Source organism: Defluviimonas sp. D31, assembly GCF_033436765.1.
In the GTDB taxonomy this organism is placed as follows: domain Bacteria; phylum Pseudomonadota; class Alphaproteobacteria; order Rhodobacterales; family Rhodobacteraceae; genus Albidovulum.
In genome coordinates, this window is sequence record NZ_JAWQFN010000005.1 from 1 (window position 1) to 55730 (window position 55730).

Consider the following 55730-nt stretch of genomic DNA (forward strand, 5'->3'; position numbering starts at 1 on the left):
CCACAATCCCGCACATCTTCGACTCCCTTGGATCGCCTCACCAAAACGCTAGCACCATCCCGAACACACATCAACTACGAAGAAACAAATATTAAGGATAGGAAAATTTGAGCAACAAGAATCCGGGCGGCGGACGGCGACCCTACATGCGGGTCGTCGCGGGGTCGTGCCGGTTTGCGTATGTGCTCAGGCGCGCGCGCAACCAGTCTTCGCAGCGTAGCGCCAGATCTCGGCCCGGATTCGCGCGTGTTTGTAGGCGTCGAAGACCGCCATCGCGTAGACGAAGATCCCGCCGGCGAACTTGCCGACGAGCGAGACATCCGCCGCGGCGGTCTTCAGCGTGAAACCGCCGAGCAGGAGCATGAAGAACAGGAAGGTCAGCCCGCGGACCGGCTGGCGGTTCAGGACCTGCCCGGTCCCCGGCAGGAGAATCGCCGCGGCGAGCACCAGGTAGGGGTTCACGGGCCTCTGCGATGTCGGGGTCATGCGCTCAGTCGCTCTTCGGAAATCTCGGAATTGAGGATATCCGCCCTGAGCGCGATGAGCGCGTCCAGAAGCGGCATCAGTTGCTCGGGCGGGAATGCAGTCTCGCCCATCTCGGTGTCGCGATAGATCAGGTAGCGGCCGCGATGGGCCTCCTCGGCAAGCCAGACGAGGCGCAGACCCTTCGGCGAGATCATCAGTTCCTTGACGCGTTCGGCGGCGAAGAGGCCGAGGTGGCGGCGCAGCAGCGCCTCGTCGGGCAGGTCCGCAGGCGCGTCGGTGCGGATCGCGCAGTCGGGCGGGAAGCCCTCGGGCGCGGCGATCTGATCGGGCAGGCGGTCGAAATTCGAGAAGGGCTCGACCCCGGTCGGGCGGATCATCAGGTCGAAGGTCGACCGCACCGGCAGCGGTCCGGGCAACGTCACCAGCACCCAGAGCGCCGGCAACTTGCGGAAGGTGAGCGTGTCGGGCACCGCCTGGAGATCGACGGGCAGGCCCCGGAAGCGTCCGCCGAGGCGCGGGAAACCGGTCGGCGCGACGGTGATCCGACTGTCGCCGAGATGCCCGGCGCAGGCGTCGAAGAACTGCGCGCGGGTCGCGGAGCGGCGGCGCCCGGCGCCGCGGCCCCGCCACAGCTGGACCGCGAGCGCGGCGCCGAGACCGGCGGCGAGAAGCCCGAACAGCAGGTTTTCCATCGGCATCCCTCCCGTTGCGACCGGCCCGCCGGCAGGGGCGGGCCGGTCCTTGTCGTCAGTACCCCGCCGGGCGCGGCCACGGCATGGAGAACTGCGCCGCCCGGCTCACGAAGCGGTAGCGCCAGAAGTGGAACCAGAGCGAGACGATGACGTAGAAGCTCACCATCGCCACGAGTTGGGTGCCGTAGCCGAGGAACACCGCGAAGAAGGCCACGCCGCAGAGGCAGAGAAGCACGATCGCGGGGATCGGGTGGAACGGATGCTCGTAGCCGCGCTTGATCGTGTCGAGCGGCCATTTCCGCCGGAACAGGATCACGTTCAGCGGCATGAATGTGTATTCCAGAAGCCCCGAGAGGATCGAGAAGGTGATAACCTGGTCGAGCGGCGCGCCGAGCGCGAAGATCAGCGCGATCGGCACGAGGAAGATGATCGAGCGGTAGGGCGTCCTGTAGGTCGGATGCACCGCGCCGAACCACGACGGCAGGTAGTGGTCGCGGCCCATCGCGAACCAGGCGCGCGAGGCGTCGCAGATGCAGCCGTTGGCCGAGGCGAGCGTGGCGAAGAGCGTGCCGATGCCCAGAAGCACCATCAGGAAGGTCGAGCCCGACAGCCGCGCCGCGTCGAAGAGCGGCACGCCCGCCTGGCCGAGATATTCCCACGGCATCAGGCCGACGCAGACATACCAGGTCAGCGTCGCTGCGATGAGGAGCGTGATGATCCCCGCGAGCGTGCCGAAGGGCAGCGCGCGGGCGGGCGAGCGCACCTCCTCGGCCGCCTGGGTCGTGCCCTCGATGCCGAGGTAGTACCAGAGCCCGAAATGCATCGAGGCGAGCACGCCGAGCCAGCCATAGGGCAGATCGGTCATCAGCTCGGCATGGCGGAGCGGGCTTTCGCCCATGAAGGGCGCGGTGGCGACGAAGAGGATGATGATCGCCGAGAAGGCGATCGCGGTGATCACCAGGCTGAAACTCAGCGTCGCCAGCACGCCGCGGTAGTTGAGCCAGGCGAGGAACATGATCGCGAGGATGATGAAGGGGCGCTGGTCGAGCCCGTCATGCCCGGTCATCACCGCCACGGTATCGACGAGGAAGCCCACCGTGATCGCGTTCGCCGCCTCGAGCATCGTGTAGGCGAAGACGAGGTAGAGCCCGACGTTGAAGGCCATGAGCGGCCCGACGATGTGCTTGGCCTGCGTGTATTGCCCGCCGGCCGCGGCGACGGTGGAGGTGACCTCGCTGTCGATCATCGCGACGCAGGTGTAGAGCACACCCGCGAACCAGCAGGCGATCAGCGCGGCATAGGCGCCGCCCTTCCCGACCGCGAAGTTCCAGCCCATGTATTCGCCGACAAGCACGATGCCGACGCCCAGCGCCCAGACATGGGCGGGGCCGAGCACCCGCAGGAGCCCGACCTTCTCGGGTGTGCTCGCGGCGATGCTTGCGGGGATTTGCGTTGCAGTTTCAACCATGACGCGCCCCTATCCGTGATGCTCTTCGGTCAGGGCCTCGAGCTCGCCTTCCCGCGAGGAGGTGAGAACCTCCTCGGAATAGGTGCTGTCGGTCCTGAGCCAGTCGATGACGATGAAAAGGCCAAAGACCGCCGAAAGCGCCCAGGCCGCGTATTCCATGAGATTCCAGATGTCCATGATGCCCCCTCAGCGTTCACCGAATTTCTCGGAAATCACCTCGCGGAACTCCTTCTCGGAGAAGCGCAGCATGATCGCGTAGTAGCCGACGATCACCACGATCATCAGCACGAGGCTTCCGAGGCTGAAGCTGTAGTCGAACCGCGCCGAGATGATCTCGGCCGCCGAGGCCGCATCGGCATAGCCGAGCTGGCCCCATTTCTCGACCATCGCCGGGGTCTGGCCGAGGCTCTCCCAGTTCGGGTTGTCGACCGGGACGGGCACCTTGCTGCTGCCGGCGAGCCCCATCCAGAGCGGGATGTAGAGCGCGCCGACCGCAAGGACGAGCAGCACGATCACGTCGATGATCTGGCCGACCTTGCTTTGAACCGGGGGGATGTAGCGGGCCATGTGCTCACCTCCTCAGCGCGCGGGCGGCATCGAGGAACTTGATGTCGAGCCCGTACATGAAATCGCGGTCCTGCCGGTAATGCCGGAGCATCGCGAGGATCGCGGCGGTATTGAAAACGAGCAGCGTCGCGCCACCGATCAGCAGCACCGTGCGCGCGCTCCCGCTCGGCGCCAGGGACCAGGTGGCGATCGCGACGAAGACGATGGCCAGCCACAGGCCGATCACGAAAGCCCAGGCCACGAGGACGTCGCGCCTGTGCATTGCGGCTATTCTCCGACTGAGGTCAGACATTCCATTCTCCTGCTGGTGAGTGGCGTCCGCACACCGGGTTGCCGTGCGGATCGCATTCTAGGCAACTTTTTTAAATATGAGGAAACTCCTCCTGCGGCATTCTGTCAAGCGATCATTTCGGGCGGTTCGCGCTGCAGGGACCGGACGGCGGATTTCAGCGTCGGCGGGGCATGCCAGGCGCGATCGGTGGACGACCCCTTGGCGCGACCGCGCGGCGTGGCTAAGAAGGGTGTCCCAACCGACCGGAGGAGCCCCTTGGACACTGCAAGACGCATCGCCGGGACCATCGCGACCGAGATCGGCGCCCGTCCCGAACAGGTCACCGCTGCCGTGACGCTTCTCGACGAGGGCGCGACGGTGCCCTTCGTCGCGCGCTACCGCAAGGAGGTGACGGGCGGGCTCGACGACACCCAGCTCCGGACTCTGGCCGACCGGCTCACCTACCTGCGCGAGCTGGAGGCGCGGCGCGCGGCGATCCTCGACTCGATCAAGTCGCAGGACAAGCTGACCGACGAGCTTGCCGTTTCCATTGCGAAGGCGGTGACCAAGGCCGAGCTCGAGGACATCTACCTGCCCTACAAGCCCAAGCGCCGCACCAAGGCGATGATCGCGCGGGAGAACGGGCTGGAACCCCTGGTCGAGGCGATCCTCGCCGACCGCAAGACCGACCCCGAGGCGCTGGCCGCCGGTTTCGTGACCGAGGCGGTGCCGACCGTGAAGGACGCGCTCGCGGGCGCCCGCGACATCATCGCTGAAGGGCTCGCGGAAAACGCGGGCCTCCTTGGCGGGCTCCGGGACTTCATGCAGAAGGAGGCCGTGGTCAGCGCCAAGGTGATCGCAGGACAGGAGGAGAAGGGCGCCAAGTTCTCCGACTATTTCGACCACCGCGAGTCCTGGGCGACCATCCCCTCGCACCGGGCGCTGGCGCTCTTGCGCGCCTCGAACGAGGGGGTCGTGACGCTCGACATCGGCCCCGAACCCGAGGCAGGCGCGGCCCGCGCCGAGGCGATCGTCGCGGCCGCACTCGACCCGCGCGGCGCCGGAAAGGGCGACGAGTGGCTGCGCGGCGTCGCGGGCTGGACCTGGCGGGTGAAGCTCTCGATGACGATGATGCTCGACCTGCTCGGCAGCTTGCGCGCCCGCGCCCATGAGGAGGCGATCCAGGTCTTCGCCCGCAATCTCAAGGACCTGCTGCTCGCCGCCCCGGCCGGGCCGCGCGCGACGCTCGGCCTCGATCCCGGCATCCGCACCGGGGTCAAGGCCGCCGTCGTCGATGCGACCGGCAAGCTCGTCGCGACCGAGACGCTCTATCCGTTCCAGCCGAAGAACGACCTGCGCGGCGCGCAAGCCGCGATCTTCCAGCTCATCGCGAACCACGGCGTCGAGCTCATCGCCATCGGCAACGGCACCGCGAGCCGCGAGACCGAGCGGCTGGTGGCCGAGACGCTGAAGCTCTTGCCGAAGGGCGTGAAGGCGCCCACCAAGGTCGTCGTCTCCGAGGCCGGCGCCTCGGTCTATTCGGCCTCCGAACTGGCGGCGCGGGAGTTCCCCGATCTCGACGTCTCCTTGCGCGGCGCGGTCTCGATCGCGCGGCGGCTGCAGGACCCGCTCGCGGAACTGGTGAAGATCGAGCCGAAGTCGATCGGCGTCGGCCAGTACCAGCACGATGTCGACCAGCACCGGCTGTCGCGCGCACTCGAAGCCGTGGTGGAGGATGCGGTGAACGCGGTGGGCGTCGATCTCAACACCGCCTCGGCGCCACTTCTGGCCCATGTCTCCGGCCTCGGCCCCGGCCTCGCCGAGGCGATCGTGGCGCATCGTGACGCCAAGGGCGCCTTCCGCTCGCGCAAGGACCTTCTCGACGTCACCCGCCTCGGCCCCCGCGCCTTCGAGCAATGCGCGGGCTTTCTCAGGATCCGCGAAGGCGCCGAGCCGCTCGACGCCTCCGCCGTCCACCCCGAGGCCTACGACGTCGCCCGCCGCATCGTGAAGGCCTGCGGCCGCGACCTGCGGGCGCTGATGGGCGACACGGCGGCGCTGCGCCGGCTCCGGGCCGAGGAGTTCGTCGATGGGAAATTCGGCCTGCCGACGGTGCGCGACATCCTCGCGGAACTGGAAAAGCCCGGCCGCGATCCGCGCCCGAGCTTCGTCACAGCGAGTTTCGCCGACGGGGTCGAGGACATCAAGGACCTGAAGCCCGGCATGGTGCTGGAGGGCACAGTCACGAACGTCGCCGCCTTCGGCGCCTTCGTCGATATCGGCGTGCACCAGGACGGCCTCGTCCATGTCAGCCAGCTCGCCGACCGCTTCGTGAAGGATCCGCACGAGGTGGTGAAGGCGGGCGACGTCGTGAAGGTGAGGGTGACCGAGGTCGACGTGGCGCGCAAGCGCATCGGGCTCACCATGCGCAAGGACGGCGGCAACTCTGCGCGCGAGGACGGTGCGGCGCGCGGGGCGCGGCCCGGCGGCCCGGCGGCATTGCCCCCGAAGTGGCCGACGAGCGCTGGCCCCAAGGGCGCGCCCTCCGGTGCTTCCTCGACCGGCGCGCTCGGCGCGGCCCTTCTCGACGCGATGCGCAAGCGCTGAGTGCGCACCGCTTGCCATCAGGCCTCGGCTCGGTCAGGCTTCTGCCGAAACTGATCGAACCATCGCGACAGGCCGGGTTCGGGAGCCTCCCCTCCCCCTCGTGGGGAGGGGATGGGGGTGGGGGGCGCCGCCCGGCTGTCAGCCCCCCTCCCTCTCCCTCCCCCACGAGGGGGGGAGGGAAGCGCCCGGCCCCGTCCGATCCGACCCGGTCTGATCCGCATTTGACGAGCACCGGCGCCGGGAACCATGTCCTTCATCATCGACAATCAGCTCCTCCTCCTGGCCCTCTGCTTCGGCGCCGGGCTCGCGGCGGTGCTGCCGCTCTTCCGTCATGGCGCCGAGGCCCGGGCCTGGAAGGTCGCCGACCTGATCTGGGTCCTGCTCGGCGGCATCGGGGCGCTTGCCGCCGTTCTGGCAGAGGTCTACACCGCCGACAGTTCCCGGCTCGACCGCCAGATCGACATCGCCTATGCCACGACCCGTGCCTTCGACCGTGACGCGGCGCGGTTCCGGCTGGTACACTGCGAGGGCGACCGCCATCCCGGCCCGTTCCAGCCCCATGTCCGCGCGCTCTGCAACAAGGTCGAGTTCCTCTCCGCCTCGACCGCCGAGAACCGCGGCCTGCCGCTCTTTCTCGAGGTCACCCAGACCACCGTGCCACTCTCGGCGCTGCGCTTCCTCTTCGGTGATCCGCGCGAGGCGGACAGCCCTGGAGGCATGAGCCAGGACGCGATGCGGGCCGAGGCCGAACAGTTCGATCCGGCGACTTTCCTCGCCTTCGCCGCCCATGACGAGACGACCCAGGCGGCGCTCGAGGCGCTCGATGGCAATTCCGATCTCGTCGCGATCGGCGCGGAATACCGGGTGATCGCGAGCGCCTATGAGGAGCTGATCGAGCAGCTGAGGCGGCTCAAGGCGGAATGGGAGTTCCTGCAGGAGAACTCGCAGATCCTGACGCTGCAGGTGATCGCGCTCTGCCTCGTCGCCTTCGCCGCGCCGTTCCGGCTCGGCCGCTCGGTCGCGGCGCTGCTCTGAGCGTCAGACCGGCGCCCAGGACTGCGGCACGGTCGCGTGGAAACTGTCGCGGCCCGCGAGCGCCCGGACGATCGACCAAAGGTGCGGCCGCCCGGCCCAGTAGGGGCCGCCGCGCGCCTCCGACCAGAGCAGCAGACAGGCCGCAGCCACGCCGGGCAGCGTGATGCCCGGCCGCAGCACGCCTTTGGCGGCGCGCGCCTCGAGCCAGTCAAGCGTGCGAGCGAAGCGTTCGAGGTTGCGCGCGGCGGGATCGAAGCCGACGTGGTTCTCGGCCACCGGACGCAGGCCGCTCCAGTCCTGGTAGAAGGCGGCGGCGAGCGCGTCGCCCGCCTGCAATGTCGTCAGGAGCATCTGCCGTTCGGCACCGGGGCGGTAGCCCTCATCGGGCCAGCCAGCCATCTCCCAGAGCCGTTCGAGGATCATGAAGGTCGGAAACACCGCCTCGTCGCCAAAGAGCAGCGCCGGGACTTGTCCGAGCGGATTGAGCGCGAAGAGTTCCACCGGGGGCGGAAAGCGCCATTCCACCGGCTTCACGGCAAGCCCCCACTCGGCGATCAGGACGCGGCCCATGCGCGCGAAGGGCGATCCCGGGAAATAGGCCAGTTCCGCGCGCATCCTTCCCCCATCTGTCGTGCCTTGAAGACTATTCTTGCAGCCTTTCGAGGTAATCTGCCAGCGCGACGAGGTTCACAGGGGTCGGTGTCAGCACGCCCTCGCCGGTGTCGACCATGACGAGCGGACCTTCCTGTAGCGCCACGCCCAGTTCCGGCATCGCCGAGGAGCGGTCGCCGCGCCGCGTGTAGCCGTCGATCACCGACATCACTCGCACCTTCGGGAAGGTGCCGCCGTTGCGCGCGGCGATCGTCGTCAGATCGGCCGGCTTCTTGCCGAGCCCCTTTGCCGCCGGCCCGTCGCCCTTGCCGCCCGCGCCATGGCACGATGCGCAATAATCCGCATAAAGAGCCCGACCCGAAACCTGCTGCTCAGGCGCGCAGGCCAGAAGCGCAGCCCCTGCCGCGAGAAATGCCACTGCCGTCCGGATCATGCTGCCCTCCTGCCCGTTTTGCGCCACTCTGCCCTGCCAGCACGCCGCCCGCAACCGGGTCAGGGCGTTACCTGGATCGCGGCGAGGTAATCGACCACCGCGAGCACCCGCTCCGAGGTGATGACCGGCGTGCCGTCGCGCGCATCGGCGACCGAGGTATCGCCGGTGAAGACCGCGCCGAAGACCGGCATCGGATCGCCATGCCCCCGGAGCCCGGTGCGGCCATCGACGATATGGATCACCTTCAGCCAGGGGAATGCACCGCCATTGCGCGCCGAGATCGTCGTGAGGTCCGGAACCTCGACCGTGAGGATCTCGGACATCGGCCCGCCGCCCTTCGCCTCGGCGCCGTGGCACGAGGCGCAGGAGCCGTGGAAGGTGTCGCGCCCGAGGGCGGTGTCGTCCGCGGCCATGACCGGGCTCGCGGCAAGGAGGATCAAAAGAGCAAGGGCGCGCATCGGCAATCTCCGTCTGGTTCAGGCCCATCCTGAGGGCTGGCGCGCGTCCTGCGCCTTGATCCGGATCAGTTTTAGCCGCAAAGCCCGAGCACGAGGTTCCAGAGCGGCTCCGGCACCTCGGCGCTGTCCTTGCCCTTGACCCGGGCGCCGGGCAGCCGCGCACCCTCGTCGGCGGCGACAGCCTCGGCGAGCCGGGCGAAGCGGGCCGCGAAATCCGGCGACAGCGCCGGGTCGATCATGAGGTAGAACTGGCCGAGATCATGCGGCGGCCCCTCGGGCGCCTTCAGCGGCTTCACGTCGACCGAGTTGACGCCGCCGGTCATGCCCGCGGCCAGAATCTCCGCCATCAGGCCAAAGCCCCAGCCCTTGTGACCGCCCGCCGAGACCAGCGCGCCGCCCAGTGCAGCGGCCGGATCGGTCGTTGGATTGCCCTCGGCATCGACGGCCCAGCCGAGCGGGATCTTTTCGCCCGCCGCCTTGGCCATGGTGATCTTGCCAAGCGCCACGGCCGAGGTCGAGAAGTCGAACTGCATCGCGATCCCGCCCTTCCCGTCGGGAACCGAGCAGGCGATCGGGTTCGTGCCGATGACCCGAGCCTTGCCGCCCGGCGGGGCGACGATCGGCGAGGCATTGGTGAAGCCGATCGCGATCAGCCCGGCCTGCGCCAGCTGCTCGGTGAAATAGCCAAGCGAGGTACAGGTATGGGCATGCCCCACCGCGAGCGAGGCGGTGCCGCAGTCCCGCGCCGCCGCCAGCGCCTCGGGCAAGGCCCGCGCGAAAGCGGTCTGGGCAAAGCCGAACCGCGCATCGACCCGGACCGCGCCGGGACGCGGTCGCGTCACGACCGGCTCCACGTCGCCCTTAACGCGCCCGCTTGCAAGCTGCTGGCAGTAGCTCTCGAGATAGTAGAGCCCGCAGATCACGTTGCCGGTGGCCTCGGCGCGGCCGACCGCGCGGGCAACCTCGGCGGCGACCCAATCGGCGGCGCCGTGGCGGACCAGCGCGTCCGTCGTGCGCGCCTCGATCTCGGCGATGGTAATGGTCGGCATTGTCGTTCTCCCTTGTCCCGCGGCCCCGCTCAGGCGAGGTGGCCCGCCTCGAGCCGCAGCACACGGTCCATGCGCGCGGCGAGTTCCAGATTGTGCGTGGCGATCAGCGCCGAAAGCCCGGTCTCGCGGACAAGCTCCATCAGCGTGTCGAAGACCTGGTCGGCGGTGGCCGGGTCGAGGTTGCCGGTGGGCTCGTCGGCCAGAAGGAGCTTCGGCTGGTTGGCGAGCGCCCGGCAAAAGGCCACGCGCTGCTGCTCGCCGCCCGACAGCTCGGCCGGCCGGTGCTTCGCCCGCGCCGCGATCCCGACGCGCGCCAGAAGATCGCGCGCCCGCGCCTCGGCTCCCACCTTGGCGGTGCCGTTGGCGAGCTGCGGCAGGACGATGTTCTCCTCGGCGGTGAATTCCGGCAGGAGGTGGTGGAACTGGTAGACGAAGCCCACGTCCTGCCGCCGCGCAGCCGTGCGGGCCCGGTCGGAGAGCCCGGTCATCACCTTGCCGCCGATCGACACCGTTCCGGTATCGGCGGTATCGAGAAGCCCCGCGATGTGCAGGAGCGTCGACTTGCCCGCCCCCGACGGCGCCACCAGCGCCACGACCTCGCCACGCCCGACCGTCAGGTCGAGCCCGTTCAGGACCCTTACCTCGCCCGGCGTGCCCCTGAGATAGGTCTTCTCGATACCCTGGAGGGCCAGCACCGCCTCACTCATAGCGCAGCGCCTCCACCGGGTTCATCCGCGCGGCCCGCCGCGCCGGGAAGATCGTGACAAGGAACGACAGCAGCAGCGACAGCCCGACCGCACGCCCCAGGTCCCAGGCGCGAAGCTCGGCCGGAAGCCGGTAGATCCCGCGGATCGAGGGGTCCCAGGCACCGCCGCCGGTCATCCAATTGATCGCCGACATGATCGCATCGATGTTGAGCGCGATGACGCAGCCAAGGACCACGCCCGCCAGCGTTCCGATCACGCCGGTGAACGCGCCGCAGAGGAAGAAGACCCGCAACACCGAGCCCTCGGTCAGGCCCATGGTCCTGAGGATGCCGATGTCGCGGCCCTTGTTCTTCACCAGCATCACGAGGCCCGAGGTGATGTTCAGCGCCGCGATCATCACCACCAGCGCGAGGATCAGGAACATCACGTCATCCTCGATGTCGAGCGCGTTGAGGAACGCCCCCGAGGAATCGCGCCAGGTCCAGAGGATGGTGCCGTCGCCGCCGGCCTCGTAGAGCGCCGGGCCATAGCTGTCGATCGCCTCGGGATCGGCGACATAGACCTCGATCTCGTCTGCCCCGGCCTCGCGGTTGAAGAAGCTCTGCGCCTCCTCGTAGGGCAGGTAGATCCTTGTGCGGTCGATGTCCCAGCGCCCGGCCGAGAAGATATAGACGACCTCGTAGGCATTGACGCGTGGGCTCGTGCCGAAGGCGGTCTTCGCCCCGCTCGGCTGAATGAGCTTCACCCGGTCGCCGATGCCGACCCCGAGATCGCGGGCGATCCCGACGCCGATCGCCATGCCCTCGCCGAACCGCTCGATTTCACCGAGCGCCTCGTCCGAGCCCGCGACCCGTGGGATGGTCTTCAGATCGTCGAGCGAAATGCCGTAGACCTCGGCGACGTTGGACCGGTCGTTGAGCGTCACCATCGCCTGGCCGCGGATGATCGGCGCGGCGCGGGTGACGCCGGGGATGGCGCGAACCGCCTCGGCCAGCCGCTCGGCCTCGGGGATCGCCCGGCTGGATACGCCGTTCTCATCGACCCAGGTCGCGCGGCTCACCGCGACATGGGCGTTCGAACCGAGGATGGTGTCAACGAACTCGGTCCGGAAACCGGCCCTGACCGCCAGCGTCACGATCAGCGCCATCACGCCGAGCGCGATGCCGATGAGGCTGATCCAGGTCATGACGCTCACGCCCCCCTCTGCGCGGCGCGCGCGCAGGTAGCGCCAGGCGATCATGAATTCGAAGGCGGAAAACGGCGCGGTCGCCAAGGTCTGCTCCCTCTCTGGTCGGGCGGACACATGCGCCGAATGGCGCGCCGGGTCAAGGCGCGGAAGCCCGCCGCCCCGGCAACCGCTCACCGGAACGTGATGCCCGCGCGCGTTGCCCCCCTGCCCCCGCGCCCCGCATCATTCGCGCGCACGAACAACGGGAGGACGACATGACACGGATCACCCTTTCGCTCGCTGCGGCGCTCGCGCTCTCGACATCCGCGTTTGCCCAGGAAGCGACCCGCGCGATCGAGAACGTCGCGGGCGACGTCTACCGGTTCCAGAACAACTTCCACTACTCGCTGGTCGTGGCGACCGGCGAGGGCACCGTCGTGGTCGACCCGATCGACGCCGAGGCCGCGACCTGGCTGAAGGAGAACCTGGCCCAGGTCACCGACCAGCCGGTCACCCACCTCATTTATTCGCATTCCCACGCCGACCACGCCTCGGGCGGGGCGGTCTACGAGGGCGCCCATGTGATCGCGCACGAAAACGCGCCCGCCGAGATCGACGGCGTCACCCCGACCGAACGCTTCGCCGACACGCACAGCTTCGAGCTTGGCGGCAAGACCTTCGAGCTCACCTACCTCGGCCCCGGCCACGGCGAGGACATGATCGCGGTGTTGGTGCGGCCCGAGAACGTCGGCTTCATCGTCGATGTGTCCTCGCCCGAACGGCTGCCCTACCAGACCTTCGGTGCCGCCAATATCGACGACTGGACCCAACAGATCGCCAAGGCCGAGAGCCTCGATTTCGAGACCTTCGCGCCCGGTCACGGCCGGATCGGCACTCATGCCGATCTCGCGCCGACCCGCATCTATATCGAGGAACTGCGCGCGGCGGTGCTCGACGGGCTCAAGGCCGGCAAGTCGGTCGCCGACCTTCAGGCCGAGGTGACGATGGACGCCTATTCCGGCTGGGGCCAGTATGCCGACTGGCGGCCGATGAATATCGAGGGGATGGCCACCTACCTCACCGAGGCGGGGCTCGCGAACTGACCGCTAGTCGAGGCGCCGGCGCCGGAAAGGCGAGAGGATCAGCGACAGGAGCCCCGCCACCGCCGCCCAGCCTCCGGCAAAGCCCGCCCCGGCCGTCGCCAGACCGGCGGTCGTCACCGGCATCGCCGGCTTGAAATCCGCCAAGGTCGCCTCCAGCAGGTCGCGATCGGCGAAGCGGTGCGGCAGGAGCACCCGCTCGAATGGCCCGGCGACGCGCAGGAGCGCGAGGTCGGACGACAGCCGGTCGTGGCGCGCGAAGGCGCGGCGCATGTCCTCCTGCCGGTAGCCGAGGAACTCGGTTCCGGACATGGTCGCCAGCGCCTCGTCGCGGCTCAACCCCGCCTTCTCGGCGGAGGCGTCGAATTCCGCCGTGATCTGACCGAGGGCGTCGACCTGCCCGCCGAGCCGCTGCAGGTATTGCTGCGAAAACTCGGGGAACTGCGACAGCGCCGCCGCACCGGCGAGCGCGCCCGTGAAACTTAGAACCTTGAGCACCGATTGGCCTCCTGCCCCAGCTCCTCTCTAGCGGGTTTCGCGGCCCGAGAGAAGCGCCGCGACTGGCGCGCGAAGCGCGCGGCCCACGGCCCGCGTCGCCTCGGCGTCGAGATGGACGCCATCGAGCACCGAGGCCCGCGCCACGGTCCCCGCATCGAACCAGGGCAGCGCATGGGCCTCGGCCACCCGCTGCACGACCTCGGCATAGGCCTCGGAGGCCGCGATCTTGGAGGGCGTGACATCGGGATCGGCACAGGCGACCATCGCCGGCGGCGCGACGAGCAGCACGTCCGGACGGTGCGGCGCGGGCAGCCGGTAGGCATGGTGGTGGATCACCTCGACGACCCGCATCAGCCCGTCCCAGACCCTCCAGATCGGATGGTCTTCCCAGATATCGTTGCTTCCGAGCATGACCACGACCGCGTCGAGCGGCGCGTGGCTGTGCAATAGCACGGGCAGGACCCGCGCGCCGTTCGTGTCGCAGGACGCGGATTGCCGGTCGTAGGCCGTGGTACGGCCCCGAAGCCCCTCGGCGGCGACCCTGACGCCCTCGAGCCCGGCCGCCAGAACGTTCGGCCAGCGATCCTCCGCCGCGTGACGGCCAAGACCATCGGGACGCGACCCCCAGGTCAGGCTGTCGCCGAAGGCCATGATCTCGGCCACGGGTCAGACGCCCTTGTAGAGGGCGGCGATCCGGTCGACCGCGGCGAGCACGCTCATCTCCTCGCTCTCTCCGGTGCGGCGCGAGGTGACCTCGACCTTGCCGGCGGCGAGGCCGCGCGGGCCGACGGTGATCCGCCACGGCAGGCCGATCAGGTCCATCGTCGCGAACTTGGCGCCCGCCCGCTCGTCGCGGTCGTCATAGAGCGGCTCGAGCCCCTTCGCGGTCAGCGCGCCGTAGATCTCGGCGCAGGCCGCGTCGGTCGCCGCATCACCCTGCTTGAGGTTGACGATGCCGCAGTGGAAGGGCGTGACACCCTCGGGCCAGATGATGCCCTTCTCGTCGTGGGAGGCCTCGATGATCGCGCCGACAAGCCGCGAGACGCCGATCCCGTGCGAGCCCATGTGGACCGGCACCCGCTCGCCCTTGTCGTTGACCACCATGGCACCCATCGGCTCGGAATACTTGGTGCCGAAGTAGAAGATCTGGCCGACCTCGATGCCGCGCGCCACCCGGCGGCGCTCTTCGGGTATCTGGTTGAACACCGCCTCGTCATGGGTCTCGTCGGTGCGGGCATAGCGCGAGGTGAACTCCTCCAGCACCCCGCGGCAGGCGGCGTGATCGTCGTAGTCGATCTCGCGGTCGCCGAACTTCAGGTCGGTGATGGCGCTGTCGTAGAAGACCTCGCTTTCGCCGGTCGCGGCGAGGACTAGGAATTCATGGGTGTCGTCGCCGCCGATCGGACCGGAGTCGGCGCGCATCGGGATCGCCTGGAGCCCCATCCGCTCGTAGGTGCGGAGATAGCTGACGAGATGGCGGTTGTAGGCGTGGAGCGCGTCTTCCTTGGTCAGGTCGAAATTGTAGCCGTCCTTCATGTAGAACTCGCGGCCGCGCATGACGCCGAACCGGGGGCGGATCTCGTCGCGGAACTTCCACTGGACGTGGTAGAGCGTCAGCGGCAGGTCCTTGTAGGAGCCGACATGGGCGCGGAAGATGTCGGTGATCATCTCCTCGTTCGTCGGCCCGTAGAGCATGTCGCGCTTGTGGCGGTCAGTGATGCGCAGCATCTCCTCGCCGTAATCGTCGTAGCGCCCGGACTCGCGCCAGAGATCGGCGGGCTGGAGCGTCGGCATCAGCATCGGGATATGGCCGGCGCGGATCTGTTCCTGGTGCACGATCTCCTCGATGCGCTTCAGGACCCGGAAACCCATCGGCAGCCAGGAATAGATCCCGGCGGCCTGCTGCTTGATCATGCCCGCGCGCAGCATGTAGCGGTGGCTGACGATCTGCGCGTCGGCGGGGTTTTCCTTGAGGACGGGCAGGAAATAGCGGGAAAGACGCATCGGGGTCTCGATCCTTGGAAGTCGTTCGTCCCCGCTTATGCGAAAGACCGGCATCAGGCAAGCCGGCGGCAGCGTCGTGATCCGGCGGAGGCCCGTTGCGGGCCACTGTCTCCCCTCGCCCGCCGCGCGTTCCGCGCGTCGGCTCAGGTGCCTCCGGCGGGGATATTTCCGGCAAGGCGAAACCGCGGTCGCACTTTCATCTTGCACCAAGAGTCCCCGCCGGAGACATATCCGAGCCCCCTGCGGCAGCAGGGGGCGAGAGATCTCATGGCGCCCGGAACGGGCGCCGCCTTTGAGAAAGACTCAGCCGGTCAGAAGCGCGCGGGCGGCATCGCGGGCGGCGTCGGTAACATTCTCGCCCGCAAGCATCCGTGCCAGTTCTCCGACCCGCTCCGCCGGAGCCAGCGGCACGACCGTCGATGTCGTCATCCCCGCCGCGACGCGCTTTTCCACCCGCCAGTGATGGGCGCCGCGCGCGGCGACCTGGGGGCTGTGGGTCACGACCAGGATCTGCGCCGTCTCCGCAAGCCGCGCGAGCCGACGACCCACCGCATCTGCGGTCGCGCCGCCCACGCCGCGGTCGATCTCGTCGAAGATCATCGTCAGCGCCTCGCCACCCCGCGCAAGCACGACCTTGAGCGCAAGCAGGAAACGCGATAGCTCACCCCCCGAGGCGATCCGGTTCAGAGGGCCGGCCGGCGCTCCGGGATTGGTCGCGACAGTGAAGGCGACCTGGTCGCGACCCTCCGGCCCCGCCTCGCCCGGAGTGATCTCCGTGGCGAAATGGGCGCGCTCCATCTTCAAGGGCGCAAGCTCCGCCGCCACGCCCGCGTCGAGCCGCCCGGCCGCCTCGCGCCGGGCCTCGCCCAACGCCGCCGCAGCAGCATCATAGGCGGCATCCGCCGCCACCAACGCTTCGGTGAGGCTGCGGATGTTCTCGGCCCCGCCATCGACGGCCGCAAGCCGGCCGCGCAGCTCCTCCGCGAAACTGCCAAGGTCGTCGGCGAGCACCCCGTGCTTGCGCGCGAGCCCGCGGATCGCGAACAGCCGCTCCTCGACCGCCTCGATCTCGCGGGGGTCGAAGCTCAGCGCCTCGAGACAGGTCTCGGCCGCCTGCGCCGCCTCGCCGAGTTCCGTCAGGGCCCGCTCCAAAGCCGCGATCGCGCCGTCGAGCCGCCCTTCGGCCTTGTCCGCCGCGCCATCGAGCCAGCGACCCGCATCGGCCATCAGCCCTTCGGCCCCGTCCGAACCGAGCGCCTGCACCGCGCGCGCGATGTCGTCGCGGATCCGCGCCGCGGCCTGCATCGTCCTGCGCCGGCTGTCGAGCTCGGCCTCCTCGCCCGGCACCGGGTCGAGCGCGTCCAGTTCGGCCACCGCATGGCGCAGGAAATCTTCCTCGGCGCGCATCGCGACAAGGTCGGCCTCGGCCGTCTCCAGGGCCCGGCGCGCGGCGGCGCGCGCGGCCCAGGCGCGGCGCACCGGCCCGAGGTCCGCGCCGGCAAAGGCATCGAGAAGCTGGCGGTGCCCGCGCGGGTTCAAGAGCCCGCGGTCGTCATGCTGGCCGTGAAGCTCGATCAGCGTGTCCGAGAGCGCCCGCAGGACCTCGCCCGAGGTCCGGCGGTCGTTGACATAGGCGGTCTTGCGCCCGTCGGCAGCGTTCACCCGGCGCAGGATCAGCTCATCCTCGGCAGCGAGCCCCGCCTCGGTCAGGATCGCGCGGGCCGCATGGCCTTCGGGCAGGTCGAAAACGGCCGTCACCTCGCCCTGCGCGGCACCCGTGCGCACCAGTTCGGCCCTGCCGCGCCAGCCGAGCACGAAACCGAGGCAGTCGAGGAGGATCGACTTGCCAGCCCCCGTCTCGCCGGTGAGCACATTGAGACCCGGCTGGAAATCCAGTTCCAGCCGTTCGATGATCAGCATGTCGCGGATTTGCAGCGACCTGAGCATGCCCGCCCCCCGGAGCGTGCGCTTCAGCGCACCGTCACATCCATTCGCCCCGGATCATCTGCCGGTAGATCTGCGCGAGCCAGCCGTCGCCTTTCGATTCCGGCGCGAGGCCGTAACCGGTAAGAAGCCTGTAGCTGTCCTCGTACCACACCGTCGAGCGGAAGTTGTGGCCGAGGATCGCACCAGCCGTCTGCGCCTCGTCGGTCAGACCGAGCGAGAGGTAGCTTTCCACCAGCCGGTGCAGCGCCTCGGGCGTGTGGGTCGTGGTCTGGTAATCCTCGACCACGACGCGGAACCGGTTGATCGCGGCGGTATAGTTCTTGCGCTTGAGGTAGTAGCGGCCAATCTCCATCTCTTTCGCCGCGAGATGGTCGAAGGCGAGGTCGAACTTGAGGATCGCCGAGCGCGCATAGTCGCTGTCGGGATATTCCTCGATCACCGCGCGCAAGGCCTGAAGCGCCTGGAAGGTCAGGCCCTGGTCGCGGCCGACCTCGTCGATCTGGTCGTAGTAGGACAGCGCGAGCAGGTATTTCGCGTAGGCCGCGTCCTCTTCCGCCGGATAGGTGTCGATATACCGCTGCGCGGAGGCGCGGCTGTTCTCGTAGTCGCGGTCCTTGTGATAGGCGAACGCCTGCATGATCAGTGCGCGCTTGGCCCATTCCGAATAAGGATAGAGCCGCTCCACCTCGGAGAAATAGGTGACCGCGTCCGCGCCCTTGCGGCTGTTGGCAAGCTCATATTCGCCGAGCTTGTAGATCGTCTCGGCATCGAGTTTCTCGAACTCGGCGGAAGTCGGCGTACCGCCACCGCAGGCCGACAGAAATGCGGCCAGCGCGAGGCTGCCGACAAGATTTGCCGTGTTTCTTGCCCGCCCCATGTCTTGCCTATCCCGTTCCTGCTTCACGATTCCGGCTGGTCCACCGGTTTGCCGGCCCTGCACCGGCCTCGTCTAGCACAGAAAAATCCGGGGCGCAAAACGCCTTTCGCACCTGCGCGGCAGCTCAGGCGACGGCCGGAATGTCGGTACGATCGATACCCGCTCCGGGCAGGCGGCGACGCTGTTCGTCGGTGGAATCGACGATCCGGTAGGCGCTGGGATCAGCGAAGAGCGCCCTGAGCAGACGGTTGGTCATCGCGTGGCCGGCGCGGTTCCCGGTGTAGCGGCCAAGGATCGGCGCGCCCGCAAGGGCAAGATCGCCGAGAGCGTCGAGCATCTTGTGGCGCACCGCCTCGTCGGCATGTCGCAGGCCACCGGGCGACAGAACTCGCTCGCCCTCGACAACGACGGCGTTCTCGTAGTTGCCGCCAAGCGCGAGCCCGTTGGCGCGCATCGCCTCGACATCCGCCTGCCGGCAGAATGTCCGGCTGTCGCTGAGTTCGCGCAGGAAGGCGCCGTTGGACATCGACAGGCGCTTCTGCTGGCGCCCGATCGCGGCGTCGGCGAAGTCGATCGCGAAGTCGATCTCAAGCGTCGGGGCCGGCTCGAGCCGCGCCATCGCCACGCCCTCGCGGACCTCGACCGGCTTCAGCACATCGAAGAGCCGCAGCGGCGCGTCGAGCACCCGCACTCCGCGCGCCATGATCCCGGCGACGAACGGCGCCGAGGACCCGTCTAGGATCGGCACTTCCGGCCCGTCGATCTCGATCAGCGCGTTCTGGATGCCGCATCCGGCGAGCGCGGCCATGATGTGCTCAATGGTCGAGACGCTCGTCCCGGCGGCATTGGAAATCACGGTGCAGAGCTTGGCGTTCGACACCGCCGACCAGTGCGCCTGCACCATCGCGTCGCGGCCGATCACATCGGTACGGCGGAACCAGATTCCATACTCGGCCGAAGCCGGATGGACCGACATGCGAGCGCGCAGGCCCGAATGCAGGCCGTGGCCCGTGAAGGTGGCGGTGGATCGGATCGTCGTCTGCACGTTCAACCTCGTCCCGGCATCAAGACCGGCGTTTTTGGTAACGTTGAGGTAATGCGGCGCGAGTATAAGCTCAACTCACTCTTTGCAACTGAATGTAACATTGGCTCGAATCATCGGCGAAGCCCCGCCAATCACTTCAAATTCCGCCCTCAATGAGCTGAAAAACAAAAGAAAAGGGCCGGCGGCTGCCGACCCCCTCTCAGGAATTTGTGAGTCGTTCAGTTCGCCTGCCGCCGAAGGAACGCGGGGATCTCGATCCGCTCCTGGTCCGGATCGATCTCCGGCTCCTCTTCATAGGCGGCCGAAACCTGGGGCCGTGTGCGCAGGGGCGGCGTCGTCCGCTCGGCCTGCTCGGCGTTATGACCCGCCATGCGGTTCAGGAGCGTGTTGATCCCGAAGCGGGGCTTTTCGGCCTGCCGCTGAGGCTGCTGGGCCGGAACGGCGCGCGGGGCGGCCGGGCTCGGCTGCGCGGCGCGCGGCGGCTGGCCCGGAGTGCGGCCGACGGCCGCCTGAAGCCGGGCCAGGGCCTCGGGCGTGGGGGTGCCGGGTGCGCGCGGACGCGGGGCGACGAAGCTCTGCGCATCCTCATCGACATGCAGGTTCTGGACCTGCGCCGCCGGCCGGTAGGCGGGCGGCGGCAGGTCATCCTCGACCGGCTCGGAGTCGAACAGGGTGCGGTCTTCGTCGCGCGCGGCCACGGCCTCGCGGCGCTCGTCATCCCGAACCGGTTCCGGCGCGCGGGCCGGAGCGGCAGCAGGCTGATGGGCGGCGCGGGCCGGGGCCGGCGCGGGCTGGGCGGCGCGAACCGGGGCCGGTTCACGCTGCATCTGCGGCTGCGGCGCGGGCGCGGCCTCGGGCTCGACCGCCTGCGGCAGCGGCTCGGCGAGGCGGCGGCGCGGCGCCGGCACTTCGACTTGCGACGACGAGGCGTCGATCCCGGTGGCGACGACCGACACCCGCATCACGCCTTCCATCGTATCGTCCAGCGTCGAACCGACGATGATGTTGGCGTCGGGATCGACTTCCTCGCGGATCCGGTTCGCAGCTTCGTCAAGCTCGAAGAGCGTGAGGTCGCTGCCGCCGGTGATGTTGATCAGGACGCCCTTCGCGCCCTTGAGGCTGATCTCGTCGAGGAGCGGGTTGGCAATGGCCTTCTCGGCGGCCTGGGTCGCGCGATCCTCGCCGCTCGCCTCGCCGGTGCCCATCATCGCCTTGCCCATCTCGTCCATGACAGAGCGGACATCGGCGAAGTCGAGGTTGATCAGACCCGGCCGGACCATGAGGTCGGTGACACCCTTCACGCCCTGGTAGAGCACGTCGTCGGCCATCGCGAAGGCCTCGGTAAAGGTCGTCTTCTCGTTGGCGAGGCGGAACAGGTTCTGGTTCGGGATGATGATCAGCGTATCGACGACCTTCTGGAGCGCCTCGATGCCCTCGTCGGCCTGGCGCATCCGCTTCGCGCCCTCGAACTGGAAGGGCTTGGTCACGACACCGACGGTCAGCACGCCAAGCTCGCGCGCCGCCTGGGCGATGATCGGCGCGGCCCCGGTGCCGGTGCCGCCACCCATGCCGGCGGTGATGAAGCACATGTGCGCGCCCGCGAGGTGATCGACGATCTCCTCGATCGTCTCCTCCGCGGCCGCGGCGCCGACCGACGGACGGGCTCCGGCGCCGAGACCCTCGGTCACCTTGATGCCCATCTGGATGCGGGCATTGGAATGGCTCTGAGCCAGCGCCTGAGCGTCGGTGTTCGCGACGACGAACTCCACGCCGTCGAGTTCCTTCACGATCATGTTGTTGACCGCGTTGCCACCTGCCCCGCCAACGCCAAACACCGTGATCCGCGGCTTAAGCTCTTCGCGATCGCTCATCGTCAAGTTCAATGCCATTTGTTTATCCGCCTGTCATGTCCCCGGCCCGAACGGCCGCTTTTTCCGCATTAGTGCGATTTTAGTCACAGAATCCCCCGAGGTCACCAAAAAAACGCCCAATAACCACAAAATCTGGGGGTGCTCGATTTTGGTTTGAGCGGCATTTTGCCGACCTCTCAGGATCTTGCGGTTACCAGTTGTCTTTAAACCATTTCATCGCCCGCCGCAGCGACCGCGCCGGGTAGCGTTCCGCGGGAATCTCGAAGTCCCACCACTCGTCCTGCGGATGGGCAGCGAAGAGACAGAGCCCCACGGTCGAGGCGAAAGCCGCCCCCGTCGCCGCCTGCGGCAGGCCCTGGACGCGAAGCGGCCGGCCGAGTCGCACGTTCTGGCCGAGGATCTTCGCGGCCAGCATGTCGAGCCCCGGAATCTGGCTCGCGCCGCCTGTCAGCACGATCTGCTGGCTCGGCAACTGGTCGAACCCCGCGGCATCCAGCACCGCGCGCACCTCTTCGAGGATCTCCTCGACGCGGGGCCGCATAATTCCGATCAGCTCGGTGCGGCTCACCTGCCGGCGATCCTTTTCCCAGTCGCCGCAATCGGCGCCGATTTCGATCATCTCGCGGTCGTCCATGCCGGTGGCATGGACCCCGCCGTGGATCGTCTTGATCCGCTCTGCGGTGGCCAGCGGCACCTGCAGGCCCTTCGAGATATCCGAGGTGACATGGTCACCGCCGAGCCGCACGCTCTCGGCGAAGATCATGTGCTTCTTGATGAAGATCGACAGCCCGGTCGCGCCGCCGCCCATGTCGATGCAGGCCGCGCCCAGTTCCTGCTCGTCCTCGACGAGGCTCGCGAGGCCCGAAACATAGGCCGACGACGCCAGCCCCGCGATCTCCAGATCGCAGCGCTTGATACAGTAGAGGAGGTTCTGGACGGCGTTCGTGTCGATCGTCAGCAGGTGCATGTCGGCGGCAAGCCGGTTGCCGACATGGCCGCGCGGGTCGCGAAGGCCGGAGCGGTGGTCGATCGCGAAGTTCACAGGATGGGCGTGCAGAACCTCGCGGCCCTGGCCGAAATCCGGCACGTCGCAGGCCGCGAGCACGCGCGCCACGTCCTGTTCGCTGACCTGGCCATCCGCAAGCTCGATCTCGCCGGCGAGCCCGTAGCTGCGCGGTCTTGCGCCCGAGAAACAGGCGATGACGTGGTCGACGCGGGTCTGCGCCATCTTCTGCGCCGCCTGCACCGCGGTGCGGATCGCGCGCTCGGTCTCGGCCATGGCGTCGACCTCGCCGAAGCGCACCCCGCGCGAGCGGGTCGTCGCCGCGCCAATCACCCGGAACTGCGACTGCCCGGCGAGCGAGCCGAGCCCGTCCTCGCGCGCCTCCTCGGCGTTTTCGAAGCGCAGGACCAGGCAGGCGATCTTCGACGTGCCGACGTCGAGGATCGCAACAACACCACGCTGCATCGCGGCGCGGCGCATGTGCCGCATCGCGCGCTGGGACTGGTAAAGATCGGTCATTGCCCTGTCACCTTCGTCTCGAGCCCTGTGAGGTTTTCGGTTTCCGTGCCCATCGCGGCCAGGCGGACCGTCGGGCGGTTTCTGTTGCGCATGTCGACGGCGACGAGCGCACGGCCGAACATGTCCTCGGCCTCGTCGAGCGCAATCACCCGCTGCACGGCCGGCACCGGCGCCTCTTCCGGCAGGAGAATGCGCTGGTCGCGGTCCAGGACGATGTCCCAGCGCCGCTCGCCCATCCAGACAAGGCCGCGGATCCGGTCGCCGATCGGCCGCGCCGCGCGCAGGATCTCCAGCGCCTCGCCGACACGGTCGTCGGCACCCATCCCGGCGATCACCGGCAGGTCAGGCCTCGCGGTACGGTCGAGAAGCGTCGCCACCCGGTGCCCGGTCGCGTCAAGCATCTCGAGCCCGGTGGCGCTCCGCCACAGCACGACCGGCTGGCGCTCGGTCACCGTGACCTGCAGGACGCCGCCCTTGCGGACGTGCAGTTCGGCCGAGGCGACCGCGTCGATCTGTTCGATCGTCGCCCGCAAGGCCGCAAGGTCGAGCCGGAAGGACGACACCGGAAGCGTCACCGGCAGCATCGCCCGGATCGCCTTCGCGACCGGCTCGGAGGCGCCGTCGATCGCCATCAGGGTAACCATGAACTCGGGCCGTTCCTCGATGCTGCGTCTCAGCTCGGCTAAACTCTCCCCGATCGCCGCGCGGCGGCCTTCGTTGGCCAGATAACCGCCGACGACGGCCACGCAGAGCGCCACCGGTACGCCGACGCGCATCGCGACCCGGAACATCGGCGTCAGCCAGAGCCGTTCGATCCGGAAGGCTAGCCGTGAAGGTGCCGGATCCCGCCGAAGACCGGGCTCGCCGTGGCGCACTTCGGGAGCCCTCAGCGGTCGCATGAGGCATCCTCCACGATCCAGGCGCAGAGTTGGGAAAACGACATCCCCTCGGCCGCCGCCTGTTCGGGCGAGAGCGAGGTCGGCGTCATGCCGGGCTGGGTATTGGTCTCGAGGATGTAGAGCCCGTCGATCCCGCGGCTGTCGTCCCAGCGAAAGTCGCTGCGGCTCAGCCCGCGGCAGCCGAGCGCGCTGTGTGCGCGCAGGGCGTAGTCGCGCGCGGCGTCCGCTATCTCGGCCGGGATCTCGGCCGGGCAGGTGTGGCTCGATCCGCCGGGCGCGTATTTCGCATGGTAGTCGTACCAACCCGAGGTATGGATCTCGGTCACGCACATCGCCCGGTCGCCGAGAACCGAGACCGTGAGCTCGCGCCCTGGCACATAGGTCTCGACCATCGCGGTCTCGGGCATCTCTTCGCCCAGCTGCGGCGGCGTGTTGGCGTCCTTAGAGACGATGTACACCCCGACCGAGGAACCCTCGGCATTCGGCTTCACGACGTAGGGGGGCGCCATGACATGGCGTACCATCACCTCGGCTTTCGGGGCGAGCAGGCTTTCGACGACCGGCAGCCCGGCGGCACGGAACACGCTCTTCGCGCGGGTCTTGTCCATCGCCAGTGCCGAGGCGAGCACGCCGGAATGGGTATAGGGCAGCCCGAGCCATTCGAGCATGCCCTGGACGCGACCATCCTCGCCCCAGCGGCCGTGGAGCGCGTTGAAACAGACATCGGGGGAAAGTGCTGCGAGGCGCGCGGCAAGATCGCGGCCGGCGTCGACCTCGACCACCTCGTATCCCGCCTCCCTCAGGGCGTTGGCGCATTCGCGCCCGCTCACGAGCGACACTTCCCGCTCCGCGGAAAGTCCACCCATCAGTACCGCCACTTTGGGGGCTGCCCTGCTCGACCTGCCCGCCACTTCTGCCTCATTCGGGTCCGTTTTCGGACTCCGCTTTCTTCGTTGGTCACGCGTCCGTATCAGGCCGGACGTCACCTATACGCATGATTTCCCACTGTAACGTCAAACCGCTGATTTGGAAAACCCTTTTTCTGACTTCCTCGCCCAGCCCCTCGAGATCGGCCGCCGTCGCGCCGCCGGCGTTGATGAGGAAGTTCGGGTGCTTCTCGCTCATCTGCGCGCCGCCGCGTCGCGCGCCCCTGAGCCCGGCCTCGTCGATCAGCTTCCATGCCTTGAGATCGTGCACGTCATCGGCCCGCCCGGTCGAGGAAAACCCGGCCGGGTTGCGGAAGGTCGAGCCCGCCGAGCGGTCCTTGACGGGCTGGGTCGCGTCGCGCCGGGCGAGCTGCTCCTCCATCCTCGCGGCGAGCGCTTCGGGCTCGGCGCGGGCGCCCCGGAACACCGCCCCGGTGATCACCGCGCCCTCGGGCAGGTCCGAATGGCGGTAACCGAAGCCCAGCGCCTCGGCGGAAAGCCGGGTGGCGCGGCCGTCGCGCAGGATCGCGGTCGCTTCGACGAAATGGTCGGCGACGTAGGAACCATAGCAGCCAGCGTTCATCCGGACCGCGCCGCCGATGGCGCCGGGGATGGTCCTGAGGAAGGTCAGGTCGATGCCCGCCTCCGCCGCCTTCCGCGCGACATGGGCGTCGAGCGCCGCCGCCCCGGCCCGCACCAGCCCGTCCTCGACCGAAATCTCGGAAAAGCCACGGCCGAGCCGGATCACCACGCCGCGGATGCCGCCGTCACGCACGATGAGGTTTGAGCCGACCCCCATCGGAAAGACCGGAACCACGGGATCGAGTGCGGCAAGGAAGGCGGAGAGATCCTCAGCATCGGCGGGCTGGAACAGCCAGTCCGCCGGCCCGCCGACGCGCAGCCAGGTGAGGTCGGCCAGAGGCCGGTTCGGCGTCAGCGTGCCGCGCACGGGGGGCAGGTCATATGTCATGGCAACCGTGCTAGAGCGCCCGGCCGCGCGCCGCAAGCCCCGGCCTGACGGCCTGCCTCAATTCGCGGTCTTGCGTTTCAACCAGTGCCAGAGACGGATCAGCGGCCAGCGCAGGATCGACGCCCCAGCCCCGAGCACGATCAGCCCAATCCAGGGGCCGTTCTGGTAGGTCACCCAGCCGACAATCGGGATCCCGACCGTGATCAGCACATAGGCGGCGCGCCAGTGTCGATCACGCGACGGAATGAGTGCGACCACAGTCGCGACGATCGCCCAGAGGGCGGCGAGAAGCAAAGATGTATTCACGGCTCCCTCCCTTCCCCGTCAGGTGCCACTTTCTCCATGATCCTTTTGAGAAGATAACGCAAGGGTTTGCGGAACATCGAGACGACCGCGGCAAGAGCCGCCGCCGCGATCCAGGGCGAGGTATCGACCGCCAGCCAGGCGAGCAGAACCCCGGCCGCAGCAAGCAGCAGGAGCCCGGGAAGGACCTGGTACCGCATCGGCAGGAAGGCCACGCCGGTCGCGGCCAGAACCCACAGGCAGGCGAGCGGAACGGCGAGACTCATGGCCTCTCCTCGAACTGGGAAGCGTTCCCGCGCACGCACACCGCCTCAGGCCTTGAGCCGCGCCGGAAGCGCGTTCGCCCAGGCCGAAATCGTGCCCGCGCCGAGGCAGACCACCATGTCCCCGGGACGCGCCTGTTCGCGCACGAGCCGCTCCAGGTCCTCTTCGCTGAGGATCGCGCGGGCATGGCGGTGGCCGTGGGCGATCAGCCCGGCCACGAGGTCGTCGCGGCTCGCGCCGGGGATCGGGTCCTCGCCGGCGGCATAGACCTCGGCGATGGCGACGACGTCGGCCTCGTTGAAGCAGGTGCAGAAATCGTCGAAGAGCGACGAGAGCCGCGTGTAGCGGTGCGGCTGGTGCACGGCGATGACGCGGCCCTTCGTGGCCTGCCGCGCGGCCTTGAGGACAGCGGCGATCTCGACCGGGTGGTGGCCGTAATCGTCGATGATCGTCACCCCGCCCAGCACCTCGCCGACCCTGGTGAAGCGGCGGTTGACGCCGCCGAAGGCCGCGAGCGCCTCTCGTATCTCGTCCTTCTTCATGCCGAGATGGCGCGCCACCGCGACAGCCGCCAGCGCGTTCGAGACGTTGTGGTCGCCCGGCATCGGCAGCGTGCAGCCCTCGATGACCGAGGGGTTGCCGTCCTCGTCGGAACCCTCGCCCTGAAGCGCCACGTCGAAATGCGCGACGCCGTTGTCATAGGTCAGGTTGACCGCGCGCACGTCGGCCTGGGCGTTGAAGCCAAAGGTGACGATGCGGCGGTCGGTCACCCGGCCCACCAGCGCCTGCACCTCGGGATGGTCGGTGCAGCAGACCGCCACGCCGTAGAACGGGATGTTCGAGACGAAATCGTAGAAGCCCTGGCGCAGCCGGTCGAAATCGCCCCAGTGCTCCATGTGCTCGGGGTCGATATTGGTGACGATCGCGATCGTCGCGGGCAGGCGGTTGAAGGAGCCGTCGCTCTCGTCGGCCTCCACCACCATCCACTCGCCCGCCCCGGCGCGGGCGTTCGAGCCATAGGCGTGGATGATGCCGCCGTTGATCACCGTGGGATCGAAGCCGCCCTTGTCGAGCAGCGTCGCCACCATCGTCGTCGTCGTGGTCTTGCCATGCGTCCCGGCGATCGCGACGTTGGAGCGGAGCCGCATCAGCTCCGCCAGCATCTCGGCCCGCCGCACGACCGGCAGGCCCCGCTTGCGCGCCTCCTCAAGCTCGGGATTGCCCTTCTTGATCGCCGAGGAGATCACCACGACCGCCGCCTCGCCGATATTCTCCGACCGCTGGCCCTCGAAGAACTTGGCCCCCAGCCGCTCCAGCCGCTCGGTGATCTTCGAGGCCTTCGCGTCCGAGCCCTGCACCGGATAGCCCAAGGTGATCAGCACCTCGGCGATGCCAGACATGCCGATGCCGCCGATGCCGACGAAGTGGATGGGACCGAGCTCCCCGGGCAGTTTTGTGGCGGCGTTCATGTCGTCTCTTTCGCTGTCAGGGCCTCGACCATCTCGACGAGACGGCCAGTGGCGTCGGGGATGCCATAATCGAGCGCGGCGTGGGCCATGCGCCTCGCGGCATCGGGGTTTTCCAGGATCGCGGCGACATGCCCTGCCAGCGTGGCGGCGTCAAGTCGCGATTCCGGGATCAGGATCGCCGCCTCGGCCTCGACCATGCCGTGGGCGTTCGCGGTCTGGTGGTCGCCCGCCGCCGCCGCGAAGGGCACGAGGATCGCCGGCCGGCCGATCACCGCGATATCGGCGACCGAGGAGGCGCCGGAGCGCGAGATCACCAGCTGCGCCTCGGACAGCCGGCGCGGCACGTCGGCAAAAAAGGGCGCGACCTCGGCCCCGATCCCGGCCCCGGCATAGGCGGTCTCGACCCGCTCGACATCCTCGGGCCGGGCCTGATGCGCCACCCGGAGATGCGCCCGCAATCCCTCGGGAAGCACCGCCAGCGCGGCCGGCACGATGTCCGAGAGGATCCGCGCGCCCTGGCTGCCGCCGATCACGAGAAGGCTCATCGGGTAGTCGCCCGGCGGGATATAGGGCGCCCCGGCGCGCTCCAGCACCGCGGCGCGGACCGGATTGCCGGTATGGACCGCCTCGACCCCCTCCGGTACATCGGTCGGCCAGGTGCCGCAGGCCACCGTCCGCACCCAGCGGCGCGCCGCGAAGATCCGGTTGACCCGGCCGAGCACGCCGTTCTGCTCATGCACCATGCGCGGCAGCCGGAGAAGCACCGCCGCCGCCAGCGCCGGGATCGACGGATAGCCGCCGAAGCCGACGACGACCGCCGGCCGGTCGCGCCGCAGCGCGCGGACGGACCCGAGGATGCCCGCGGCAATCCGGAACGGCACCGCGAGCTTCGCCGGCGCCCCGCCCCGCGCGAAGGTGGCCGAGGCGACCTCCTCGATCGTCACCGCCTTCGGGAAACCGCCGGCATAGCGCGCGCCGCGCGCATCGGTCGACAGCTTCACCCGCCAGCCGCGCGCGACCATCTCCTCGGCGAGAGCCTGGGCAGGAAACATGTGGCCGCCGGTCCCACCGGCGGCGATCAGGAGCAGCGGCGGCGGCATCAGCGGCCCCGCTTGATCAGGTAATCCTCGAACTGGCCCTGCGGCCGCGATCGGGTGAAGGCAAGAAGCATCCCGAGCGCGATCCCGCTCGCGATGACCGACGATCCGCCATAGCTCACGAATGGCAAGGTCATGCCCTTGGCCGGCAGGAGCCGCACCGCCACGCCCATGTTGATCAGCGCCTGCACCCCGAAGGCACAGGCGAGCCCGGTCCCGGCAAGCCGGATGAAGGGATCGCGCTCCCGCATCAGCCGGAAAAGCGAGCGCGCCGTGATCGCCGCGTAAAGCGCGATGATCACTAAGACGAGGACGAGCCCGTATTCCTCGGCCGCGACGGCGATGATGAAGTCGGTATGGGCATCGGGCAGCGACCACTTGACGGTGCCCTCGCCGACGCCGACGCCGAAGAAGCCGCCCTCCTGGATCGCGTTCGTGGCATAGCCGATCTGGGTTCGGGGGTCGATCTCCGCCGAGAGGAACCCGTCGATCCGGCGGGCGAAATGCTCCGACGCGTCATAGGCGACGACGCCGCCCGCGACGACGAGCCCGCCGATCACGGTGAGGAGCATGAACGGCGCACCGGCGACGAAATACATCACGCCCCAGGCGAAGAGAACGAGACAGGCCTGGCCGAAGTCCGGCTGAAGTGCCAGAAACATCACGATGATCAGCGTCAGCACGAAGGAATAGAGCCGCCCCGGCGGCCCGTTGATCTCCTGCGCCGCGGCCATGAGCCAGGCGACCATGATCACGAAGCCGGGCTTGAGGAATTCGGACGGCTGGAAGCTCGCGAAGCCAAGCGAGTACCAGCGCACGGCGCCCTTGCCGAAATCAGTGCCGAGCACCGGCAGGAGGGCCAGCGCGACGAAAGACACGAGAAACCCGATGACGCCGAGCCGGCGCACCACGTCCGGTGACAGCATCGAGGTGAAGAGTATCGCGGCAAGCGCCATGAAGCCGAAGAAGGCCTGCCGAGTGACGTAGTAGAACGGGTCGAGACCGTTCTTTTCCGCGAGAGGCACCGAGGCGGCGAGGCCAAGGAGAAGCCCGATCCCGAACAGCACCATCACGCCCGAGAGCGACCACTTGTCGATGGTGCGCCACCAACGCGGAAGAACCGGCTCGCCGGCCCGCGCGGGCATGGAGCCATAGACCATCTCAGTCATGGGATACCGCCTTAACTGCCTCGTCGTTGCCCGTTTTCCGGGTCTGGCCGTGATCCTAGCGCGGATGCGGCGGAGACGCTAGGAAAGATTGCCTCGCTGGGCGCGATCCGCGCGCGGCGGCTGGCCGCTCGGGCTGGTGCCGTGCTGGCGCCGATAGGCGCGGGCGAAATGCGAGCGCGAGCGGTAACCGGCGGCCTCCGCCGCGGCGAGGCTCGATGCCCCGGCGGCGATCATGCGTTCGGCCGCGCGCATCCGCACCGCCTCCAGGATCGTGCGGAAACTCGTGCCCTCCGCCGCGAGCCGTCGCCGCAGCGTCGATGCACCGAGCCCGAGCTCCGCGGCAAGCGCCCCGGCGGTCCAGGCCATGTCGGGCGCCTCGGCAATGCGCCAGGCGAGCCGGTCGCCGAGGCCGGCCGCGAAGAGGCTCCGCGCCGCCGGAGCCCCGCGCAGTAGCGCCAGGACCTCGGCCAGTCGCAATGTCTTCACGCTGTCGCGGCTTGCGGGATCGGCGATGGAGGTGGCGGCATGGGCCAGCGCCTCGACGAGGTCATGGGTCAGCGCGACACGGAAAGACGACGCCGGCGGCTCAGGCACAGCCGGGTCCGGCGCGATCCCGGGTGGCAGCGCCGCCACTTCGAAGATCAGCGACTCGTAATAGCCTGAGCGGTCGTCGGGAATGTTGACGACATCGAGCGCCACGCCACGCGGCAGGACGAAGACCGTGCCGGGCACCTGCACCTCGCAACTCTCGCCGAGCCAGACTTCCTTCGAGCCTTTCAGAACGATGCCGAGGAGCGGATGGTCGAGCCGGATCGCGGCGATACGCTCGCGGGCGAGCGTGCAGTAGCTGAAGAGCCGCTCCGCATGGGCGTGCATCCCGTGGTCGCGCGGTCGCGTGAAAGACCCCAGCCGGTCCAGCAACTGGCGGCGCAGGAGGTCGGTATCGAAACGGTGCGCGACGGTCATGCCGGTAATCTACACCGCGTTCGGGGCCGCACAAAAGTGCCGCCGCGAGCGTTTCGGGGCCAGGGCCGGGCATTCGCGGGCCAGACCAGCCGGCACGACGGTGCAGGGTCGCGGTACATTCCCATGAAGGAGATACCGATGCGACACCTACCTCTCGCCCTTGTCGCGGCCCTCGCCCTGACGGGCACGGCCAACGCGGCCGAGGTCGAGCTCTGGCGGCTCGACTGCGGCCAGATCGAGTTCCGCGTGCAGGGCCTGTTTTCCGACAGTTTCGCCTATCCTGACGGTAAGCGGGTACTGACCAACAGCTGTTACCTGATCCGCCACGACAGCGAGTACATGCTCTGGGATACCGGCCTTCCCGGCGCGATGGCGGAGCAGGCCGCGAATGCCGACCCGGCGGCACCTTTCGCGCCGTCCTTCGAGCGGACCGTCGCAAGCCAGCTTGCAGATCTTGGCGTCACGCCCGAGCAGATCACAAGGATCGGCATCAGCCACGGCCATCTCGACCATACCGGTCAGGCGGCCGATTTCGCCGCCGCCACGCTCCTCATCGGCGCGGGCGACCTCGCGGCCATGCAGAGCGACGCACCGCCCTTCGCCTTCGACCCATCGACGCTCGCGCCCTGGCTGACCGGCAGCGCCCCGGTCGAGGCGGTTTCCGGCGACCGCGACATCTTCGGCGACGGCTCGGTGGTGATGCTGGCGATGCCCGGCCACACGGCGGGCGAGACGGCGCTTCTGGTCAGGCTGGCCGGGGCGGGTCCGGTGCTCCTGTCGGGCGATGTCGTGCATTTCGAGGAGCAGATGCAGCGGCGCGCGGTGCCGGTCTTCAACGCCGACCGCGCCGACAGCCTCGCCTCGATGGCCCGGCTGCGCGAGGTGGCCGACAATCTCGGGGCGCAGCTGGTGATCCAGCACGAGCCGGAGGATACCGGGCTGCTGGCGGCCTTCCCTGACAGCACGAAATAGGCTTGACCGCCGCTCCGGGGCTCAGGCGCCGGTTAGCGCCCTCACCCGGGCGGCGAAATCCTCGCCGCGCTTCTCGAAGTTCGGATACTGGTCGAAGGAGGCGGCGGCGGGGGCCAGGAGCACGGTCTCGCCGGCCTCCGCTTCCTCGGCGGCTCGGGCCACCGCGCGCTCCATCGTCTCGCAGATCTCGTGTGGTGTCTCTCCAAGCTCAAGCGCGAAGTCGCGCGCCGAATGGCCGATGAGATAGGCCTTCACGACCGAGCCCAGATGCGGTTTCAGCGCGGAAATGCCGCCGTCCTTGCCGAGCCCCCCGGCAATCCAGCGGATCTTCGGGAAGGCCTGCAGCGCCTTCGCGGCGCTGTCGACGTTGGTCGCCTTGCTGTCGTTGACGAAACGCACCCCGCCCCGCTCGCCGACGAGCTGGCTCCGGTGCGGCAAGCCCTCGAACGAGTGGAGCGCCTGCTCGATCAGCTTCGGCGCGAGGCCGAGCGTGCGGGTGGCGGCATAGGCGGCGCAGGCGTTCTGGTGATTGTGGGCGCCCGGCAGGCCCCTGACCTCGCGCAGGTCGATCGCGACCACCTGGCGGCCCTTGCGCCATTCGGCGAGAAAGCCCTTGCGGGCGAAGACCGACCAGCCCGGCCCCTCGAGCTTGGTGCCCGACGAGATCCGGATCACCCGGTCGTCGCCCGGACCTTGAGCGAGCTGGTTGGCGAGGAAACGTCCCTCGACCTCGTCGACGCCGATCACCGCGCGATCCGGCCCGCCCTCGGCGAAGAGCCGGCGCTTGGCGGCGAAATAGCCGCCGTGACCGCCGTGGCGGTCGAGATGGTCGGGCGAGAGGTTTGTGAAGACCGCGACGTCCGGGGTCAGCGCGCGGGCCAGCTCGGTCTGGTAGGAACTGAGCTCCAGCACCACGACCTCGCCATCCGTCGCGGGGTCGATGTCGAGCACGCCGCGCCCGATATTGCCGGCCATCTGCGTCGGCCGCCCGGCAACCTCGAGGATGTGGTGGATGAGCGCCGTCGTCGTCGACTTGCCGTTCGAGCCGGTTACCGCGACCACCTTCGGCGTCTGCTCCATCTCGTCCCACTCGGGCGTCGACCAGGAGCGGAAAAAGAGCCCGATATCGTTGTCGACCGGCACGCCGGCCGCCATCGCCCGGGCGATGAGCCTGTTGGGCTCGGGGTAAAGATGCGGGATGCCCGGCGAGACGACGAGGGTCGCCACATCGTCCCAGGCATCGGCGCGCGTGAGATCGGTCAGCGCGAAGCCCGCCGCCTCGGCATTGGTGCGCGCCTCGGGGCTGTCGTCCCACAGGCAGGGCACCGCACCGCCGGCAAGAAGCGCCCGCGCGGCGGTGAGCCCCGACCGGCCGAGGCCGAGCACGGCGACCTTCCTGCCCTCATATCCCCTGACCGGAATCATGCGTCCCCCTTGGCTCGTCCGCGGCGGACAATGCCCTTTGCCCCGGCCGCCCGCAAGTTCCACGGCCGCACCACGGCTTCCCGCCGGCGCCACAATTCAGGCACGACCCGGCCGCAAAGGGGCTTCATTTCCGTGGCATCCGGGTTTCATGGAAACATCTGGGCTGTCCTCTCTCACGGCAAGGATCTCGCAGCGGTTCAGCGAGGCGCGGCGGCTGATCCTCTTCGCGACGGTAATGGCCTTCGCGGCGGGCGTCGTGAGCTTCCTGCGCTACGATGTCGCGATCCACGGCCTGCCGCTGCCGATCATCACCGGCGCGCTCTACGCGCTGTTCGTGGGCACGGCCGCGACCGTCACCAGCGTTCTTCTGCCCGCGCTGTGCGCGATGATCGAGGCGGTGGCGATCTCGCGCTTCGGGGTCGCCGTCGTGGCCTTCGGCGCGCCGGATTTCGGCCTTGCGCTGCACCAGTCGCCGCTCTTCGGCGCGGCCGCCGTCATCGGCGGCGCGGTCCTTGTCCGCAAGCTCATGGGCGGAAAGCGGATCACGCAGGCGCAGGTCGCCGTCGCCTGAGGCTCCGACTTCAGCGCACCTTCAGCGTCGCCAGCCCGATCAGCGCGAGAATCAGCGAGATGATCCAGAACCGGATCACGATCTGCGGCTCGGCCCAGCCCTTCTTCTCGAAATGGTGGTGGATCGGCGCCATCAGGAACACCCGGCGACCGGTGCGCTTGAAATAGGCGACCTGGATGATGACCGAGAGCGCCTCGACCACGAAGAGGCCGCCGACGATCGCGAGCACGATCTCGTGCTTGGTAGCAACCGCGATGGCCCCGAGCGCGCCGCCGAGCGCGAGCGATCCGGTGTCGCCCATGAAGACCGCCGCCGGTGGCGCGTTGTACCACAAAAAGCCCAGGCCCCCGCCGACCAGCGCCGCGCAGAAGATCAGGATCTCGCCGGTGCCGGGAACGAAATGGACGCCGAGGTATTCGGTGAAATTGTAGTTGCCGACGATATAGGCGATCACGCCGAGCGTCCCGGCCGCGATCATCACCGGCATGACGGCGAGCCCGTCGAGCCCGTCGGTCAGGTTGACCGCGTTCGCCGCGCCGACGATGACGATCATCGCGAAGGGAATGAAGAAATAGCCGAGGTAGAGGAGCGCGTTCTTGAACAGCGGGAACGCGAGCTGGTCGGTCAGCGCCGGCGGGTGGAAGAGCGAGGCGGCAAATCCCGCGACCGCGGCGATGGCTAGGCCGAGCAGGAAGCGCGACCGCGAAGAGACGCCCTTGACGCTCTGCTTGGTGACCTTCGCGTAATCGTCGGCGAAGCCGATCAGGCCGAAGCCATAGGTCACGAAGAGCACGATCCAGATATAGGGATTGTCGAGCCGCGCCCAGAGCAGTGTCGAGAAGAGGATCGCCGACAGGATCAGGAGCCCGCCCATGGTCGGGGTTCCGGCCTTCGAGAAATGGCTCTGCGGGCCGTCGTCGCGGATCGGCTGGCCCTTTTTCTGCTTGCGGCGCAAGAGGTTGATCAGCGGACGGCCGAAGAGGAAGCCGAAGACGAGCGCGGTGAAGAACGCGGCTCCCGCCCGGAAGGTGATGTACCGGAAGAGGTTGAACATGTCCCCCCCCTCCGAAAGGCTGGAAAGCCAATAGAGCATCTAGTTCGTTCCTCGCGCTTCTTCCGCGCCCGGTTGCCCGAGTTTCCTGAGTGCGTCAACCACCAGGCTGACCTTCGATCCCTTCGATCCCTTGACGAGGATCACGTCGCCGGCATCGGCGATGAGATGACTCCGCCCCGCAAGCTCCGGCGCCGTCTCGCGCCATTCGCCGCGCTTGGCGGCGGGCAGGCTGTCCCAGAGCGCCCGCATCCTCGGCCCGACGCAATGGACAAGGTGAAGCCGTGCCATCGCCGGATGCGCGGCGATGGCCGCGTGCAGCTCGGCCTCGGTCGGGCCAAGCTCCAGCATGTCGCCGAGGATCGCGATGCGTCGGCCCGTGTGGACGCGGCCGACCCCGTCGCGCGTCCGCGCCGCGGCGAGGACGTCGAGCGCCGCCGCCATCGAGGCCGGATTGGCGTTGAAGGCGTCGTCGATCAGTTCGAAGGCCATGTCGGCATCGACGATGTCGAGATGGATGCGCTCGCGCTGGCCGCGGCCGGCGGGCGGCTGCCAGAGGCCGATGTCGCAGATGGTCACGGCGGGATCGGCACCGACGGCCTCCGCCACCGCGACCACGCCGAGCGCATTGACGGCGAAATGGCGGCCCGCGGTTCGGACCTTGTAGAGGAACGGCCCGTCGCCGCGAACCGCCTTGGCGATGGTGGTGTCATCGGCGAGCGTCGCGTCTGTCAGCCGGTAATCGTCCCCCGCCTCCACGCCGAAGCGGATCGTGCGGGCGGCCTTGCGCTCCGCGGCCGCGGCGAGGATCGGCGTGACGGAGAGCCCCGAGGGAATGACGGCGATCCCGCCCGGCTCCAGCCCCTCGAAGATCGCCGCCTTCTCGCGGGCGATGCCCTCGATGTTCTCGAAAGCCTCGAGATGGGCAGGCGCGACGGTGGTGATCATAGCCACATGCGGCCTTGCGAGCCGCGCGAGCGGCGCGATCTCGCCGGGATGGTTCATGCCGATCTCGATCACCGCGAAATCGGCGTCCTCGGGCAGGCGGGCGAGCGTGATCGGAACGCCCCAGTGGTTGTTGAAGCTCGCCTCTGCGGCATGGACCTTTCCCTGCCCGGCAAGGACCGCGCGCAGCATCTCCTTGGTCGAGGTCTTGCCGACCGAGCCGGTGACCGCGATCACCTTCGCCTTCGCCCGTGCCCGCCCCGCCGCGCCAAGGGCCGTGAGCGCGTCCAGGACGTCGGGCACGATCAGGAGAGGATCGACCTCCGAGCAGCCCTCGGGAATGCGCGAGACGAGCGCCGCGGCGGCGCCCTTCCGCAATGCATCGGCAACGAAGTCATGGCCGTCGCGCTGGTCCTTCAGCGCGACGAAGAGGTCGCCGGGAACGAGGCTGCGGGTGTCGATCGAGAGGCCGGTCGCCTCGAAGGGGTGGGTGGCGCGGCCACCGGTGGCGGTCGCGGCGTCTTCATGGGTCCAGAGCGCGGCCATCAGATCTTCCCGTCGAGTGCGGCCACCGCGACGCTGGCCTGTTCGGCATCGTCGAACGGATAGACATCCTGGCCGACGATCTGGCCGGTCTCGTGCCCCTTGCCGGCGATCAGGAGCGCGTCGCCCGGCTGCAGCGCGTCGACGCCGCGCAGGATCGCCTCGGCGCGGTCGCCGACCTCGGTCGCCTCGGGGCAGCCCCGCATCACCTCGGCGCGGATCGCGGCCGGATCCTCGGAGCGGGGATTGTCGTCGGTGACGATCACCACGTCGGCGAACTCGGCCGCCGCCTCGCCCATCAGCGGGCGTTTCAGCCGGTCGCGGTCGCCCCCGGCACCGAAGACGGTAACGATCCGGCCCATCACATGCGGTCGCAGCGATTGCAGCGCCGAGGCGAGCGCGCCGGGCTTGTGCGAATAGTCGACGAAGACCGTGGCGCCGTTGTCGCGCTTGGCCGCAAGCTCCATCCGGCCGCGCACGGTGACGAGCGTGTGCAGAACGCCGAAGAGCGCCTCGGGCGCCTCTCCCGCCGCGATGACCAGTCCGGCGGCGGCGAGCACGTTGTCGGCCTGGAAGCCGCCGATGAGCGCCAGCCGCACGAGATGCGGCTTGGCGTCGTAGGTGAAGCGCAGATCCTGTCCGGTCGCGTCGAACCGCTGCGAGGTGATGCAGAGATCGGCGGCCGGATTGCGTCCGACGGTGATCAGCCTTTGACCGCGGCCCCGCGCGATCTCCAGCATCTCGCGCCCGCGCGGCTCGTCGATGTTGATCACCGCCGTGCCCTCTTCGGGCAGGACGCGGGCGAAGAGCCCGGCCTTGGCGGCGAAGTAATCGTCGAAGTTGGCGTGATAATCGAGGTGGTCCTGACTGAAGTTCGTGAACGCCGCCGCGGTAAGCCGCACCCCGTCGAGCCGACCCTGGTCGAGCCCGTGCGAGGAGGCCTCCATCGCCGCATGGGTCACGCCGGCATCGGCCATGTCGCGAAGGACCCGGTGCAGCGTGATCGGCTCGGGCGTGGTATGGGCCAGGGGCGCGGTGTAGTCGCCGAGGATCCCCATCGTGCCGAGATTGGCGGAACTCCGCCCAAGCGCCTGCCAGATCTGCCGGGTGAATGTCGCGACCGAGGTCTTGCCGGAGGTGCCGGTCACCGCGACCAGCACCTCGGGCTGGCGCCCGAACCAGAGCGCAGCGGTGAAGGCGAGCGCCTGGCGCGGGTCCTCGGCTATGATCAGCGCGGCGTCCGAGGCAGCTATTTCGGCCTTCGCGATCTCGGCGCCCACGCGATCGGTAAGGATAGCGGCCGCCTCCATCCTCAACGCATATTGAATGAATTCAGCGCCATGCACCTTGGTTCCCGGCAACGCGGCGAAGAGATGGCCGGGCTTGACGAGGCGGCTGTCGACCGAGAGGCCGGTCACCTGCGCCTCGCGCCCGCCCTGCGCCCTCAGGCCCAGCTCGCCAAGCGATTTCGTCTCCGCTGCCATAAGCTCAGCCCCCGCCACATACCCGTCCTCAGTTGCGCACGAGTGTTACAGCAGCATCGGCGAGAGGTTCAACCTCCGGCCTGAGGCCGAGAAGCGGTGCGGTGCGGCGGATGATCTCGGCCGCGACCGGCACGGCGGTCCAGCCGGCGGTGCGGCGCGGCTCGGTGCCCGAGGTTTCGACCGGCTCGTCGAGCGAGACGACGAGCACGTATTTCGGATCATGCGCCGGGAAGATCGAGGCGAAGGTGGCGATCACCTTGTCCTTGTAGTAGCCGCCGCCGGTGCGCTTTGGCTTGTCGGCGGTGCCGGTCTTTCCGGCAACAGCGTAGCCCGGAACCTCGCCGAAGCTCGCAGTGCCGCGCACCACGACCTGCCGCAGCATGTCGCGGACCTGGACCGAGGTCGCTTCGGAGATCAGCCGCGCCCCGGTCTCGGCCTTGTCGCGCTTGAGGATCGTCGGCGTGACCCGCGTGCCGCCGTTGGCCAGAGAGGCATAGGCGGCGGCGAGATGCAGCGGGCTTGCCGCGATGCCGTGGCCGTAGGAAACGGTGAGCGTCGTGATCTCCGGCCATTTCGCGGGGCGGAGCGGCTTGGCGCCGGGCGCCTCGACCAGCTCGACCGCGGTCGGGTCGAACATGCCGAGTTTTTGCAGAAACTCCTGCTGTCGCACACCACCGATCTGCTGGGCGATATGGGCAGTGCCGATGTTGGAGGACTTCACGATCACATCGGTGACCGAAAGCTGGGGCCCATAATTGTGAAAATCGCGGATCTTGAACTTGCCCCAGAACATCGGCCCCTTGGTCTCGACCATCGTCTCGGGTCGCACCAGCCCGAGGTCGAGCGCCTGGGCGACCGCGAAGATCTTGAAGGTGGAGCCAAGCTCATAGACCCCCTGCACCGCGCGATTGAAGAGCGGGCTGTCGGAGGGGTCGCCCTTGGTCAGGGGCGCCGGCCGGGTGTTCGGGTCGAAATCCGGCAGCGAGGCCATCGCGGTGATCTCTCCGGTCTTGACGTCCATCAGGATCGCGGTCGCGCCCTTGGCGTTCATCAGCCTCATGCCGCCGTAAAGCACGTCCTCGACCGTCGACTGGATCGTCAGATCGAGCGACAGCCGCAGCGGCGCGCCGCCATTGGCCGGGTCGCGCAGCCAACCGTCGAAGGTCTTCTCGACCCCCGCCGTGCCGACGACCTCGGCCGAGCGCACGCCCTCGCGGCCGAAACTCGCGCCGCCGAGGATATGAGCCGCGATCGCGCCGTTCGGGTAGAGCCGCATCTCGCGCGGGCCGAAGAGAAGGCCGGGATCGCCGATCTCGTGCACGAGCTGCATCTGTTCGGGCGAGATCTTCTTCTTCACCCATAGGAACTTGCGTTTGCTGGTGAAATCCTTCTTCAGCCGCTCGCCGTCGAGATCGGGGAAGATCAGCGCAAGTTCCTCGGCGGCGCGGACCGGGTCGACCATCAGCGGCGGCTGCGCGTAGAGCGAATGGGTGACGAGATTGGTGGCGAGGATCCGGCCCTGCCGGTCGGTGATGTCGGCCCTCTGCGCGACGATCGCGGCGCCCATCCCGGTCGCCTGCGGTTCCGCCGGTTCGGTCGCGGCGAGAAGCCCCATCTGGGCGCCGACCGTGACGAAGGCGGCGACGAAAGCCGCGCCGAGGATCAGAAGCCGCCCCTCGGCCCGAAGACGCGCCCGGTCGCGCATCGCCTCGTGCCGCAGGCGGATGTTCTCGCGTTCGATCGCGTCTGGATTCTCGCCCTTTTCGCGGGCCGAGAGGATGCGTGCAAGCGGGCGCAGCGGTATGCGGGTCATGGGTTGGTCTCCCCCAGCGCGATCGTATCGACCGGGAAAGTGATCGACGGCAGCTCGATCTCGGGATAGCCGATCTGCGCGACCCCGCCGAACTGGCGCGGCTCCAGCGGCAGCAGCCCGAGCCGCGGGAAGCTGATGTCGGCCAGTTCGCGCAGCCGATCGGGCCTGTTGAGATAGGCCCATTCCGCGTTCAGAACCCCGAGCGATTCCTTCAGTACGCCGATTTCGCTCTGCAGGTTGCGCACGGCGGCAAGCTCCGCCTGGGTGCGGTAGTTCTCGCGGTAGGCCCAGAAGGCCAACCCCATCACGGCGAGGGCGGTCAGGACCAGGAACAGGCTGCGCATCAGTGACGTCCTTCGAGCGCGGGTTTCGGAAGGCCGAGCGCCGCACGGTCGGCGCGACCTGCGGGCGTATCGGTGCGGATGCCCACCCGGAGCTTGGCCGAGCGGGCGCGGGGGTTGGCGGCCAGTTCCTCGTCGTCGGGACCGACCGCGCGGCGGGTCTTGAGCGTGAAGGCCGGCGGCACCTGCTCGCGGGCCGGGGCATAGCGGCTGCCCTGGCCTTCGGCCCCGGAGCGGAGCTGGAAGAAGCGCTTGACGATCCGGTCCTCGAGCGAGTGGAAGGTCACGACGGCAAGCTGGCCGCCGGGCTTCAGCGCACGTTCGGCGGCCTCGAGCCCCTCGGCGAGCTGGCCGAACTCGTCGTTCACGGCGATGCGGATCGCCTGGAAGCTTCGGGTCGCGGGATGGCTCTGACCGGGCTTGGCGCGCGGCAGGCAACGCTCGATCACCGCCGCCAGTTCGAGGGTCGTCTTGAAGGGCCGGGCCGCGACGATGGCGCGGGCGATGCGGCGCGAGGCACGCTCCTCGCCGTAGTGGAAGAGGATGTCGGCGATCTCGGCCTCGTCGGCCTCGTTGACGAGATCTGCCGCCGTCGGACCGGTGTCGCCCATCCGCATGTCGAGGGGGCCGTCCTTCTGGAAGGAAAAGCCGCGCTCGGCCTGGTCGAGCTGCATCGAGGAGACGCCGAGATCGAGGACGACACCGTCCACGGGCGCGCCCGCCAGCGCGTCGAGATCGGAAAACGTACCCTCGACGAGCTTCAGCCGGTCGCCATAGGCGCCGGCCCAGTCGGCGGCCATGCGAAAGACGCTCGGGTCGCGGTCGATGCCGATCACCAGGTCGGCGCCGGCCTCAAGCAGGCCGCGGGTGTAGCCGCCCGCCCCGAATGTGCCATCGACCCAGGTGCCGGAGACAGGTGCGACCGCCTCTAGGAGCGGCCGCAGCAGAACCGGGATATGGGGGGCGGAAGCGGGTGTCGGTGTCTTGGCGGCCGCCATCCCTACCCCCTCGACCGTGTCGGCAGAAGGCTGCGGGGATCGAAATCTTCGGGATATTGCTCGACGAGCTTGCGGGTGCGCGAGCCGGCCTTGTCCTGGTAGGTCTCGGGCTTCCAGATCTTGAAATAGTCGCCGGCCGAGATGAAGAATGCCTCGGACGTGAGCCCGACCTTCTCGCGCAGCTTCTGGGGCAGGGTCAGGCGGCCGTCGTCGTCGATCTGCGCCTCGATCGACTGGCCGTGCATCAGCTCCTCGAGCCAGAGCCGCTCCGGCGAGCCGCGCTGCATGTCCTCGATCTGCTCATCGATCTCTTCGATCGCCTTCATGGTGTAGACTTCGAGCCAGTCCTGACCCGAGTCACCGTAGACGATCACGATATTGGGGCGAAGGCCTTCCTTCCAGTCGGGATCCGAGGCTTCGATGACACGGCGGAACGGCGCAGGGATGGAAACGCGACCCTTCGCGTCCACCTTGTATGTATCCGATCCTCTGAACCTGCGTGCCAACGGCCCGCGCTCCTTACCGTTCCCTTCCCCCCGGAATTCACCGCCGCATCCGCCCGCGGGACCCCTGAACGGACAACGGCGGATTGGGCTGCTGCCACTGCCCAATCCGCCGCCCTCGTCCCGTTTCCGGGTCCCATTGCTGGGCTCGTCCGGCTGCGCATGCCACCTGGGGGGGGATGTCTGCTCGCTTGCGCGCCGGATCTTCATTCGATGAAAGCGGGTGCCTGTATGAAACCTGACTTTCGCCTTCGGGGTCTTGCCGCCCCTCTGTCAGCCCGTCTTCATCGGTATGTATAGGGATGACATGGGAATTCATGGGAAGCAAGAAAAAACTTGCGTAATACGGCGGCTATTGGCATTCGAGCGCATCTAAAGGCAGGCGCAATGAATACATTGCCTGATTGAATTTTGGCATATTTTGCGCTTTGAGAAATGCTACACCCAAAATGTCGGCATAAAGTCGGAACTTAAGTTGTTCCCATACATTCCCAACTTTTTTCAATCCAGCTTCCGTTAGGTCAGGCCCGATTGGCACGACTCATCGAGATTCCGTCGAATTTCGCGGATTCAGGCGCTTTCCACGGCGAACGATTCGTTTTCGGCACCAGCCGAGACGCGAATTCCCATGAGATCCCGGCGGAACGCGGCCGGTCCCGTGATTTCCCGGATCAGGCCATGCCGCCGTCGACGAGCCGGCGGGCGAGCCGGGCATAGGCCTCGGCGATCGGCCCCTCGCCCGAAGCGATCGGCGTGCCGCCATCGCCCGCAAGCCGCACGTCGAGGCTGAGGGGGATCTCTCCAAGGAAGGGGACACCGAGCTTGGACGCCTCGGCCGCGACGCCGCCATGGCCGAAGATATGCGCCTCGTGCCCGCAATTCGGGCAGACATAGGTCGACATGTTCTCGATCAGCCCGAGGATCGGCGTCTTGAGCTTGCCGAACATGTCGATCGCCCGGCGCGCGTCGAGAAGGGCTACGTCCTGCGGGGTGGAGACGATGAGCGCTCCGGTGACGTGGCTTTTCTGGCAGAGCGTGAGCTGCACATCGCCGGTGCCAGGCGGCAGGTCGACGATGAGCACGTCGAGCTCGCCCCAGGCGACCTGGCCGAGCATCTGCTGGAGCGCCCCCATGAGCATCGGGCCGCGCCAGACCACGGCCTCGTCCTCCTTCAGCATCAGGCCGATCGACATGAAGGTGACTCCATGCGCCTTGAGCGGCACGATGGTCTTGCCGTCTGGCGAGGCGGGGCGTTTCGAGACCCCCATCATGCGTGGCTGCGAGGGGCCGTAGATGTCGGCGTCCAGGAGCCCGACCCGGCGGCCCTGGCGCGCGAGCGCGACCGCGAGGTTCGACGATACCGTCGACTTGCCGACGCCGCCCTTGCCCGACCCCACCGCAAGAATGCGGTCCACGCCGGCGATCCGCGCCGGGCCGGCCTGAGGCGTCGGGTGGCCGCCGATCTTCAGGCTCGGCGGCGCCTTTGGCGCCGGGCCATGTGCCGTCATGACGACAGAGACCGCGCCCACGCCCGGCAGCGCCTTCACGGCCGCCTCGGCAGCCTGCCGCACCGGCTCCATCCGCCGCGCCATTTCGGGATCGGGCGCCTCGATCACGAACCGCACGGCATCGCCCTCCACCGTGAGCGCGCGCACGAGATCGCGCGAGACGAGGTCGCCACCATCGGGCAGCGTGAGGCGGCGGAGGGCGGCAAGGACGGTGTCGCGGCTGAGGTTCATCGGGTTCCCCTTCGTATCCGTGGAGCAATGTCACGCCCGGGGCGGCAAGAACAAGTGCCAATGTCCGGCGACACGGCCAGTTCGGACAAGTTGCCGCAAGGGCAGGTAAAATCGCCGTGAAGTGCCATGCAATTGCTGCATGGCGGCAATGATTTCGTCAGGGATTGTGCATCTGCAGCATGAGGTCCATCTAGGGTCCAACAGCGGCGCAGATGGCGCCAATGATCCGAAAGAGGCACTACAATGGCACATGCAACCGTTATCCGTGGCGTCGAGACCGGCCTTGCCGATCGCATCTCCGCCTTCTTCGCCGGCCTGCGCGACAGCCACCGGCGCTACAAGATGTACCGCCAGACCGTGAACGAGCTCCACGCGCTCACCGACCGCGAGCTGCACGATCTCGGGCTGCACCGCTCGGCGATCGACTCGATCGCGCTCGAGGCTGCCTACGGCAAGTAAGTTTCGCTTCCCGGGCTCTCTCCTCCTCCCCGAGCCCCGGAGCTTCGCGGCGACTTTCCTCCTCCCTGAAGTCGCCGCGTCCGATCGGGCCTGACAGGCCCAAAGAGTTGCGCCGGATCCCTCCTCCTCCCTGGATCCGGCGCCGTGAAATGCGGCGGTGGCCTCCTCCTCCCTGCCACCGCCGCATCTTCACCCTGATCGGCGGCCCGCCCTCCCTCGGGCCGCTGGCGTGAAGATAGGCGGCACCCCTCCTCCTCCTTGGGTGCTGCCGGTCTTCACCGGAATGCAGCGGTCCCTCCCTCTCCCTCGGGACCGTGATTGCGACTGGCGGCGCCCTCCCGGCGCCGCCTTTTTCGTTTCGGGGGATGATCCCAAGGCGGCCCCGTGCCGGGGCCATTTCTTCGTCTCGCCTGCGCGCTGGCGCGCTCCGGCTCGGGACCGCCTCCGGCGGGGGTATTTCGGCAATGAAGAAGTTCAGAAGGGGATGTCGTCGGCCGCATCCGCGGAAACGATGAAGCTCGCCACGACATGCTTGGTGCCGGCCTTGTCGAAGGCGACCTCGAGCTTGTCGCCCTCTATACCCTCGACGATGCCGTAGCCGAACTTCTGGTGGAAGACCCGGTCGCCCTCGGTGAAGGCCGAGACGGCGTCGAGGTCGATCACCACGTTGCGCGCCTCGCGCGGCTGGCTGACGGAGCGGGTCTGGCTGCGTTCCTGGAGCCGTTTCCAGCCCGGCGAGTTGTAGACATCGGCCCGCGCCGCGCGGTCCTCGATGCCGGCGGACATGCCGGCCGCGCCGTAGCCGCCGCCATAAAGGCCGGGTGGGGTCAGGACCTCGACATGTTTCGCGGGCAGTTCGTCAATGAAGCGCGAGGGAAGCTGGCTTTGCCACTGGCCGTAGACCCGGCGGTTGCCGGCAAACGAGATCGTGCAGAGTTCCTCGGCGCGGGTGATGCCGACATAGGCGAGCCGGCGTTCCTCTTCGAGACCCCTGAGCCCGGTCTCGTCCATCGAGCGCTGCGAGGGGAAGAGACCGTCTTCCCAGCCCGGCAGGAAGACCACCGGGAATTCGAGGCCCTTTGCCGCATGAAGGGTCATGATGGTGATCTTCTCCGCGGCATCCTCGCTGTCGTTGTCCATGATCAGCGAGACATGTTCGAGGAAACCCTGGAGGTTGTCGAAGCTTTCGAGCGCCTTCACCAGTTCCTTGAGGTTCTCGAGCCGGCCCGGCGCCTCGGGCGTCTTGTCCGCCTGCCACATCGCTGTGTAGCCCGACTCGTCGAGGATCGTTTCGGCGAGACGCACATGGTCGCAGTCCGGCGTCTGTGTGACCCGGTGACAGCGGTCGATGTTCTCGACGAGGGCGCGGAGCTGGGCGCCGCCCTTGCCGCCGATCTGGCCGGACGCCACGCAGTAGCGGGCACCTTCAAGGAGGCTCACGCCGCACTCGCGCGCCTGGCGCTGGATCGTCTGCTGCGCCTTGTCGCCGAGGCCGCGCTTGGGGGTGTTCACCACGCGCTCGAAGGCGAGGTCATCGGCGGGCGAGACCGCGAGGCGGAAATAGGCCATCGCGTCGCGGATCTCGAGCCGTTCGTAGAAGCGGGGCCCGCCAATCACCCGGTAGGGCAGGCCGATCGTGAGGAAGCGGTCCTCGAACGCGCGCATCTGGTGGGAGGCGCGGACGAGGATCGCCTGGGCGTCGAGGCTCTTCGGTTCCATGCCCCGCGTCCCGCGCTGGATGGCCTCGGCCTCCTCGCCGATCCAGCGCGCCTCTTCCTCGCCGTCCCAATGGCCGATGAGGCGGACCTTCTCGCCGCCTTGCGCCTCGGTCCAGAGGGTCTTGCCGAGGCGGCCGGCATTGGCCGTGATCAGGCCGGAGGCGGCGGCGAGGATATGTTCGGTGGAGCGGTAGTTCTGTTCGAGCCGGATCACCTCAGCGCCCGGGAAATCCTTCTCGAAGCGCAGGATGTTGCCGACCTCGGCCCCGCGCCAGCCGTAGATTGACTGGTCGTCGTCGCCGACGCAGCAGATGTTCTTGTGCTTCGCCGCGAGGAGGCGCAGCCAGAGATACTGGGCGACGTTGGTGTCCTGGTACTCGTCGACGAGTATGTAGCGGAACCAGCGCTGGTATTGATCCAGCACGTCTGGATGCTGCTGCAGGATCGTCACGACATGCAGGAGCAGGTCGCCGAAATCGGTGGCGTTCAGCGTCAGGAGCCGCTGCTGATAGGCGGCGTAGAGCTCCGTCCCCATGTTGTTGAAAGCCGAGGCCTCGGACGAGGGCACGTGCTCGGGCCCCCAGGCGCGGTTCTTCCAGTGGTCGATAAGCCCGGCGAGCTGGCGCGCGGGCCAGCGTTTCTCGTCGATATTCGCCGCCGCGATCACCTGTTTCAGGAGCCGGATCTGGTCGTCGGTGTCGAGGATGGTGAAGTTCGACTTGAGGCCCACGAGCTCGGCATGGCGGCGGAGGATCTTGACCGAGATCGAGTGGAAGGTGCCCATCCAGGGCATTCCCTCCACGGCCTGCCCCATCAGCCGGCCGACGCGTTCCTTCATCTCGCGCGCGGCCTTGTTGGTGAAGGTCACCGCGAGGATCTCGTTCGGGCGCGCCTTGCCGCGCGCCAGAAGATGCGCGATCCGCGCCGTCAGCGCGCGGGTCTTGCCGGTGCCGGCGCCCGCGAGCATCAGGACCGGTCCGTCGAGCGTCTCGACCGCGGCGCGCTGCGCCGGGTTCAGCCCGTCAAGATAGGGTGCGGGCCGCGCGGCCATGGCGCGGGCGGAGAGGGAGGCGCCCTCGAAGGCGTCGCTGTCGTCGAAACTGCTCATAGCCCGCAATCTAGCGGCAACGGGGTGCGAATAAAAGACGAGTTCACACTCTGTTCCAGAGCTTTCGCTGGACAAGCGGAGGGGCGGCGCGGCGTAGTTCGGCATGGACCTGCACCAGCGTTACCCGGCGATTTCCGACCTCAAGGCCCGCGCGCGGCGGCGGATTCCGCATTTCGTCTGGGAATATCTCGACAGCGGCACCGGGACCGAGGCGACGCTGCGGCGCAACCGGGCAGAGCTCGACACGGTGCTCTTTCGTCCCTCGATCCTGCATGGCGAGTTCAACGCGGACCTGACGGCGCGGCTCTTCGGTCACGACTTCCCCCTGCCCTTCGGCATCGCCCCGGTCGGCATGTCCGGGCTGATCTGGCCCGATGCCGAACGGCTTCTGGCGGCGGCGGCCGCCAAGGCGGGGCTGCCCTACGCGCTCTCTACCGTCGCGAGCCAGACGCCAGAGGCGCTGGCGCCGGTTCTCGGCGCCCAGGGCTGGTTCCAGATGTACCCGCCGCGCGACCCGGAGATTCGCGCCGACATGCTGAGGCGCGCGAGGGCGGCGGGCTTCTCGGCCCTGATCCTGACCGTGGACGTTCCGGTGGCGAGCCGGCGCGAAAGGCAGACCCGCTCGGGCCTGACCCAGCCGCCGAAGCTCACGCCACGGCTGCTTGCGCAGGCGGCGGCGCGGCCGGCCTGGGCGCTGGGAACGCTCAGGATGGGGATGCCGCGGATGCGGTTGATGGACGGCTATGCCGATACGAGCGTGAGCCGCTCCTCGACCGCCCATGTCGGCTACCTGCTCCGCACCTCGCCCGACTGGGACTATCTGAAGGCGCTGCGCGACGACTGGGAAGGGCCCTTGATCGTCAAGGGCGTGCTCAACGGCGACGACGCGGCGCGGTTGCAGGACGAGGGCGCCGACGCGATCTGGGTGTCGAATCACGCCGGCCGCCAGTTCGACGCCGCGCCCGCGACGATCGAGGCGCTGCCCGAGGTCCGCATCGCGACCACGCTGCCGGTGATCTTCGACAGCGGCATCGAGGGCGGGCTCGACATTCTCAGGGCGCTCGCGCTTGGCGCGGATTTCGTGATGCTGGGCCGCGCCTGGCATTATGCGCTCGGCGCGCTCGGGGCGGCAGGTCCGGCGCATCTGGTGGAGATTCTGGCCAAAGACATGGCGGCCAACATGGGCCAGCTCGGCGCAAGACGGCTTGCCGATCTCGCCGGGCGTCTCCGAGGGCGCTGAAAGTCGTTTTCGGCTTATTTGCTTCGCAATCACATAAGATAGTTTCGGCGCGGGCCATAGAGAGAACGAAATGTTACCGGAATCTGACGATCCGGTAACGAGGGGGTATTGCGCTGCGCCGCAGCACCCCTATTGTGCGCGCGCGCCACCGGAGGGGAACCGATGACCGAATTCCGCAAGATCCTTGTTGCCAACCGCGGAGAGATCGCGATCCGCGTCATGCGCGCCGCGACCGAGCTCGGCAAACGCACCGTCGCCGTCTACGCCGAGGAGGACAAGCTCTCGCTCCACCGCTTCAAGGCGGACGAGGCCTACCGGATCGGCGAGGGCATGGGGCCGGTCCAGGCCTACCTTTCGATCCCCGAGATCATCCGAGTCGCCAAGGAATGCGGCGCCGACGCGATCCATCCGGGCTACGGTCTTCTCTCCGAGAACCCCGAATTCGTCGAGGCCTGTGTGGCGAACGGCATCACCTTCATCGGCCCGAAGGCCGAGACGATGCGGGCGCTCGGCGACAAGGCCAGCGCGCGGCGCGTGGCGGTCGCGGCCGGCGTGCCGGTCATCCCGGCGACCGAGGTGCTGGGCGACGATTTCGACGCGATCAAGAAGGAAGCTGCCGAGATCGGCTATCCGCTGATGCTGAAAGCGTCGTGGGGCGGCGGCGGGCGCGGCATGCGTCCGATCACCAAGCCCGAGGAACTCGTCGAGAAGGTCCGCGAGGGCCGGCGCGAGGCCGAGGCCGCCTTCGGCAACGGCGAGGGTTATCTTGAAAAGATGATCCTGCGCGCGCGCCACGTCGAGGTGCAGATCCTCGGCGACCAGCACGGCTCGATCTACCACCTCTACGAGCGCGACTGCACCGTTCAGCGCCGCAACCAGAAGGTCGTCGAGCGCGCGCCCGCGCCCTATCTAACCGAGGCGCAGCGCACCGAGATCTGCGAGCTTGGCCGCAAGATCTGCGCCCATGTGAACTACGAATGCGCGGGCACGGTCGAGTTCCTGATGGATATGGACACCGGCCAGTTCTACTTCATCGAGGTGAACCCCCGCGTCCAGGTCGAGCACACCGTCACCGAGGAGGTGACCGGCATCGACATCGTGCAGGCCCAGATCAAGATCGCCGAGGGCAAGACCTTGGCCGACGCGACCGGCGTGTCGCGGCAGCAGGACGTGACGCTGAAGGGCCACGCGCTCCAGTGCCGGGTCACGACCGAGGATCCGCAGAACAACTTCATTCCGGACTACGGCCGCATCACCGCCTATCGCTCGGCGACCGGCATGGGCATCCGGCTTGACGGCGGCACCGCCTATTCGGGCGGCGTCATCACCCGCTACTACGACTCGCTTCTGGTCAAGGTCACCGCCTGGGCGCCGACGCCCGAGCAGGCGATCGCCCGGATGGACCGCGCGCTGCGTGAGTTCCGGATCCGCGGCGTCTCGACGAACATCGCCTTCGTCGAGAACCTCCTGAAGCACCCGACCTTCCTCAACGACACCTACACGACGAAGTTCATCGACACGACGCCCGGCCTCTTCAACTTCAAGAAGCGCCGCGACCGGGCGACGAAGATCCTGACCTATATCGCCGACATCACCGTGAACGGGCATCCGGAAACCGCCGGCCGGCCGAAACCGCCGGCCGAGGTGCGCGCGCCGAAACCGCCCGCTCTCAGAGCCGCGCCTGCAAAGGGCACCCGAAACCTCCTCGAGGAGAAGGGCCCGCAGGCCGTCGCCGACTGGATGGCCGCCCAGAAAAAGCTCCTCCTGACCGACACGACGATGCGCGACGGGCACCAGTCGCTTCTGGCAACCCGGATGCGCTCGATCGACATGATCAAGGTGGCGCCGGCCTATGCCGCGAACCTGCCCGAACTCTTCTCGGTCGAATGCTGGGGCGGCGCCACCTTCGACGTGGCCTACCGTTTCTTGCAGGAATGCCCCTGGCAGCGTTTGCGCGACCTGCGCGCGGCGATGCCGAACCTGATGACGCAGATGCTTCTGCGCGCCTCGAACGGGGTCGGCTATACCAACTACCCCGACAACGTGGTGCAGGAGTTCGTCCGTCAGGCCGCCAAGACCGGTGTCGACGTCTTCCGCGTCTTCGACAGCCTCAACTGGGTCGAGAACATGCGCGTCGCGATGGATGCGGTGGTCGAGAACAACAAGGTCTGCGAAGGCACGATCTGCTACACCGGCGACATACTGAACCCCGACCGCGCGAAATACGACCTGAAGTATTACGTCGCGATGGGCAAGGAGTTGAAGGCCGCGGGCGCCCATGTCCTTGGCCTCAAGGACATGGCGGGGCTGTTGAAGCCCGCCTCGGCGCGGGTGCTCTTCACGGCGCTGAAGGAAGAGGTCGGCCTGCCGATCCACTTCCACACCCACGACACGAGCGGAATCGCCGGGGCGACGATCCTGGCCGCCGCCGATGCCGGCGTCTCGGCGGTCGATGCCGCGATGGACGCCTTCTCGGGCGGCACCTCTCAGCCCTGCCTCGGCTCGATCGTCGAGGCGCTCGCCCATACCGAGCGCGACACCGGGCTCGACATCGGCGCGATCCGCCAGATCTCGAACTACTGGGAAGGCGTGCGCCACCTTTATGCGGCCTTCGAAAGCGGGCTCGAGGCACCAGCCTCCGAGGTCTATCTGCACGAGATGCCGGGCGGCCAGTTCACCAACCTGAAAGCGCAGGCCCGCTCGCTCGGACTCGAGGAGCGCTGGCCGGAAGTCGCGCAGGCCTATGCCGACGTGAACCGGATGTTCGGCGATATCGTCAAGGTCACGCCGTCCTCGAAGGTCGTGGGCGACATGGCGCTCATGATGGTGGCGCAGAACCTCACCCGCGATCAGGTGGAGGACCCGGCCGCCGACGTCGCCTTCCCGGACTCGGTTGTCGACATGATGCGCGGCAACCTCGGCCAGCCGCCGGGCGGCTTCCCCGAAGGCATCATCCGCAAGGTGCTGAAGGACGAGAAACCCAACACCGTACGCCCCGGCAAGCATCTCAAGCCCATTGACCTGGAAGCCACCCGCGCTTCCGTCTCGAAGGAGCTTCTGGGTTTCGCCGTCGATGACGAGGACCTGAACGGCTACCTCATGTATCCGAAGGTCTTCCTCGACTACATGGGCCGCCACCGCGTCTACGGCCCGGTCCGCGCCCTTCCGACACGCACCTTCTTCTACGGCATGCAGGCGGGCGACGAGATCTCGGCCGAGATCGACCCCGGCAAGACGCTCGAAATCCGTCTTCAGGCGGTGGGCGAGACCAATGAGGAAGGCGAGGCCAAGGTCTTCTTCGAACTGAACGGTCAGCCGCGCGTGATCCGCGTGCCGAACCGGGCAGTGAAGGCCAAGACGGCGGCGAAACCGAAGGCGGCAGAGGGCAACCCGAACCATATCGGCGCCCCGATGCCGGGCTCGGTCGCCTCGGTCGCGGTATCGGCGGGCCAGAAGGTCAATGCCGGCGACCTCCTTCTCACGCTCGAGGCGATGAAGATGGAAACCGGCATCCACGCCGACCGCGCCGCGGTGGTGAAGGCGGTCCATGTCCATCCGGGCAGCCAGATCGAGGCGAAGGACCTGCTGGTCGAGTTCGAGGCCTGATCGCGCCCGGGGCCCGCTTAGGAACCCGTCAATACTTGCTGCGCTAGTATCATCCCTGCAACTTCGGGGGTGAGGCGATGGCGGACGACATTAGGCAACAGCTCGAATCCTTCCTTGTGGAGGACGTGATCCTGACACTCGGCAATCTGCGCGGCTCCCTGGCCTGGCTCCTGGCGGACGAGACCGACACCCTATCGCCGCGCGGCATCGGCATCGACCGTCTCGACCGCCAGCTCGCCCTGGTCGAGGATCGCGCCCGCTCGGTCTGCCGGCTGCTCCGCTCCGGCCAGGTCGCGCCGGAGTTCCGCGACCGACCCGGTGATGCCAAGGAGGCGTACCACCCTCCACCCGGCGCTGAAATCTCGCACCAGCGACAGGGGGCGGCACCGGAACCGGGCCTGGCGCTTGAAACCGCGATCTGCGACGCGCTGCTCTTGGACCGCGACGCGGGGCGTCTGGCGATGCCGCTCTTTCGCAGCCAAAGGGCGCAATCCTGAACCGACAGACGGTCGCAATCCGAAACAATATGCCGCGACGCCGAAGCCCGACGTCCGGGTCGCAACCGGGCTGTCTTGGTGGAAGTTTACGATCAGAGCGATGAACGAGATCCCGCGCCGCCGAGGTCGGGTTCTACGATTGCGCCCGGATCTGCTCGCTGAATCAGGCCGTCGCCACGGCATCGCTCGCGTCTTGCGAGATCATGACAGGTTTCCTTTTCGTTTGGGTTGGCCACTCGGGCCATCGAGAACGCGGTGCGGCTACGGCCGGATCGCCTCGCCGCACCCGCAGGAAACGCAGCGTCCGGGCACCACCCAAGCGGCACTCTTTCGCCCACGATCATGTTGCCTCGACCGCGCCCTGCATTGACGGCCAATCACCCGCGAACCGTCTGGATGTCGTGTATTTTTTCTTGCTTTTTCATAGCATTGCGAGACGTTTTCCCAAACCGTATGTGATCCCGTAACGGCCCTTGCGGACCGCCGCCTCCCGGCGATGCCGCGCGATACGGCGCTCGCACAGGGGTTGGAGACCGGACCCCACCGTGTCCCCAAAAAAACTTCCACCCGCGTACGATTTTCGCTTGCAGCCGCCCCGTAGAATTAATACATCGCTCCCACCGAAAGGATGCGGGCGTAGCTCAGGGGTAGAGCATAACCTTGCCAAGGTTAGGGTCGTGAGTTCGAATCTCATCGCCCGCTCCAAATCGGTTCTGGAAGGCCAGATGCAGACAAGGCGCCCCTCGGGGCGCTTTTTCTTTACGGGCTCCCGCCACGCAGACGATCGGACAGATATCGGTTCGCGCGCTCTCGCCAAAGGCGAATGCCTGTCCAACCACGCCCAGGATGGACACGTCCCGTAATCCCGATCCGCGCATCCGGAGCGATGCTCAGGACACGTAACCAAGACCGGGTGCTGAACAGGGAAAACGAAGCTGCGGCGAGGTCGACGAACCGGATCTCCGCGCCGCAATGCGCCCCCAGGCGTCAATGACCGGCCGGCACGTCACATGCGCCGCGCCCGGATGTCGGACTATCGGGCCACGGTGACCGAGCAATGCGCCCGCCCCGAGACCTCTGCAGCAACCGAACCGAGGACAAGTCGAGAGATCCCCCGCTTGTCGCCGGTTCCCATCACGATGTGGTCGATGCCGTTCTGCTCCGCATAGGCGACGATCCCCGCCGGCGCTTCGCGGCTGATAAGGTCGACCCGCTTCACCTCCTCGATGCCGTGCGACGCGGCGATGGCCGCCGCCCCGTCGAGGATCTTCGAGACCTCGGCCTCGTTCCAGTGGGTGATGAGCGGCCCCCGCGAGCCGCCATGCGCGACGTTGACGATGCAGATCGTCAGCTCGGCTCCGAACTTCCGGGCCAGTTCAGAAGCAACGATCACGGCGGCTTCGGAATGATCGGTCCCGTCCGTCGCACACAGGATGTTCTTGGTCATTGGAATCTCCGCAAGAGCCACTATATGAAACTTTTTTCACTATCAATAATGTCGCGTCTTTGATCTGCGTCAAGCGGTTTCGGCGCGACCGCGATTACCGAAACCGATCACCGATGAAGCGGTTTCCGATACGGAAGGGGCGCGTGTTTCCACGCGCCCTTTTCCGCAGGCCGATGCAGTTCCGGCAGCAATCATGTCAGCAAAGCGTCAACAGGCATCCGTGACCGGGTCGAAACGAAGGAGACGGAAATGTGGCGCGCCTGTGTCCTGAGCCGCGTATCGACGGCGCCGCTGCGACGGAAATTCGACAGGCTGAACAAGGCATTGGCGCGTCCGACACGAGCTTTTTCAGTGAGATCGGTCATTTGGGTTGGTCCTCGGCTGGTTGGGTTGAACACCGGAGATACCGCCACAATCGCTACGATGACCTTATCTTTGTTCAAGGAAATGTCGACAAAAGGGCACATGTATGCCCGCCCAGCGCCATTTATGTGTCTTTTTGTAGACAACCAAGAGTTGCATTCACGATTCATCCAACATCGCCCCGATTGATACCGAATCGTAAATGGTCGGAAGGTTGCGGAATCATTGTCCGCAACTTCGGGGGCCAGCTTCGCCCGGCAACAGCATCCCACGCGCGCTTCGTCGAAGCGCCGATTCGGGGTGGGAGCGTTCAAGCGGCCGCCGGCACCACCCGCGGCTTGCCGTTGTCGTCGATCGCAACGAAGGTGAACAGCGCCTCGGTCACCTTCTCCCGCGCGCCGTGACGGTCGCGCAGCACCCAGGCCTCGATCTCCAGCCCCATCGAGGTGCGGCCGATCCGGGCGACCCGGACGTAGATACAAAGCACGTCGCCGACCCGCACGGGGCGGATGAACTTCATTGCATCGACGGCAACCGTGGCGACGCGACCGCGGGCCCGGGCGCCAGCGACGATTCCCGCTGCGATGTCCATCTGGCTCAGCACCCAGCCTCCGAAGATGTCCCCGTTGACGTTGACATCCCTTGGCATCGCGAGCGTCCGCAACGTGAGCTCGCCCTCCGGTCCGTTTTCCGTCATCGCTCCTCCAACGCGCTTTGCTCGCGTGATCCTAGAGGCCCGGCCCGTCGGCGGATAGCCCCTTCGGCCAGCCCCGGCAGCCAAGCCGACGGGCATCACGCGAGAAGCGCGTCGACGGCGTCTCCGATCCCGTCGACGACCATCGAGGGGCCGGGCTTGAAGCGCGTTTCGTCACCGTCGCGGTACTTGCCGGTCCGCACCAGAACCGCCAAAGCCGCACCCGCATCGAGCGCTCCGGCAATGTCGGCTTCGGCATCGTCGCCGATCATCGCCACCTCGGCCATTCCGGCCCCCATGCTCGCCGCGGCGGCGGAAAAGAAGCCGGGCGCCGGTTTGCCGAACAGCAGCGCCGCCCTGCCGCTGGCATGTTCCAGCGCCACGACGAAGGCACCCGCGTCGAGGCTGAGTTCGCCGTCGGAATCCCGAAATACCCGGTTCGCGGCCAGCGCGAGAAACGGTGCTCCGGCGTCGATCTTGCGGAACGCGGCGTTGAGCGCCTCGTAGGTGAAGAACCGCCCGGCATCGCCGAGGACGACAGCTTCCGGCCCGATGGCGTGCGCGTCTGCGAAATCCTCGCACAGTTCGGGATGGATGAGCAGATGCGGCGCATGTCCATGCCGGGCCAGCCAGTCGCAGGCGGCCGCCGCCGGCGTAAAGAGCTCGTCGGGCGCGAGATCGACACCGAACGCCTTCAACCGGGCGAGGAGCATCCGCTTCGGACTGCGTGTCGAGTTGGTGAGGAACCGCACGGCCACCCCCGCCGCGCGCAGCCGCCGGACTGCGGCGACCGCGCCGGGAAGGGCCTTTTCCCCGGTATAGAGAACGCCCGCCAGATCGATCAGAACACCCTTGAGCATGGTCGGAACGTGATTTCGGGCTCATCTCCAGTCAACGACACACCGCGCACCATGGCATCGGCGCGGCACGGTGTGCCCGGCGAGCGTCACTCACTCGGCGGCAAGACGCGGCTTGGTCGTGGTCGCCCGTTTCCGGATCTCGAACTCCTCGTGGTAAGACCGCTCCACGTTCACCGTCCAGACGTCGTGCGTCTCGCCGAGGATGTTGCGTGCCGCAAGCATCGCCGAGAGCATCGAATGGTCCTGGTTGTTGTAGCGGTGCAATCCGTTGCGCCCGACCGTCTGGAAGTTCTCCAGCGACAGGATCCATTCCTCGAGCACGTCCAGTGCCTCGCGGTATTCGCCGTCGTAGACCGGATAGGCCTTCGGCTGGCGGATGATCGCGGCACCAATCACGTCGGATGCCTTGGCCAGACCGAGTTGCTCCAGCTCCTGCGAGGCGAGCTCGCGCAGGTCCTCATCCGACATCGACCAGAGCCCGTCATCCTTCTGACAGAAGTACTCCATGCCGATCGAGGCGGTGTTCTGGTCGGGCAGCATCTCCTTCGACCAGGCCCGGAAGTTCTGGATCCGTCCGACCTTCACCTTGGGCGAATGGATGTAGATCCAGTTGTCGCGAAACGGATCGGCATGGTCGAGCACCAGCGTCACGATCAGGAAGTCGCGGTACCTGAGCTTGTCCGCGGCCTCCATCACCTCCGGCGGCGGCGGCGGGTCGAAGGCGTGGATAAGGTCGCGCAGCGCCATCGAGTTGACGAAGTGCTCGCCCTCGACGCGTTCGATGACCGGCTCGCGCCCATCCTCGTACCAATGCTTCACGTCGATTGAGGTGACGCGCCTGCCGGCGCGGTTCACCCGGATCACCTCGGATCG

General features: G+C 67.9%; 53 protein-coding genes and 1 tRNA gene (1 of these 54 running past the window's edge). 10 read left to right on the top strand and 44 right to left on the bottom strand.

Features of this window, described 5'->3' with window-relative positions:
- Positions 1–186: 186 nt before the first annotated feature.
- Genes R5H32_RS10615 through R5H32_RS10640 form a run of 6 tightly spaced genes read right to left on the bottom strand, consistent with a single transcriptional unit; the run spans position 187 to position 3505 of the window.
- The gene (locus tag R5H32_RS10615; RefSeq protein ID WP_318338659.1) at positions 187–486 is read right to left on the bottom strand and encodes a hypothetical protein; all 300 of its coding nucleotides are present in this window, start codon (positions 484–486) and stop codon (positions 187–189) included.
- Positions 483–1178, bottom strand: a complete 696-nt coding sequence (locus R5H32_RS10620) for a hypothetical protein (RefSeq protein WP_318338660.1) — start codon at positions 1176–1178, stop codon at positions 483–485. Before R5H32_RS10620 ends, R5H32_RS10615 begins: the two co-directional genes overlap by 4 nt.
- 55 nt (positions 1179–1233) lie before the next feature.
- Complete coding sequence (locus R5H32_RS10625) at positions 1234–2646, bottom strand: APC family permease (protein ID WP_318338661.1); 1413 nt, start codon at positions 2644–2646, stop codon at positions 1234–1236.
- Positions 2647–2655: 9 nt separating this feature from the next.
- Positions 2656–2823, bottom strand: a complete 168-nt coding sequence (locus tag R5H32_RS10630) for a hypothetical protein (RefSeq protein WP_318338662.1) — start codon at positions 2821–2823, stop codon at positions 2656–2658.
- A gap of 9 nt (positions 2824–2832) precedes the next feature.
- Positions 2833–3213: a hypothetical protein gene (locus R5H32_RS10635; protein ID WP_318338663.1), complete on the bottom strand. Its 381-nt coding sequence runs from the start codon at positions 3211–3213 to the stop codon at positions 2833–2835.
- A 4-nt stretch (positions 3214–3217) separates the two neighbouring features.
- Positions 3218–3505: a hypothetical protein gene (locus tag R5H32_RS10640; RefSeq protein ID WP_318338664.1), complete on the bottom strand. Its 288-nt coding sequence runs from the start codon at positions 3503–3505 to the stop codon at positions 3218–3220.
- 255 nt (positions 3506–3760) lie between these two features.
- Here R5H32_RS10640 and R5H32_RS10645 point away from each other — a divergent pair, with 255 nt between their 5' ends.
- The gene (locus R5H32_RS10645) at positions 3761–6091 is read left to right on the top strand and encodes a Tex family protein (protein ID WP_318338665.1); all 2331 of its coding nucleotides are present in this window, start codon (positions 3761–3763) and stop codon (positions 6089–6091) included.
- A gap of 246 nt (positions 6092–6337) precedes the next feature.
- Positions 6338–7126 carry a hypothetical protein gene (locus R5H32_RS10650; protein WP_318338666.1) on the top strand — a complete coding sequence of 263 codons (789 nt, stop codon included), beginning with the start codon at positions 6338–6340 and terminating at the stop codon, positions 7124–7126.
- Between the two features lie 3 nt (positions 7127–7129).
- Here the strand turns inward: R5H32_RS10650 and R5H32_RS10655 are convergent, their stop codons facing one another.
- The 6 genes from R5H32_RS10655 to R5H32_RS10680 all read right to left on the bottom strand — a co-directional run bounded on the left by R5H32_RS10655 (position 7130) and on the right by R5H32_RS10680 (position 11625).
- Positions 7130–7741, bottom strand: a complete 612-nt coding sequence (locus R5H32_RS10655) for a glutathione S-transferase (protein WP_318338667.1) — start codon at positions 7739–7741, stop codon at positions 7130–7132.
- Positions 7742–7769: 28 nt separating this feature from the next.
- Positions 7770–8171: a cytochrome c gene (locus R5H32_RS10660; protein WP_318338668.1), complete on the bottom strand. Its 402-nt coding sequence runs from the start codon at positions 8169–8171 to the stop codon at positions 7770–7772.
- Positions 8172–8230: 59 nt separating this feature from the next.
- A complete protein-coding gene (locus tag R5H32_RS10665) occupies positions 8231–8629 on the bottom strand; it encodes a cytochrome c (RefSeq protein ID WP_318338669.1) in 399 nt (132 codons plus the stop codon).
- A gap of 71 nt (positions 8630–8700) precedes the next feature.
- The gene (locus tag R5H32_RS10670; RefSeq protein ID WP_318338670.1) at positions 8701–9678 is read right to left on the bottom strand and encodes an Ldh family oxidoreductase; all 978 of its coding nucleotides are present in this window, start codon (positions 9676–9678) and stop codon (positions 8701–8703) included.
- A gap of 29 nt (positions 9679–9707) precedes the next feature.
- Positions 9708–10385 carry an ABC transporter ATP-binding protein gene (locus R5H32_RS10675; protein ID WP_318338671.1) on the bottom strand — a complete coding sequence of 226 codons (678 nt, stop codon included), beginning with the start codon at positions 10383–10385 and terminating at the stop codon, positions 9708–9710.
- Positions 10378–11625, bottom strand: a complete 1248-nt coding sequence (locus R5H32_RS10680) for a lipoprotein-releasing ABC transporter permease subunit (RefSeq protein ID WP_318338895.1) — start codon at positions 11623–11625, stop codon at positions 10378–10380. The genes R5H32_RS10675 and R5H32_RS10680 overlap by 8 nt, the downstream gene beginning before the upstream one ends.
- Positions 11626–11828: 203 nt before the next feature.
- On the opposite strand from R5H32_RS10680, the gene R5H32_RS10685 reads away from it, so the two are divergent.
- Complete coding sequence (locus tag R5H32_RS10685; protein WP_318338672.1) at positions 11829–12656, top strand: MBL fold metallo-hydrolase; 828 nt, start codon at positions 11829–11831, stop codon at positions 12654–12656.
- A gap of 3 nt (positions 12657–12659) precedes the next feature.
- Here R5H32_RS10685 and R5H32_RS10690 read toward each other — a convergent pair whose 3' ends face one another.
- The 17 genes from R5H32_RS10690 to R5H32_RS10770 all read right to left on the bottom strand — a co-directional run bounded on the left by R5H32_RS10690 (position 12660) and on the right by R5H32_RS10770 (position 30480).
- Positions 12660–13151 (bottom strand): DUF2937 family protein, encoded by a 492-nt coding sequence (locus R5H32_RS10690; protein ID WP_318338673.1) that lies wholly within the window; start codon positions 13149–13151, stop codon positions 12660–12662.
- Positions 13152–13178: 27 nt separating this feature from the next.
- Positions 13179–13814 carry a GDSL-type esterase/lipase family protein gene (locus tag R5H32_RS10695; protein ID WP_318338674.1) on the bottom strand — a complete coding sequence of 212 codons (636 nt, stop codon included), beginning with the start codon at positions 13812–13814 and terminating at the stop codon, positions 13179–13181.
- A gap of 3 nt (positions 13815–13817) precedes the next feature.
- Entirely contained in the window at positions 13818–15155 is a 1338-nt protein-coding gene (gene proS, locus R5H32_RS10700) for a proline--tRNA ligase (RefSeq protein WP_318338675.1), read from the bottom strand.
- 303 nt (positions 15156–15458) lie between these two features.
- Positions 15459–17102, bottom strand: coding sequence for a DNA repair protein RecN (recN, locus tag R5H32_RS10705; protein ID WP_318338676.1), 1644 nt, complete (start codon positions 17100–17102; stop codon positions 15459–15461).
- Positions 17103–17136: 34 nt separating this feature from the next.
- Positions 17137–17979 carry an outer membrane protein assembly factor BamD gene (locus R5H32_RS10710; RefSeq protein WP_318338677.1) on the bottom strand — a complete coding sequence of 281 codons (843 nt, stop codon included), beginning with the start codon at positions 17977–17979 and terminating at the stop codon, positions 17137–17139.
- A gap of 124 nt (positions 17980–18103) precedes the next feature.
- Complete coding sequence (gene lpxC / locus R5H32_RS10715; protein WP_318338896.1) at positions 18104–19024, bottom strand: UDP-3-O-acyl-N-acetylglucosamine deacetylase; 921 nt, start codon at positions 19022–19024, stop codon at positions 18104–18106.
- A 218-nt stretch (positions 19025–19242) separates the two neighbouring features.
- Positions 19243–20913 carry a cell division protein FtsZ gene (gene ftsZ / locus R5H32_RS10720; protein ID WP_318338678.1) on the bottom strand — a complete coding sequence of 557 codons (1671 nt, stop codon included), beginning with the start codon at positions 20911–20913 and terminating at the stop codon, positions 19243–19245.
- A 172-nt stretch (positions 20914–21085) separates the two neighbouring features.
- Complete coding sequence (gene ftsA / locus R5H32_RS10725; RefSeq protein WP_318338679.1) at positions 21086–22417, bottom strand: cell division protein FtsA; 1332 nt, start codon at positions 22415–22417, stop codon at positions 21086–21088.
- Complete coding sequence (locus R5H32_RS10730) at positions 22414–23316, bottom strand: cell division protein FtsQ/DivIB (protein ID WP_318338680.1); 903 nt, start codon at positions 23314–23316, stop codon at positions 22414–22416. Before R5H32_RS10730 ends, ftsA begins: the two co-directional genes overlap by 4 nt.
- Positions 23304–24227, bottom strand: coding sequence for a D-alanine--D-alanine ligase (locus tag R5H32_RS10735; RefSeq protein WP_318338681.1), 924 nt, complete (start codon positions 24225–24227; stop codon positions 23304–23306). Before R5H32_RS10735 ends, R5H32_RS10730 begins: the two co-directional genes overlap by 13 nt.
- A gap of 46 nt (positions 24228–24273) precedes the next feature.
- Complete coding sequence (murB, locus tag R5H32_RS10740) at positions 24274–25212, bottom strand: UDP-N-acetylmuramate dehydrogenase (protein WP_318338682.1); 939 nt, start codon at positions 25210–25212, stop codon at positions 24274–24276.
- A 57-nt stretch (positions 25213–25269) separates the two neighbouring features.
- Positions 25270–25518 (bottom strand): DUF2484 family protein, encoded by a 249-nt coding sequence (locus R5H32_RS10745; RefSeq protein WP_318338683.1) that lies wholly within the window; start codon positions 25516–25518, stop codon positions 25270–25272.
- Positions 25515–25781 (bottom strand): DUF2484 family protein, encoded by a 267-nt coding sequence (locus R5H32_RS10750; protein WP_318338684.1) that lies wholly within the window; start codon positions 25779–25781, stop codon positions 25515–25517. The genes R5H32_RS10745 and R5H32_RS10750 overlap by 4 nt, the downstream gene beginning before the upstream one ends.
- A 45-nt stretch (positions 25782–25826) precedes the next feature.
- The gene (gene murC / locus R5H32_RS10755) at positions 25827–27248 is read right to left on the bottom strand and encodes a UDP-N-acetylmuramate--L-alanine ligase (RefSeq protein WP_318338685.1); all 1422 of its coding nucleotides are present in this window, start codon (positions 27246–27248) and stop codon (positions 25827–25829) included.
- Positions 27245–28348, bottom strand: coding sequence for a UDP-N-acetylglucosamine--N-acetylmuramyl-(pentapeptide) pyrophosphoryl-undecaprenol N-acetylglucosamine transferase (locus R5H32_RS10760; RefSeq protein WP_318338686.1), 1104 nt, complete (start codon positions 28346–28348; stop codon positions 27245–27247). The genes murC and R5H32_RS10760 overlap by 4 nt, the downstream gene beginning before the upstream one ends.
- The gene (locus R5H32_RS10765; protein WP_318338687.1) at positions 28348–29514 is read right to left on the bottom strand and encodes a putative peptidoglycan glycosyltransferase FtsW; all 1167 of its coding nucleotides are present in this window, start codon (positions 29512–29514) and stop codon (positions 28348–28350) included. Before R5H32_RS10765 ends, R5H32_RS10760 begins: the two co-directional genes overlap by 1 nt.
- 78 nt (positions 29515–29592) lie before the next feature.
- Positions 29593–30480 carry a helix-turn-helix transcriptional regulator gene (locus R5H32_RS10770; protein ID WP_318338688.1) on the bottom strand — a complete coding sequence of 296 codons (888 nt, stop codon included), beginning with the start codon at positions 30478–30480 and terminating at the stop codon, positions 29593–29595.
- A gap of 138 nt (positions 30481–30618) precedes the next feature.
- Between R5H32_RS10770 and R5H32_RS10775 the strand changes: the two genes are divergently transcribed.
- On the top strand, positions 30619–31452 hold the full coding sequence (locus R5H32_RS10775; protein WP_318338689.1) for an N-acyl homoserine lactonase family protein: 834 nt from the start codon (positions 30619–30621) through the stop codon (positions 31450–31452).
- A gap of 21 nt (positions 31453–31473) precedes the next feature.
- Here R5H32_RS10775 and murD read toward each other — a convergent pair whose 3' ends face one another.
- The gene (gene murD, locus R5H32_RS10780) at positions 31474–32877 is read right to left on the bottom strand and encodes a UDP-N-acetylmuramoyl-L-alanine--D-glutamate ligase (protein WP_318338690.1); all 1404 of its coding nucleotides are present in this window, start codon (positions 32875–32877) and stop codon (positions 31474–31476) included.
- A 148-nt stretch (positions 32878–33025) separates the two neighbouring features.
- On the opposite strand from murD, the gene R5H32_RS10785 reads away from it, so the two are divergent.
- A complete protein-coding gene (locus R5H32_RS10785; RefSeq protein ID WP_318338691.1) occupies positions 33026–33448 on the top strand; it encodes a hypothetical protein in 423 nt (140 codons plus the stop codon).
- Between the two features lie 10 nt (positions 33449–33458).
- Here the strand turns inward: R5H32_RS10785 and mraY are convergent, their stop codons facing one another.
- The 8 genes from mraY to R5H32_RS10825 form a co-directional block, all read right to left on the bottom strand.
- On the bottom strand, positions 33459–34541 hold the full coding sequence (gene mraY, locus R5H32_RS10790; RefSeq protein ID WP_318338692.1) for a phospho-N-acetylmuramoyl-pentapeptide-transferase: 1083 nt from the start codon (positions 34539–34541) through the stop codon (positions 33459–33461).
- The gene (locus R5H32_RS10795) at positions 34542–35990 is read right to left on the bottom strand and encodes a UDP-N-acetylmuramoyl-tripeptide--D-alanyl-D-alanine ligase (RefSeq protein ID WP_318338693.1); all 1449 of its coding nucleotides are present in this window, start codon (positions 35988–35990) and stop codon (positions 34542–34544) included.
- Positions 35990–37471: a UDP-N-acetylmuramoyl-L-alanyl-D-glutamate--2,6-diaminopimelate ligase gene (locus R5H32_RS10800; protein ID WP_318338694.1), complete on the bottom strand. Its 1482-nt coding sequence runs from the start codon at positions 37469–37471 to the stop codon at positions 35990–35992. Before R5H32_RS10800 ends, R5H32_RS10795 begins: the two co-directional genes overlap by 1 nt.
- 28 nt (positions 37472–37499) lie before the next feature.
- Entirely contained in the window at positions 37500–39284 is a 1785-nt protein-coding gene (locus R5H32_RS10805) for a penicillin-binding protein 2 (protein ID WP_318338695.1), read from the bottom strand.
- Complete coding sequence (locus R5H32_RS10810) at positions 39281–39628, bottom strand: cell division protein FtsL (protein WP_318338696.1); 348 nt, start codon at positions 39626–39628, stop codon at positions 39281–39283. The genes R5H32_RS10805 and R5H32_RS10810 overlap by 4 nt, the downstream gene beginning before the upstream one ends.
- Positions 39628–40623, bottom strand: a complete 996-nt coding sequence (gene rsmH, locus R5H32_RS10815) for a 16S rRNA (cytosine(1402)-N(4))-methyltransferase RsmH (RefSeq protein WP_318338697.1) — start codon at positions 40621–40623, stop codon at positions 39628–39630. Before rsmH ends, R5H32_RS10810 begins: the two co-directional genes overlap by 1 nt.
- 2 nt (positions 40624–40625) lie before the next feature.
- On the bottom strand, positions 40626–41093 hold the full coding sequence (mraZ, locus tag R5H32_RS10820; protein ID WP_318338698.1) for a division/cell wall cluster transcriptional repressor MraZ: 468 nt from the start codon (positions 41091–41093) through the stop codon (positions 40626–40628).
- Positions 41094–41797: 704 nt separating this feature from the next.
- On the bottom strand, positions 41798–42865 hold the full coding sequence (locus R5H32_RS10825; protein ID WP_318338699.1) for an Mrp/NBP35 family ATP-binding protein: 1068 nt from the start codon (positions 42863–42865) through the stop codon (positions 41798–41800).
- A 243-nt stretch (positions 42866–43108) separates the two neighbouring features.
- Here R5H32_RS10825 and R5H32_RS10830 point away from each other — a divergent pair, with 243 nt between their 5' ends.
- Positions 43109–43324 carry a DUF1127 domain-containing protein gene (locus R5H32_RS10830; protein ID WP_263338532.1) on the top strand — a complete coding sequence of 72 codons (216 nt, stop codon included), beginning with the start codon at positions 43109–43111 and terminating at the stop codon, positions 43322–43324.
- Between the two features lie 474 nt (positions 43325–43798).
- Here R5H32_RS10830 and R5H32_RS10835 read toward each other — a convergent pair whose 3' ends face one another.
- Complete coding sequence (locus R5H32_RS10835) at positions 43799–46150, bottom strand: ATP-dependent helicase (protein ID WP_318338700.1); 2352 nt, start codon at positions 46148–46150, stop codon at positions 43799–43801.
- A 103-nt stretch (positions 46151–46253) separates the two neighbouring features.
- On the opposite strand from R5H32_RS10835, the gene R5H32_RS10840 reads away from it, so the two are divergent.
- From R5H32_RS10840 to R5H32_RS10855, 4 genes are all read left to right on the top strand, one after another.
- On the top strand, positions 46254–47390 hold the full coding sequence (locus R5H32_RS10840; RefSeq protein ID WP_318338701.1) for an alpha-hydroxy acid oxidase: 1137 nt from the start codon (positions 46254–46256) through the stop codon (positions 47388–47390).
- A gap of 162 nt (positions 47391–47552) precedes the next feature.
- Positions 47553–50996: a pyruvate carboxylase gene (locus R5H32_RS10845; protein WP_318338702.1), complete on the top strand. Its 3444-nt coding sequence runs from the start codon at positions 47553–47555 to the stop codon at positions 50994–50996.
- Between the two features lie 77 nt (positions 50997–51073).
- A complete protein-coding gene (locus tag R5H32_RS10850) occupies positions 51074–51493 on the top strand; it encodes a hypothetical protein (protein ID WP_318338703.1) in 420 nt (139 codons plus the stop codon).
- A gap of 630 nt (positions 51494–52123) precedes the next feature.
- Positions 52124–52198, top strand: a tRNA-Gly gene (locus tag R5H32_RS10855).
- Positions 52199–52526: 328 nt separating this feature from the next.
- Here R5H32_RS10855 and R5H32_RS10860 read toward each other — a convergent pair.
- From R5H32_RS10860 to R5H32_RS10880, 5 genes are all read right to left on the bottom strand, one after another.
- Positions 52527–52940, bottom strand: a complete 414-nt coding sequence (locus R5H32_RS10860; protein WP_318338704.1) for a universal stress protein — start codon at positions 52938–52940, stop codon at positions 52527–52529.
- Between the two features lie 191 nt (positions 52941–53131).
- Positions 53132–53305 carry a hypothetical protein gene (locus tag R5H32_RS10865; RefSeq protein ID WP_318338705.1) on the bottom strand — a complete coding sequence of 58 codons (174 nt, stop codon included), beginning with the start codon at positions 53303–53305 and terminating at the stop codon, positions 53132–53134.
- Positions 53306–53613: 308 nt separating this feature from the next.
- A complete protein-coding gene (locus tag R5H32_RS10870) occupies positions 53614–54000 on the bottom strand; it encodes an acyl-CoA thioesterase (protein ID WP_318338706.1) in 387 nt (128 codons plus the stop codon).
- 95 nt (positions 54001–54095) lie between these two features.
- Positions 54096–54857, bottom strand: coding sequence for a TIGR01458 family HAD-type hydrolase (locus tag R5H32_RS10875; protein ID WP_318338707.1), 762 nt, complete (start codon positions 54855–54857; stop codon positions 54096–54098).
- Positions 54858–54947: 90 nt separating this feature from the next.
- Positions 54948–55730: the 3' portion of an NAD(P)/FAD-dependent oxidoreductase gene (locus R5H32_RS10880; RefSeq protein ID WP_412099015.1), read on the bottom strand. 672 nt of this gene lie beyond the right edge of the window; only the last 783 of its 1455 coding nucleotides appear in the window; its start codon lies beyond the right edge, outside the window — the gene reads right to left on this strand; the stop codon is at positions 54948–54950.

Excerpts from the sequence above, each read along its gene's own strand:
- R5H32_RS10730 (WP_318338680.1), bottom strand. The coding sequence starts at position 23,316 with ATGCGACCGCTGAGGGCTCCCGAAGTGCGCCACGGCGAGCCCGGTCTT.
- R5H32_RS10825 (WP_318338699.1), bottom strand. The coding sequence starts at position 42,865 with ATGAACCTCAGCCGCGACACCGTCCTTGCCGCCCTCCGCCGCCTCACG.
- R5H32_RS10625 (WP_318338661.1), bottom strand. The coding sequence starts at position 2,646 with ATGGTTGAAACTGCAACGCAAATCCCCGCAAGCATCGCCGCGAGCACA.
- R5H32_RS10710 (WP_318338677.1), bottom strand. The coding sequence starts at position 17,979 with ATGGGGCGGGCAAGAAACACGGCAAATCTTGTCGGCAGCCTCGCGCTG.
- R5H32_RS10685 (WP_318338672.1), top strand. The coding sequence starts at position 11,829 with ATGACACGGATCACCCTTTCGCTCGCTGCGGCGCTCGCGCTCTCGACA.
- ftsZ (WP_318338678.1), bottom strand. The coding sequence starts at position 20,913 with ATGGCATTGAACTTGACGATGAGCGATCGCGAAGAGCTTAAGCCGCGG.
- R5H32_RS10640 (WP_318338664.1), bottom strand. The coding sequence starts at position 3,505 with ATGTCTGACCTCAGTCGGAGAATAGCCGCAATGCACAGGCGCGACGTC.
- R5H32_RS10615 (WP_318338659.1), bottom strand. The coding sequence starts at position 486 with ATGACCCCGACATCGCAGAGGCCCGTGAACCCCTACCTGGTGCTCGCC.
- R5H32_RS10800 (WP_318338694.1), bottom strand. The coding sequence starts at position 37,471 with ATGGCAGCGGAGACGAAATCGCTTGGCGAGCTGGGCCTGAGGGCGCAG.
- R5H32_RS10875 (WP_318338707.1), bottom strand. The coding sequence starts at position 54,857 with ATGCTCAAGGGTGTTCTGATCGATCTGGCGGGCGTTCTCTATACCGGG.
- murD (WP_318338690.1), bottom strand. The coding sequence starts at position 32,877 with ATGATTCCGGTCAGGGGATATGAGGGCAGGAAGGTCGCCGTGCTCGGC.
- R5H32_RS10810 (WP_318338696.1), bottom strand. The coding sequence starts at position 39,628 with ATGCGCAGCCTGTTCCTGGTCCTGACCGCCCTCGCCGTGATGGGGTTG.
- R5H32_RS10680 (WP_318338895.1), bottom strand. The coding sequence starts at position 11,625 with ATGATCGCCTGGCGCTACCTGCGCGCGCGCCGCGCAGAGGGGGGCGTG.
- R5H32_RS10785 (WP_318338691.1), top strand. The coding sequence starts at position 33,026 with ATGGAAACATCTGGGCTGTCCTCTCTCACGGCAAGGATCTCGCAGCGG.
- R5H32_RS10655 (WP_318338667.1), bottom strand. The coding sequence starts at position 7,741 with ATGCGCGCGGAACTGGCCTATTTCCCGGGATCGCCCTTCGCGCGCATG.
- mraY (WP_318338692.1), bottom strand. The coding sequence starts at position 34,541 with ATGCTCTATTGGCTTTCCAGCCTTTCGGAGGGGGGGGACATGTTCAAC.
- R5H32_RS10760 (WP_318338686.1), bottom strand. The coding sequence starts at position 28,348 with ATGCCGCCGCCGCTGCTCCTGATCGCCGCCGGTGGGACCGGCGGCCAC.
- R5H32_RS10840 (WP_318338701.1), top strand. The coding sequence starts at position 46,254 with ATGGACCTGCACCAGCGTTACCCGGCGATTTCCGACCTCAAGGCCCGC.
- R5H32_RS10620 (WP_318338660.1), bottom strand. The coding sequence starts at position 1,178 with ATGGAAAACCTGCTGTTCGGGCTTCTCGCCGCCGGTCTCGGCGCCGCG.
- R5H32_RS10805 (WP_318338695.1), bottom strand. The coding sequence starts at position 39,284 with ATGACCCGCATACCGCTGCGCCCGCTTGCACGCATCCTCTCGGCCCGC.
- R5H32_RS10865 (WP_318338705.1), bottom strand. The coding sequence starts at position 53,305 with ATGACCGATCTCACTGAAAAAGCTCGTGTCGGACGCGCCAATGCCTTG.
- R5H32_RS10650 (WP_318338666.1), top strand. The coding sequence starts at position 6,338 with ATGTCCTTCATCATCGACAATCAGCTCCTCCTCCTGGCCCTCTGCTTC.
- R5H32_RS10860 (WP_318338704.1), bottom strand. The coding sequence starts at position 52,940 with ATGACCAAGAACATCCTGTGTGCGACGGACGGGACCGATCATTCCGAA.
- recN (WP_318338676.1), bottom strand. The coding sequence starts at position 17,102 with ATGCTCAGGTCGCTGCAAATCCGCGACATGCTGATCATCGAACGGCTG.
- R5H32_RS10670 (WP_318338670.1), bottom strand. The coding sequence starts at position 9,678 with ATGCCGACCATTACCATCGCCGAGATCGAGGCGCGCACGACGGACGCG.
- murC (WP_318338685.1), bottom strand. The coding sequence starts at position 27,248 with ATGAACGCCGCCACAAAACTGCCCGGGGAGCTCGGTCCCATCCACTTC.
- proS (WP_318338675.1), bottom strand. The coding sequence starts at position 15,155 with ATGCGTCTTTCCCGCTATTTCCTGCCCGTCCTCAAGGAAAACCCCGCC.
- R5H32_RS10630 (WP_318338662.1), bottom strand. The coding sequence starts at position 2,823 with ATGGACATCTGGAATCTCATGGAATACGCGGCCTGGGCGCTTTCGGCG.
- R5H32_RS10870 (WP_318338706.1), bottom strand. The coding sequence starts at position 54,000 with ATGACGGAAAACGGACCGGAGGGCGAGCTCACGTTGCGGACGCTCGCG.
- R5H32_RS10795 (WP_318338693.1), bottom strand. The coding sequence starts at position 35,990 with ATGGCCGCGCTCTGGACCCATGAAGACGCCGCGACCGCCACCGGTGGC.
- R5H32_RS10775 (WP_318338689.1), top strand. The coding sequence starts at position 30,619 with ATGCGACACCTACCTCTCGCCCTTGTCGCGGCCCTCGCCCTGACGGGC.
- ftsA (WP_318338679.1), bottom strand. The coding sequence starts at position 22,417 with ATGACCGATCTTTACCAGTCCCAGCGCGCGATGCGGCACATGCGCCGC.
- R5H32_RS10835 (WP_318338700.1), bottom strand. The coding sequence starts at position 46,150 with ATGAGCAGTTTCGACGACAGCGACGCCTTCGAGGGCGCCTCCCTCTCC.
- R5H32_RS10830 (WP_263338532.1), top strand. The coding sequence starts at position 43,109 with ATGGCACATGCAACCGTTATCCGTGGCGTCGAGACCGGCCTTGCCGAT.
- R5H32_RS10770 (WP_318338688.1), bottom strand. The coding sequence starts at position 30,480 with ATGACCGTCGCGCACCGTTTCGATACCGACCTCCTGCGCCGCCAGTTG.
- murB (WP_318338682.1), bottom strand. The coding sequence starts at position 25,212 with ATGACATATGACCTGCCCCCCGTGCGCGGCACGCTGACGCCGAACCGG.
- R5H32_RS10765 (WP_318338687.1), bottom strand. The coding sequence starts at position 29,514 with ATGACTGAGATGGTCTATGGCTCCATGCCCGCGCGGGCCGGCGAGCCG.
- R5H32_RS10635 (WP_318338663.1), bottom strand. The coding sequence starts at position 3,213 with ATGGCCCGCTACATCCCCCCGGTTCAAAGCAAGGTCGGCCAGATCATC.
- R5H32_RS10675 (WP_318338671.1), bottom strand. The coding sequence starts at position 10,385 with ATGAGTGAGGCGGTGCTGGCCCTCCAGGGTATCGAGAAGACCTATCTC.
- rsmH (WP_318338697.1), bottom strand. The coding sequence starts at position 40,623 with ATGGCGGCCGCCAAGACACCGACACCCGCTTCCGCCCCCCATATCCCG.
- R5H32_RS10845 (WP_318338702.1), top strand. The coding sequence starts at position 47,553 with ATGACCGAATTCCGCAAGATCCTTGTTGCCAACCGCGGAGAGATCGCG.
- R5H32_RS10660 (WP_318338668.1), bottom strand. The coding sequence starts at position 8,171 with ATGATCCGGACGGCAGTGGCATTTCTCGCGGCAGGGGCTGCGCTTCTG.
- R5H32_RS10665 (WP_318338669.1), bottom strand. The coding sequence starts at position 8,629 with ATGCGCGCCCTTGCTCTTTTGATCCTCCTTGCCGCGAGCCCGGTCATG.
- R5H32_RS10750 (WP_318338684.1), bottom strand. The coding sequence starts at position 25,781 with ATGAGTCTCGCCGTTCCGCTCGCCTGCCTGTGGGTTCTGGCCGCGACC.
- R5H32_RS10850 (WP_318338703.1), top strand. The coding sequence starts at position 51,074 with ATGGCGGACGACATTAGGCAACAGCTCGAATCCTTCCTTGTGGAGGAC.